Here is a 57,671-nt window from a genome sequence, read left to right on the forward strand (position 1 = left end):
CTTATTATTTTTCTTTTCCCCATGATAACAATATGTCAGTCTCGGCTATTTGGAGGGTGATCGTCTTCTTATATTGATAGAAAAAAAGGTTGCAAATCCCCACCTGACCGCATTTCCCCCTTACTAACAATCAGTCATTCGATAGTCTCCCCCTCGTCCTGCACAACCGCCCAGTCCTCAACGTATACTGCATTATTGAATAACCGGGGGGATTCATGTGATTATCCATGTTGTAAGCAGCGGTGAAACACTTTGGCAGATTGCCAATCGTTATCAAGTGAATGTGAAGTCCATAGTCGACGTCAATGAACTGACGAATCCGGATCAGCTCATCATCGGGCAGTCGATAGTCATACCTTTGCGGGGCACCACGCATACCATCCAATCCGGCGAGACTTTATGGTCCCTTGCACAAAGGTACGGTGTATCCGTCCAAGCAATCATCCAGACGAACCAGTTCAGCAATCCAAACCTTCTCTATCCCGGAATGCCTATCATTATTCCACCCATTACGCATACCATCCAGCCAGGCGAAGCATTATGGCAAATAGCCCAGCGCTATGGAACCACTGTCCAACAGATTGCTGCTGAAAACCAGATTCAAAACCCCAGCCTGATCTATCCAGGCATTCAGCTCAGCATTCCAAGGAACAAGCCGGTCATCGAAGTCAACGCTTATACGTACCAGACTCCTTCAAATGCCAGCCAGACCATTGAGGAACTGCACCCGCTTCTCACTTATATCAGCCCGTTCGCATACATGATCACACAGAATGGGAAGCTCAGTCCGATCAAGGACGAACAAACGGTCAATACCGCCATGAATAACAATGTGACACCTATGATGTCCATCACTAATTTCACGACCACGGAAGCTGGTTCGAATCTTGCCCACACCGTTCTGGCAGAGGCTGAGTATCGTAACAACCTGTTAAATGACGCACTTCGGATAATGGAAGCCAAGGGATATAAAGGGATTAACATCGATTTTGAAAATGTACTGCCGGATGACCGCGAACTGTATAACCAGTTCATGCAGCAGGCAGTCGATTTTTTCCATCCTAAAGGGTATTTCGTATCATCAGCACTTGCTCCGAAAACAAGCGCTGCCCAGGCAGGACTGCTCTATACCGCCCATGATTACGAAGCACATGGCAGGATAGCGGATTTCGTCGTGCTCATGACATATGAATGGGGCTACCGAATGGGACCGCCACAGGCCATTTCACCGATCAATCAGATGAGAAGGGTCATAGAATATGCCGTCTCAGTCATGCCATCGAAAAAAATATTCCTTGGCTTCCAAATTTATGCCCGTGATTGGAAAATCCCCCATGTCCAAGGCCAGGAAGCGGAAACCTTCAGTCCGCAGGAAGCCATCCAGAGAGCAGCAAAATACGGGGCAGCCATCCAATATGACACTGCCGCCCAATCGCCGTACTACCGCTATACAGACGAGCAGGGACAGCAGCATGAAGTTTGGTTCGAGGACGCCCGCAGTGCACAAGCCAAATTCGATCTGGCCAAACAATACAACCTGCGCGGAGTCAGCTACTGGGCACTCGGCTACCCATACCCGCAGAACTGGGCACTGCTCAATGACAACTTCACTATCCGGAAGAGATAGGCTTCCAGACGCTTTAGTGCTTTAAAGCATGATAAGGGACTGTCCCCTATCACACTTTAAAGCGCTAAAGTGCATTCCGAGAACAAAACCACTGTCGATGAAACCAACAGTGGTTTAATTAAAATTGCTGAAATTTGTTATATCATATTAAACCTACAAAAACTTCACACAAACCGGTTCCGGCACTTTAACTCCTGCCTGCAGCAAACTTAACTTTCCGGTTGATTCATCCCTGCTGAACAAGGTGCAGCTGTTGGATTTTTGATTGGTTGCGACAAGAAATTTCCCGGAAGGATCCATTACAAAATCGCGCGGCCAATTGCCTTCTGTGGATGTCCATTCAACAAAGGATAAAGATCCCGACTCCTGATCGACTTTATACACTGCGATGCTGTTATGGCCACGGTTACCGGCATACACATAGTTTCCATCAGAAGAAATATGAATGGCGCTTCCGTCATTTGTCTCTGCAAAACCTTCCGGAATCGTCGGGATATATTGCTGTTCCGCAAAGCTTCCATCCTCCTCATTGTAATGAAGCACAATGACTTCGGAACTCAGCTCTGTCATGACATAGGCAAACTTCCCATTCGGGTGGAATACAATATGCCTCGGCCCGCTTCCCGGGGCAACTTGAAGGACTTTTACCTCTTTTAATTTTCCATTATCAGTTGCATACGTGATGACACGGTCACTTCCAAGGTCAATCGCAACCACATATTTTTCATCCGGAGTAAAACCTGCATAATGCATATGAGGTTTGTCCTGACGATCATGAGGACCGGAGCCTTCATGCTCAATGACAGAAACTGCCGGCTGCAGAGAACCGCCTTCATCTGTTAAAAAGGACTCCACTTCAGTCGTGTGATAGTTTGCCGTGACGACCTGGCGGTTAGCTGAATCAACACTCACATGGCACGGAGGCGACCCGGCAGATGTCCGGCTGTTCAGCCTGGCCAATTCCCCGGTTCCGGCTTTAATGGAAAAAGCAGCGATTCCTCCCTGGTCACCTTCCTTGGAAACTGCATATAAGTTCTGCTGATTTTCGCTGATCGTTAAGTATGTAGGATTACTCAAAGCCGCCGCCAGCTTTACATCGGTAATCTCTTTCTTCTCAGTATCCAGAGTGAACTGATACACCCCTTCACTTTCTTCCTTGGTGTACGTTCCAAAATAGCCAATCATCTTTGACATCGTCATTCTCCTTTTCGCTAGAATTTATTATATTTTAAGCAAAACCCCAACTCGTGAACGGCCTAAACAAAGGTGTACCGAAGGATTTCAGTGTTGGCAGTTGTCACCTCGGTTTAATTCAATGCCACATTCTATGTTACCACTAACACTTTATACCTTACACATTAATTGGTCAAAATCAACCACAGAAGACAGGATCCATTAGGTCCGTATTCTTCCATCAAAAATGAATATTATTTGACGATTCAAGATGACCTACCAGGCATTTCCTATGGATTATTAAGGGAATACAAAAAACATATCAGCTTTATTAACTGATATGTCCTTTGCCGATGGATTAACTTATAAAATATGATGAACTGAAACAGATATCAATTTGTTTTAATTGCAAACATTTCTTGCATACTTTCTTAACTAAGACCTTAGATATAATGGAACCTTTATAGGTGTGAGCGAATGATATTATGTAATCTTGGCCTTAGTCTTAAAATCTGTGGTTGTCTCCCTAAATGTACTCGATTTGTTAATAGAATGACGTTTAACTCCGCCTCAGGGTCAAACCATACACTTGTCCCGGTGAAGCCAGTATGCCCATATGAAGTTTGAGAGAATAGATCCCCACAAGAAGATAATGAAGGACCTTTTAAAAGCCATCCAAGCCCTCTATACTCCTTAGCAAATGGTGTGTAATTTTCTTTGGACAACTCAATAACTGACTCAGACAGAATCGTTTTCCCCTTATACTTACCATTGTTTTCAATCATAGATGAATAGTTTTGTAAGTCTTTCAGTGTAGAGAAAAGGCCTGCATGCCCACTAACCCCACCCATAGTCTCGGCATTTTCATCATGCACGACACCTCGTTTATACTCCTTTAGTTCCTTACTAAATTCGGTAGGAGCAAAACGATCAATATTTTTAGCAGGATTAAACCCTGTTTCCTTCATTTCCATTGGAGTAAAAAATTCTCTTTGCAAAAACACCTCAAACTTTTCTCCAGTCACCGTTTCGATCAGTTTATAAAGAATGATTAATCCAAGATCGCTATAGATTACTTTTCTTCCAGTCTCATACTCTAAAGATTCGTCACATATTTCACTTACTATCTGATTCTTATTAAGCCCTTCTTTATAATACTGCCTATAGGCTGGCAATCCCGATGTATGTGTTAACAAATCCCTCAGAGTTATGGATTCTTTCCCATTCTTAGCAAATTTCGGGAGAAAAAAAGAAACAACATCATCTAACCTAATCTCACCAACTTCCATAAGCTTCAATAACACCGGTAATGTAGCAACTACTTTTGTAAGTGAAGCTATATCAAAGATAGTATTCAGCTTCATTATTTGTTTTTCCGGATAAATGGATTGATAACCTATTGCTTCTTCCAGTAAAACTTCTCCCTTAAGAGATACACTGACTGCACCACCTGGTATATGTTCTAAATCTATCTCTTTTTGCAGAAAATCGAGAACCATTTCCCTCATTGATAAGACAATCCTTTCAAAGTTTAGATAATCTTTTTATATGAATCATAGCTTTTCCAGACTTCATATCCCAATTTCCCATAGAAATCTATTAATCCTGTCCAATCAATGACAATTGAGCTCACATTCCGGTTTCTTAAATAAGCAATACCCGCTTGCACTATTGCCAATCCATAGCCATTTTTACGTTCATTGGAATCAATCCCCAGCGGTCCGATCCCACCTAATTCTTTATTAATTAATGGGGCCCAATAAACATTTTGAGCAATAATTGGAGAGTTAGAATCATTCATCCTGCAAAACCCAATAATTTTTTCACTCTTTTTAAGGACAACAAACTCTCTTCCAGTACCCCCTTTCTCAAAATATTGGATAGCTTCATATTCCCATCTGCCGGGAAAACATTTGCTGAAAAATTGCAAAAAAGCATCTTTGTCCTTTAGATTTAGGACTGAAAACTCAACTTCTTCAAATCTTGGAAAATCAGTATCACTTTCAGAATCATAATTACAAATGACATCATAATCACTTCCAATTTTGTTATAACCCTGCTTCTCAAACCACCTTGATACATCATTATAAGGTTGGGGCACACCAGGGAAATAATGCCAAGGGTCTCTACCTAATACTATCGATTTAATGCCATTTTTCATTAAGGTTTCTTCAGCATGCTTTAACAAGTTGGTTCCGACTCTTTTATTACGAAAACGCTGGTCTACTAATAGTACCTGAATCCATCCAATCTCCAGATTCATACCCACTTCTAACTCTTCTTGCCACCTCTTTGCAACCAGGAAACCGATAACATTGTCATTTTCATCTATAGCTATACGAGAGGCTTCAAAGCAAACATTTTCGTCATTGAAACTATTCTGTTCAAATAACTCCTTACGCATAGGAAAATACGATCCTAGTTCTTTGTTCCAAAGTTTCACTAGTTCTTCCAGTTTGTCTTTGCTCCATGAAATATATTTCATATACTTGGTCCCTCCTTCAACTTTACGTAATCGATGAAAAGCTCTCTCTCAAACTATCATCTATTTTTACATTTTCTTCTAACAAAGCTGCTATAACCGCTCCACCAACAGGGTGAATCTTAGGAATAGCAAAGGCATAATTTATCCTATTCTCGTTCAGTACCTTCTCAATATTGCCTTGGAATAAATCAATCCTATTGAAAACCCCTCCAGTAAGCACAATGTCAATCCCACTTTGTTTTTCACGGTCTGAGAAAAGCCGATTAATTAGACAAGTTATGGATTCTCCAATATAGACTCCATTTTCTTCAACTATTTTCATAGCTATCCCATCTTCCAGATCAGCTGCTCTGACAACAAGTTTACTTAATGACGCAATTAATTCTTTTGAGTTTTTTGATTGATAAACAGTGTGTACAATATCTGGAAGTGATTGAGATTGAAAGTGTTCCATAACAAACCCTTTAATGAGTGTAGGGTCACCAAGTCCATCATGGTATGAAAAAGCTGCACGCAGCCCATCACTTCCGAGTGCATAACCGCTGCCTTTCTCACCAAGTAAGTACCCCCAGCCTCCAACTCGATCAAATACTCCATTACTATTCAATCCGTATGTAATCGAACCTGTCCCGCCAATTTGAATAATACCCGGCTTTCCCCAGGTTCCGGAATATAACGCTGTTATCGCATCATTATTCACCATTACCTTAACACCTTGGGGCAATAGTGAATTCAATATCTCTTTCATTTTCCTTTTGGCGGTAGGATGATCAACGCCTGACATTCCAGCATAGACTGTTTTTACCTGTGAAAATGTATCTCCGCTTTGTTCTCTTAAAGAGTCTATAAGTATAGATAATTCCATTTTCAAATCAAATTGCGTTACACTATTCAGATTGGAAGGGCCGGACTTTGCTTGTGCAATAATTTCACCATTTGAATCAGCAATGACTCCTTTAGTTTTAGTACCTCCGCCATCGATACCTAGAACAAACATTTAAAATGCCTCCACTGTGTTTGAATTTAAACCATATGGCAAAGAAGCCCACTCCTGCTCGAGCAAGCCCCTAAAAACTCATCTTACTTATAATTTTTTGTTTATTACTTCCAATAAAATCCACAGCCTCTTTTGTTGCGTTTAAATGTTTTACTGTTTCATCATATTGTAAGGAAGCCACACACATAAATAGAATATCTATGACTTGCAGTTGAGCAATACGAGAAGAAGTAGCACCACTTCTAAAAGTTGGTTCTCTTGTAGCAGAGGTATATAAATTAATGTCTGCATTATCAGTCACTATAGAATTCCCATACTTCGTCAAACTAATTGTAGTGGCATTATTCTGTCTTGCCAGTTGTAATATGTTTGCCACTTCGGTCGTTTCTCCTGAAAAAGAAATACCGATCACCACATCTGACTCGTCAGCATTTGCAACCTGTGTAGCTGCCATGTGAATATCAGAAAAGGCATAAGCATCCTTATTAATCCGCAAAAACTTTTGTTGTGCATCTTGGGCTATAATACTGGATGCACCCACCCCTATAAAATGGGTCCTTCTGGATTTTTGTAATGCTGCAACCGCCTTTTCCAATTCATCTACATCTAGCAATTCAGCAGTTTCCCGTATGGTTTGAATAGTATTATTTGTCATTTTATCAATAACAAGTTTAGGTGGTTCATTAGGTTCTATGTCCCGATATCCAACATCACCTGTCTTTTGCAGATCTCCAGCAATTCGTATTTTCAAATCTTGAAACCCTTTAAGATTAAGTGATTTACATAACCTAATAACAGCAGCACCACTAGTGGAACTCCTTTTCCCTAGTTCCATAGCTGTTAAAGAAATGGATTCCTTGGGGTTTTCAATAATGTATGCAGCTATTTTTCTTTCTGAAGGTGGTAATAACGGTAACATCTCGGAAAGTATAACAAGTCCTCCAGTAGTTGACATGCTATCAACCCCTCTCATAATTAATTTTTCCATCATATGCAACTCGGGTGCTCAGTAATTGTATTTCTTTTATCAAGGTTCTTTTCGTAAGCTTTGTTGCAATTCAATATAAATTTCAAATAATCCCCTGATAATCGCCGTAAAAACCTGCGTAAACAGGAACGAAAAGAGCTGATCATTCTTTTAGATAATAAACATTGGGATACAAGGAAAAATCCAACACTTAGGATTTTTCCCAACTCCAATAATATATGCGAAAACGCCCTTTATCGAGACTTCCATCAGTAGTTTTTCAATATTCTTTCAAAACATGTATAAGTTAAACTTTTTATCTTTTTAAACCAATTCCCGTTGTTGTTATGGATGGCCAACACAATTATCTGAATCCACTGCGAGGAAAAGGAGGAATCCTCCAAATAAGAACTGGTGTGCTATTTGATACACATCTCTTTCTTACTACCTTAAAAGGTTAAGAAATAGGAATAGTTCGGATAGGAAATACAAAGGCTCAAGAGAATCTCTTGCATTAACATTTTACACCTTACAATTATTGAAGGACCTTGATAACAATAGTCAAGTATTCAATTCCTTGAGTTAACTACACAAATTCCCAAAGGTACATCCTTCAATAGTATTCCTCTTCGATTTGTCGTTAGTCATCTAAATTATATACTGCTAAAGGGGGATATTATTTTTCCCCTCATTTAATGCAAATTGGATTGCTTTTCTAACAAATCCATTTGCTTGTTTTATATACTCTTTCGCAGCTTGTAGAGTTACTCCCGTTTTTATCATTACAATAGCTGGCTTGACCTCATAATTTGTTTTTTCTAGAATTTCTTCAGCTACTTTGTAGTGTACACCGGTAATAGTAGAAATAATATTCTTAGCTCGTTCTTTCAACTTATGATTACTAACTTTCACATCTACCATTAAATTTTCATAAACCTTGCCAATTTTAATCATTGATGTGGTTGTAATCATATTCAGAATAAGTTTGTGAGCAGTTGCCGCTTTCATCCGGGTTGAACCTGTTAATACCTCGGGGCCTGTTATCACCTCTATATTGATATCAGCAATTTTACTGATATCAGAATTTTTATTACTGGATAGACTAACAGTTGTGGCACCTATACTTTTAGCATATTTCAGAGCCCCCATTACATATGGCGTTCTTCCGCTTGCAGCAATGCCTACCACCACATCCAAATCGGTTACTTCCCTTTCCTCCAAATCTATAATAGCTAATTGTTCGTCATCTTCCGCTCCTTCAACTGCTTTTTCAATTGCATTAATTCCACCTGCCATTACTGCTTGTATTAAATCTGGTGGTGTACTGAAGGTGGGAGGACATTCTACCGCATCCAGGATTCCAATTCTTCCGCTAGTTCCTGCTCCTACATAAAATAACTTTCCTCCCTGTTTCAATGAGTTACATACCGCTGAGACAGTGGATTCAATTTCAGGCAGAACCTTTTGTACACTTTTCGCAACTGTCATATCTTCTCTATTGATCATTTGCAGGATTTCATCAGTTTGCATACTATCAATATTTTTTGAATTTATATTTCTTTTCTCTGTAGTCAAAGTTGATATATTATTCATTTATACTCCATCCTAATTATATATAAGATATGGTTCTTTTATTTTTTCGAAAGATTCTTCCTGAACTTTGCATCCTGAAACAAATTCGCTCGAGTTTCTATTTAATAGGTGCTCCCTTAATTGTTTTGTACCAGCTAATAGGTCAAAAAAACACTTTCCATTTTCATTCCTAATAAAGTTAAAGTCATTTGGATACATATCAGCAATAATATCTAGTAAGGAGATGCCAGCGTGAAAAGAATTAAGTTTGTTTCGATCTGTTATATGTAACTGTACCCCTCCACACACCTCATCTTTATACTTTTGATAGGTTGGGATAAAGGAAGTAGCGCGAGCAATTACACCTGGGATTCTCTTGCTATTAATTTGCTTTGACAGTTTTTGGCCATTTATATAAGGAGCCCCTACAATTTCAAATGGCTTAGTGGTTCCTCTTCCTTCAGATAAGTTCGTGCCTTCAACCAGGCAAGTTCCTGGATATAATATGGCCATATCCAGAGTTGGCGTATTAGGAGAAGGAGGCACCCAGAATTGGCCGGTTTCATCAAAGTACATACTGCGTTTCCAACCTTCCATAGTCACCACAGATAGTTCGCAGTTGATACCAAATTCATATTTATAGAGCTGGGCCAATTCTCCAACCGTCATGCCATGCCTATTTAATATAGGATATAAACCAACAAAGGAACGCATTCCGTCTTCCACTAAATTCCCTTCCACTTTCTCACCTGTAAGTGGATTGGGCCTATCCAAGACAACAAAGTGAATATCATTCTCAGCGCATGCTTCCATTACATAAGCCATCGTATAGATAAAAGTATAGTATCTGGATCCGATATCCTGAAGATCAAATACAATGACATCCAAAGAATCCAACATTTCTACACTAGGTTTTCTATCTTTACCGTATAAACTGTAAACGGGTAGACCTGTTGAATGATCAATAGAGGATTCTACCATTTGTCCCTCTTTTGCATCACCACGAATGCCATGTTCAGGACCAAAGAGAGCTGTTAACTTAATATCAGAGTGCTCAAAAAACAAATCAATGGCAGAGGTAAGCTCTCTGTTAACCCCCGTCATATTGGTTACTAATCCGATTCTTCTATTTTCAAACTGCCGATATTCCTTTTTTAGAAAACGATCCAGACCAAGCTCCATCTAATCACTTCCTTTTAGAAGAAATTATTTGAGTTAATAAGGGCTAGCCCAATACAGGGCTAGCTTCCTCTAATTATTACTGTTCAATCTTTTCCAAATTCTCATGCCATTTGTTTGTTTGGAATTCTAATAACTTATCTTGGCCCACATCTTCGGCATCCTTCCGGGCTTGTTCTATTAAAGCTTTTACTTCCTCTTTATCTTTTGCAAAAAGAATTTTGGCAAAGGTTTCATCAAAAATATCTGTAACCCTTTGAGCTGTTATACCTTCTCCAGATTCAGGAAGGGGAGACAAGTTAGTGAATTCCGTAACATCTTTAGCTGTTTTCCAAGTAATTTCATTTTGGGCTACAGTAGTCCAGTCACGCTCTTCTTCTGGACGCATATATTCAATCTCGGATTTTGCATTATCGATGAAAACAGTGTTTCCTGCCCAGTTGAATTTCTCGAATTTAATCATTGTATCTCCACGAACTTCAGCTGAATCTGCTTTATATTTCTCATTTGGAATTGGATAGCCATTTTCATCAACTTCATCCCAATATAAACCTTTAGGACCAAAGAATAGTACTCTTTGCCCTTCTTCTCCTACCATCCAATCAAAGTAAGCAAAAATTGCCTCTGGATTATCTGCATCTTTTGTTATGACATTTACATTCCATCCCAAAGTGACATAATCATCTATCCAAACTTTTTTCTTATCAACACCTTGTTTATGGATAGGCCAAATCATTTCGTATCCAGCCTCAGGGTCCTCAGCTTTTAAACTATTGTTGCCCACCCTGCCTAAATCTGCAGTACTTGCTGTAAATACTACGGCTGCTTTCCCTGTATTGATCTTTTCTTTCACCTGGTCCATTGTCTGGGTCATAGCATCTTGTGTAATAAGTTTTTCTTTAAATAATTTGTTTGCATATATCATGGTTTCTTCAAAAATCGGATCTTCAAAAATCGACTTTAATTCATTACCAACTGGATACGCACGATTTCCAATAAATGTTCTGGATAAATTTTCACCAAACCCTGTATACATCATTTCAATACCCTGGCCGCTCTCACCAACTTCTAACGGAACAACATTTGGATACTTATCTTTCACCTGTTGAAGATATGCATATAAATCATCGAATGTCTCCAGTTTCGGAGAGCCCAGCTCTTCATAGATTTGCTTATTGATCATCCAGCCTCCATTCCCTCTTGGCTGGGTACTATACCAGTTTGGAATTTGATAGATGTGTCCATCTTCACTTCGCAACATATTAAGTGTTTGTTCTCCGACCCATTCTTTTATATTGGGATATTTATCAATATAGTCATCTAGCGGTACCAATTGGTCAGCTTCAACCAATCTTTGAACCTCTGGTCCTCTGTTCAAGTGAATAACATCTGGTAAATTGGCTGAAGCGATCATTGAATTCAGTTTTTCGACAGATTTGCCGCCAGATTGTATTGGTTCTACTTCTACATTTAAATTCTCTTTTATCCATTTTGTTGCTTCATTTTCAGCCCAGGGGTCAGTAGTCATCCAATCATAATGTCCATAAAACGAAAATGATAAATCCTCTTCTCCAAAAACTACGTCTTCTTTTGTACTTGCTTCTTCATCTGAACATGCTAGAAGAACAAAAGCCATACTTAGAATAAATAAACTAACTAATATTTTTTTCATGGTACTCCCTCCATTTTTTAATTTACTTATTGCTAACGTTTTCATAAATTATTTGATAATAATTTTTTCAACGGTAGAATACTAGTTTGTAGAAACATCATAAGGATTTAATCTTTTAATGAACCAATAAGAACACCTTTGACAAAGTGTTTCTGTATAAAAGGGTAGACCAAGATTATTGGAATGGTGGCAACCATCATGGTTGCCAATGTCAATGATTTCGTTGTAACGCTTTGTTGCTTCGTCATATGCTCCAGCGCAATTGCATTTCCCTGAGCCGCTTGAGCCATTTGATCAGACATAATATTAGAATTCATGATTTGTTGTAACAAAGTTTGAATCGGGATTAGGTCCGCATCTGATATATAGATGCTCGGAAAAAACCAATCATTCCAATGGAACACGGCTGTAAAAAGTGCCAAAGTTGCTATAACCGGCCCTGATACGGGAACGACAATCTTGAAGAACACTCCAAAATCAGAACACCCATCAAGCTTTGCTGATTCTTCTAGTTCAGCTGGCAGTCCATTGAAAAACGTTCGAAATACGATCATATTCCAGACATTGATTATAGTTGGAATAATCAAGACCCAGAAGCTATCCAATAAGCCCAATCCTCTGATGGTCAAGAATGTTGGTATTAAACCTCCACTGAAATACATGGTAATGACAAAGAATATCATCATGTACTTTCTGCCAATCAATTTCTTTTTAGTCATACCGTAAGCTAATAACGCTGTAAAGAAAATGGATATAAATGTACCGATAACTGTTCTAAGAATAGTTATCATAAAAGCTTGTGTAAGCCGCTTATCTTCAAAAACGATTTTATAATTATCTAATGTGAACTCCCTTGGCCAGAAGGTTATCCCGCCTAAAGCTGTATCTGCTCCTGAATTGAAAGATATGACAATTGAATTCCAAAAGGGGTACATTGCCACAAATCCTAATACTAATAGAAAGCTCCCAATGAAAAATTGGAGGACTTTATCTTCAAAACTTAACTTCATTACTAACCCCCCTCTTCAACAATGACTTTCTTACCATAAACTTGTTCCCATTCTTCTGGAAAATCTATTAGCAATTACTAATAGCCCAACACTAATGATTGCCTTGAATAAACCAACGGCGGTGGCATAAGAAAATCTGTTATTTAAAATACCTACACGATAAACATACGTATCTATTACGTCCGAAACATCTCTCAATATAGGGTTGGATCCTAGAAGCAGCAGGTCTTCAAAGCCAGCACTTAGTAAGTTTCCAATGGCTAATATGAAGAAAATAAGGATTACCGGCATGATACTTGGTATGGTAATCAGAAAGATTTGTTTAAGCCTTCCCGCTCCATCAATAGCAGCTGCTTCGTATAATTGTGGATTTACACCTGCAATGGCTGCCAAATAGACAATGGAACCAAAGCCTATTTCCTTCCAAACCCCTGTAGCTACAATGATTGTCCAGAAGTATTCAGGTATGGATAGAAAATTGATAGGTTCATCAATGATGTTTAATTCTTTCAATAAGATATTCAAGCTGCCGTTATCCGTTGACAATATAGAACCAACAAATCCGGCAACGATCACCCAGGACAAAAAGTGAGGTAGATAACTGACCGTTTGGATACTTCTCTTGAATAGTTGGTTCCGTACCTCATTCAGCATTAATGCGAGAATTATAGGAGCTGGAAACCCTATCAAAAGTTTTAATAGGCTAATAACAACTGTATTTCTCATTACTGTAAAAAACTCTGGAGATTCAAAGAACATCACAAAATGTTTCATACCGACCCATTCACTATCAAAAATCCCTTTGAATATGTTATAGTCCTGAAATGCCATTAAAATCCCATACATCGGTATGTACGCGAAAACAAACACCAGAATTATACCTGGCCACACCATCGACTGTATTTGCCATTGATTCATAAATGATTTTTTCAGATCCTTACCTTTACCTTTTGGAGACTTCTTCTTTGAATTGAAATTTTTCACTTTAACAACTTCATACGTATCTTCTCTTTCAGTATCCATAACTTTTCTTTCAGCGTTCACAGTTTATCCCCCTTTCTTTAACCAAATGAAGGTTTTCTTAAAGCGCTTTCAATTGATTGCTTCGCAAACCACATCCAAATATATCCAACGACTCCACCTATGAACAGTATCAATATTGGTAAATCATTAATAAGCGATATACCTAAGTAAATGATAATACCCAGGATTAATGAGTGCAGTGGATTAACCATTCCAATAATGCAGCTGTATTTCAAGGTTTCAAATGTTTTCAACTTATGCTGGGCAAGTATAGGAAATACATAGATTAAAGTGCCTATTGCTAAGATTGATATAGTAATTAAACCTACATACATCAGTATGGAAAAAACTCCGGAATTAACAGTCTTGATATATTGAAAATCAATGTATAACACATACATTATCCCTATAAAAAACCAGCCAATAGCATTTGATTTCCAGAATTCTTCAAAGTAGCCTTTCCAAAACACACGGTTTAACCTAACATCTTTTCCTTCAATCCACTTTCTTGAAATAACGAGGGTCGCAACCAAACCAGGAAAGACACCTAATAAAACTCCACCTAATAAAATAGACAAAACCCACAAGAAATTCAGATAAAAAAAACGCGAAATCCAAAAAGATACTTTATATAAACCTCCTGCAAACCCATCCAGTTCCATCCTTATCCCTTCCTTCTTTCTTCCTGTTTAATAGTCACTGGAAGAACACCACTTGGTTGTTCCTTTGCAAATATTGCTCCTGCAGCAACCATTATTGCCGGGTATGTATATTCATAAGTAGTAATATAAGCAGCGGCCTCTTGGAAATGAGACAGGTCATAAGGGCTTCTCATTGACACAATAATATGAGGCAATTGGTTATTGGCTATTTCTTTGATTAGAGAGACCTGACCCGGGGTTAAGGTTAACGTGCCAATTATAGTACAATCATAATCCCGACATTTTTCAATTATGAATTCTATTTCCTTAGGTTTGAGATCCACACCTATGGGGTAAATATCCACACTGGCATGAAATGCCTTTACTGCTTTCCCTAATATTAAAGTGGAGTCAATATGATCTTCGACTAGCATTTTAGTTTGTTTTGCCGGTTCAATTACTAGAATTCTAGTGTTATTCTTTAAATCTATGGGGAACATACCCTCATTCTTTACAATTGTTACACTCTGCTGATAGACCTCATAAGCAATTTTTTCTTGTTTTCCACTTTCTATGATCGAAGAAAAGCCTGTTAACTCTTTTTCACTGGGGATATCATTCCAGTTGAGGTATCTTTCTTTCAACTTTTCTACCCTTTGATTAGCCTTTGTGATTACCAGTTCATCTAATTCACCGCACTCAACCGCTTTCTTAATCTCTTTGATTACTCCTGTCTGCTTGGAATGCGTATGTGAAACCATAAGTAAATCAACACCCGCTTGGATTGCTTTCAATCCGCCACTCTCTGTCCCCACGCCATTTGAAATTGCATTCATTTCTAAACAATCAGTTGTGACCACTCCATTAAATCCCAGTTCCTCCCTTAATAGTCCCGTTATCACTTTTTTTGAGAGGGTTGCAGGCACACCTACTTCCCTGTCAATCGCTGGAAAGTAAACATGGGCTGACATTATTGTATCCGCTCCTGTTTCAATACAGGCTTTAAATGGAACCAACTCGATTTTATCCAGCCTTGTTTTGCTGTGTGAAATAATAGGCAGTTCTAAATGCGAGTCCGCGGTAGTATCTCCATGACCTGGAAAGTGTTTTAGAGTCGTAATGACTCCTGCTTTCTGCAGACCTTTCATTGTTGCTTTCCCAAATCCAGCAACCTTTTCTGCAGATTCACCAAACGATCTAACGCCAATTACTGGATTTTCTGGATTATTGTTTACATCAATAACAGGAGCGAGGTTCCAATTTATCCCCAACGATTTAAGTTCCTTTCCTGAAGCCAGTCCAATGGAATAAGCATTTTCTGGATTATCAGTGGCACCGATAGCCATAGCACCTGGAAAAATTGTTGTTCCTTCGCCCAGCCGACGTACAACTCCGTTTTCCTGATCAATGCAAATCATAAGGGGATATTGATAACCTGCATTTTTCGCTTCTTTTTGCAATCCAGAAGTTAAAGCAATTGTCTCTCTTGGAGTTCCTATATTTCGCGCGAATAAAATGATACCGCCTACATGATAGCCATGTATCATTTCCTTTATATTTTCGTTGACTGTTTTTCCCTCAAACCCGACTACTAGTAACTTTCCAATTTGTTTGGCTATATCACTGCTTTTGTTCATAAGTAAACCTTCTTTCCAAGAAAACTATTGAAGCAACATCCTAGGATCAGCAGTCTTTTCAAATATTCGTGATTGTTAGAATTCTGGTTTCTACGCTTCAGTACTGGTGCATTGCCAGGTACTGTACTTCCGGCCTCCCTTAAATCAATAGCTTCGTTTTCTTAGTAAGGTAAGATAAAAATTTTAGGGATTCCCCTCTTATTATTCTCAAAATTCTAACTATTAAGTTTTCATAACTTAAATATACTATAGAAAGGACTGAATTGAAATAAAAATTTAGTTTTTTTAAAAAATAATGTATCATCATTTCAAAATTTCTTAAATTTTTTTTCCTGGGATTAACCCAGGAAAAAAATTAATCATGCTAAATTTCCAGCCGTTACTATTCTTTTATATATATTTCTGCCGATAGAACCTTCCGGCATCGGATATGGCCCCTCAAAATGAAGGCGCTCCTCTTCCAATTCTTCTATTGTTGAGATGGTTCCTTCAAGCCATTGTTCCACACGATGTATCGCTGTCTCTATTCTGGCAACCAACCCGCCATACCTTATATCTAAAACTTCCCATCCGAATGCCTTGTTCATCGAGAACCATAAACTTCTATGTTTTTGACGGAGGTCATTAGTCAAATCCTTCAGTTCTATTAATTTGTTCAGATGAACACTCAGCGCTTCCCTATCAGCCGTTTCATATGACAACTTCAAATGATTGCCCATTTCAGATTTGATGCTAAGAACTTTTGCTAATTGTTCATAAAATTCAAACATTTTTTTCCACTCCTGATTATTCTGCTTAGCAATTTCCAAATCAGGTATTAATTCCTTATAATGTTGGTCCATTGATAAATCACGGATGTTCGCATCATATAAACCTATAAGAATATCCTGCCAAAGCAGAATCTTGGAAGGGTTGGACTCATGCAGGTTATCTTTAGACACCCCCGGAGTTTCATCAAAATCATTTAGCCGCATAAAGTCAGAAAAATTACCGCCGGTGCAATAGTTAAATCTTTCTTCCAAATGTGCTCTTGTTACAGTTTCATGATAGGAGTGTTCCGCGTATAACTGAAGCACAGGCAGAGCTGTAACCAATGGCGTCTCTGCCCCATTATCTCCCCACATAGTCGCAAACACCTCTTTCACACCTTCCTTCTTGCAAGCCATCAAAGCAGCCTCGGAAGTAACCATTGCTTTTCCGTAGTTAGGACTGATCCCATTCCATGTCCACACTCCCCCAGCAAAAATGGGATCTGACCCTAATTCTTTATGTTTTTGCAAAAAAGTGCGATAGAAATCTTCTTCTGTGTGATAATAATCCCAATACACAAGTTGTGTGTTAGGAATCGACGAAATGACCTCTTCTGGAATCTCCGCTTCCAAATCATAATATCCACCATTCCGGGAGCCCAGCCTAAAATACATATCACTCCATATCATAGGCTTAAGATCCTTTTCTTCGGTAATAGCAATAACTTTTTTTAGGTGCCTGTTCATAACATTGAATCGTTCCTCATAACCATTTTTTGATAGGTATCTTCCTAATCCAAGCTGAAAGGCTTCGTCCATCCCTATATGTATTCTATTGGTTTTAAATGGTTTAGTAGCAGCGGTAATGATTTTTTTAATAAATTCGTATGTCTCGGGTTCATCAACTAGCAATATATCAGGGGTGTCTCTAATATTTGCTGCATAATTCCATTTTAGAGCCTCAGTTAGATGGGCGAGTGTCTGAATACAAGGAATCATTTCAATTCCTAATGATGAAGCATACTGATCACAAACCTCTATTTCTTTTTCAGTATATCTGCCACGCATATATCCAAAATAGGGATAGTCTTTCACTTCATAAGTATCCTCTGTATATACCATTAATACATTCAAACCCATAAGGGCCATTTTTCGCAGTAAATCCTGGATACTCAGTACACTTAACACTCCATTTCTAGAGGCATCCAACATTGCACCATTCATTTCGAACTTAGGAGATTCGGTGATTTCAAAGTCTCCTTTTTTTTTATAATTTTCAATCCATACTCCCAGAGCCCGGAAGAAATGAATTTTCTCCTTATAAACAATACTGCCTTTTCCGTCTTTATTTTTCACTTTTAAATCCCCTGTTGCAGTTTTCTTGACTTGAATAGGGTAACCCGTGTTTGTTAGCTGGAGATTCAGTTCTTTTGCAATCAGTTCCAACCCATCGGATAATTCAGTGATGTCTCCAGTAAAATTTACCTCCACATTAATCCCTCCTCGATCAGCATTTATGTTAGCGTTTACAATGAAATTGTTCATATCCTTTTCTATAAAATCACTATAACACACAAAAGACATAAATGATTTAATAAATCAAAAAAAATATAAAATTTTGATTTATTATTTTATTTATGTTCTAAAATTGCTAGAATGGTTTATATTCGTTAGATTTAAAAATCTTGTTAAACTCTGGATTTGTAATTTAGTTCATCTTCATATTTTTAGCGATATTTGAATCTTGGTTAGTTGTTAATAATCATCTTAAAGACAAGGAGGCTTCACTCTATGCTGCCTATAGAACTAAAAGAAAAACTGATCGCGATTGTTGGAAAGGAAAATTACCAGGATTCCAACGCAAGCAAACTCGTCTACTCTTTCGATGCCACCCCGCAGTTCCAATCCATGCCAGATGCCATCGTATCCCCCGGCAATACCAGTGAAATTTCCCAGATCTTAAAACTGTGCAATCAGTATAGAATTCCCATTGTCCCGCGGGGCTCGGGGACGAACTTAAGTGCAGGCACCACCCCGCTGGAAGGCGGGATTGTCCTCTTATTCAAACGTTTGATTAACATCCTTGAAATCGACGAAGAGAACCTCACCATTACGACACAGCCCGGCGTCAATACCCAGCACCTGATTGAAGCCGTCCAAGAAAAAGGCTTATTTTATCCTCCCGATCCAAGCTCCATGAAGATTTCCCAGATCGGCGGCAACATCAATGAAAACTCCGGCGGCTTAAGGGGACTGAAGTACGGAGTGACCCGCGATTATGTATTGGGGCTCGAGGTCGTCCTCCCCAACGGCGATATCATCCGGACAGGCGGAAAGCTCGCCAAGGATGTGGCTGGTTACGACCTGACAAGGCTGTTTGTCGGGTCTGAAGGAACACTCGGAGTCATTACAGAGGCCACGTTAAAATTACTTCCGATGCCGGAAACGAAGAAGACCATCCTGGCTCTCTATGAAGATTTAGACGCCGCCGCCAAAACGGTTTCAGCCATCATTTCCAATCGGATCATCCCGGCGACACTGGAATTCCTGGACCAGCCGACACTGCAGGTAGTGGAAGACTTCTCAAAAATCGGTCTCCCGACACATGTACAGGCAGTACTCCTGATCGAACAGGACGGCGACCCTCAGAGCGTCGAGCGGGATATCGGGAAAATCGCGGAAATCTGCAAGGAAAATCATGCTGTCGAGGTTTCTGTTGCAGGGTCCGAAATAGAAGCCGAAGCACTGCGGACGGCAAGGCGCTCTGCTCTTTCAGCATTGGCAAGGCTGAAGCCGACAACGATCCTGGAGGATGCTACCGTTCCCCGCTCCGAAGTAGCCAATATGGTCAAAGCCATCAACCGGATAGCCCAAAAATATGATATCTCGATCTGCACTTTCGGCCATGCCGGGGACGGAAACCTGCATCCTACCTGCATGACAGATGCAAGAGATGAAGAAGAAATGAAACGGGTCGAGAAAGCACTGCAAGAAATTTTCGAGCATGCGGTCGCATTGGGAGGGACCATTACAGGTGAACATGGAGTCGGCGCCATGAAGGCCCCTTACCTGCACCTGAAGCTGGGGGAAGCGGGAATTGATGCCATGCGCGGCATTAAACAGGCATTCGATCCCAACAATATCATGAACCCTGGTAAGATTTTTGCCAAATCAGACCGAAAGAGAATCGTGGTGAGCCAAAGATGAAACAAGCAGAGAAAATACGGATCCAGCAAGAGTTCAAAGACAGGATGGATTATGACGAATTATTGAATTGCATGCGCTGCGGCTTCTGCCTGCCAAGCTGCCCAACATACATCGAATCAGGTTACGACGAAACCCACTCCCCCCGCGGCAGGATCGCATTGATGAAGGCAGTCGTCGACGGAGATATCGAGCCTGACGAAGAGGTCAAGCGCTCCCTGGATATGTGCCTTGGCTGCAGAGCCTGCGAACCGGTCTGCCCGTCGGGGGTCAATTATGGCCATTTACTAGAACAGGCACGGGATATCATCTACCAAAACAAAAAACTGCCTTTCCATATCAAAGCCGTCCGTACCTTGATGTTCAAGGAAGTCTTCCCCTATCAAAATCGGATGATCGGCCTCACCGGTCTCCTGGGCTTCTATCAGCGTTCAGGTGCGCAATCCCTGGCCAGGAAGACAAACGTGATGAAGCTTTTTCCGGAACACCTGCAGCTGATGGAACGGATCCTTCCAGAAGCCCCTGCAAGAAAAAACATGAAAAACAGGCCGGCACATCTGGAACCCGCCGCTCCCAAAAGGAAAAAAGTCGCCTTCTTCTCAGGGTGCTTGATGGACACTATGTTCCTGCCGACCAACGATGCGACAACCAAACTCCTGCAATTAGCAGGGTGTGAGATCGTCATCCCGAAAAGCCAGACCTGCTGCGGAGCACTCCATGCCCACAGCGGTGAAAAGCAGGATGCCAAGGAACTCGCCAAGAAAAACATCGAGGCTTTCGAAGAGGATGAGATCGATTACATCATCACCAATGCCGGTGGATGCGGTGCTCTTTTAACAGAATACAACCACCTTCTTGATGATGAGCCTCAATGGAATGACCGCGCCTTGAGGTTCTCTGAAAAAATAAAGGACCTTTCCAGCATACTCGTGGAATTGGCGTTTCATAAGCAAGACCTGAAGCTCGAGGACCAAGTTGTCACCTATCAGGACTCCTGCCACCTCAAGAATGTCCAGAAGACGTTCATGCAGCCGCGGATGCTGCTCGAATCCATAGAAGGCGCTGTCTATACGGAGATGAAAGACGCCGGCCGCTGCTGCGGGTCGGCCGGAATCTATAACATCGTCGAACCGGAAATGTCGATGAAGATTCTCGACTACAAGATGGAACAGGCAAGAGCCGCAAAGGCCACGACCATTGTCACGGCCAACCCGGGATGCCTGCTGCAGATGAAACTGGGAATCGAAAAAGAGGGTTTGGCGGGGAAAGTACGGGCGGTGCATATTGCGGATCTGCTGTTGGAGGCTTGGGAGGGCGGCAAGAAGTAAAAATCAGGTTCCATCATATTCCATTCCCAAATACCTTCTGATTACCTCTGGCTATGTTACACTTAGATTATTAATTTCATAGTTATTAAAAAAGAAGCTATAATTCTCAGCTTCTTTTTTTGATTTGAGGTGAAAAAAATGAAAAGAAAGCTGAATTTATACATACTATACATCCTTCATATCATCTTCCCGTTACTCATGTCAGCATCGATTGTGCTCGGGATCTTCGGCAACTTCTACTTCTTGTTTGCTGTTTTTGGACTGCCTATCGTCTTACTTGTCATAGACATCGTTCTCTTGAACAATATCCGCCGGCTGTGGGGGCTGCATTTCGTGATCGGTATGACTCTTTCTTATGTAGTCTTCAGGTATTCGATAGGTCTGGCATTCATGAGCAGCATTAAAGTTCCTTTTTAAAAGGTTCTGCTTTTATTAAGGTTTCCGGGATTTCAGAGACGTTCCCGAAAGCAGCAACTTATACCAAAACACCCTTTGAAAACAAGATTCAACCCCGATATGGAGGTCTAGCATGATTAAATCACCGTTACTACTACTCGTCTCATTCGTTTTGTTTCTCGTATCTTTTCTTCTGAGATTTCCTTTCTCGTCCGTGCAATCACCGGAAATGATGATCACCCTTACGAGGCAGATCAACTTAGGATTCCACCTTTCCATCCTTTCTCACGTTTTGATGGTTGCGAGTGTGACCGTTCTTTGGTTTGCCCTGAAGAAATTTCAGCTTCTCGCTGTGACGTTTGCCTCGATCTTTGTGATTTCCTCCCCTGCCATAGCAGTGGATATTTATAAAGACAACTTGGCAAACGGCGTTTATTCCATTGAATACGTTCCCGATGAAAGTGTCTGCATGTTTGACGTTCCAGATTGGGACAATCGGAGAAACATGACTGCAGAATGCGAAATAACATTGGAAAACCGGGGTAACGAAGATGTGGAATTCACCTTCAGTTTTGAAGAAGAAACGAACTATCACCCTGTTCCTTTGTTGAACCAGGAAGCCCCTTTCCATACGAAAATTAAAGCCAAGGACATAGAAACAATACAAATCGACATGATGATCAGGGTTCCTGAAGAAATGAATTCACACATCGGCGGAGTCGAAGGGCCTAAGCTTATCCTCTATACCGGCGAGGAATCCAGGGAACTGTAAATGCTGGTGAAAGTCAGAATAAGCCGGAGGGAAACCTGCCCTCCGGCTTTTAAGAAGATCATTCTCACTGCCAGTTTCCGCTGGCTCGCGAAAGACCTTTTCATCAATTGCCTCTCCAGTCTCTTTATCCTTCACAATGACAAAGGCTTCCGGATCCGCACCAGCATACAACTGGTAATACATCCCCGCCATACCTAAAGATAACACCCCAGACTTACTTACACTGTTTTCATAGGCCGCTTTATCGACCACTATCGTAAATCGGGAAAAGGATTCATCATAAGAGATATCATGAACAAAGGGGTAGTTCCCGTTTTCTTTCATTCCCTCAATGGATTCCATGATATTCTCTTCAAATCTCTTCATGATTTTACTATGGACAGATTCAGACATTTTGTATGTGAGAGAGTCATCCTCATTTTTGATGACTTCCTTGACCCCCTCTGCTTTAGCGTCGGCGATCACCTGCTCCACATCCGACCCTTCAAATGTAGAAGCCGGCAGCGTGATTTCAACAGTTCCAGAACTATTCTCTGCATCTGCGGCTCCTTCGTTTTCCTTGCCAGCCTGTCCTTCAGAAGAACATGCGGAAATGAGTGCAGCCAGCAAAAGTACCAGCATTATATACAGCGTTTTTTTCATATCTAAATCCTCCTGCATTTTTTCTTTACTTCTATTCTATCTGTCAGATTCCTAAAACCCCAAAATATTGATATTTTGAGCAGAGCAATGATAACAATATGATATAATGATGAGGAAAATAATAGAAATAAAGGGAGGTTTTACTTTGTCCACATCCAAAATCTTAAAGTGGGTAACAGGCGCGTTGGAAGCTGTCCTGGGAATTCCTGTCCTGGGTGGAGCAATCATTCTTAGTTTCTTTTGGACACCGCTGCTTCTTATGCTTATCCTGCATATTGTAACGTTGGTCCTGACGTCAAAAGAGGACGGGGCGAAAGCAGGCAGCATCTTGGGAATCGTCACTTCCTGCATAGGCTGGATCCCGATCGTTGGAATGATCATGCACATCATCACGGCAGTATTCCTGATAATTGATGCAGCAAAATCTGAAACGGCATCTAAAACGAAAGCAGAGATTGTCAGGTAATAGAAACAAGGGGATGGTTTTTGTGAACCGTCCCCTTGTTTCTGTCCTGTCTCCCTCCCACTACCACAACACAACATTATCAATCGAAGCAGCAGCCGTTCCTGTACCGCTTACTGGTTCGATTTTCACACCAATCGATTTTACCGCGCTGGCGTTTTCTACTTTCGAAAGATCGAGAGTGAGTGTTTTATAGCCGTTTGCATCTATTGTAGTGATGCCGCTGTCAAACCATGTCCAGCCGCCGCCTGTTTTTACATAGAGGCGGGCATTCGCTGTTCCGTTTGAAAGCTTCACATCGACACTTAAGGAGCTTCCCTTGGAAAGGTCGACATTCTGGACCTTCGCCAGCTCAAAGCCTGCTGTTTTCGCCAAGTCAAAGGTTGACTGTAGTGCACCACCATTCACAGAAAGAGCAGTCGCCGCTGCCTGGTTCTGTTCGATGACCCAGCCTTCAACACCATCCTCAAAATCGTAGAGCGTCCCCAGTTCTTCCGGCATGCTGCCCGGGCCTGTTCCGCCATTCGGCACCCCGCCCGTTCCGTCATTTATCACACGGATATCGTCCAGGTAGAGGCTTCCAGAACCTGTATAACCGTTAACAGAATTAACATACACGGAGAAGGCCGTTACCTTCTGAAGATTTTGCTTTGTGAGTATGGCTCCTGCATTTGCTGTATCCCAAGGTGCAGGGGCAAACTCGCTGAATGGAATCTCAACTGCTTCCGCTTCCGTTCCAGCAAGAGATGGATAAGCTTCAAAAGCAATTCCATCTACATTGATTTGAATGACCATTTTTTGATTGGAGCCATCCGGGACCATATCGAACCGCAATTTATTGTAGCTCGACCAATCGACTGTACCAAGCGATTTGGTAATACCGGCGTAGCCTGAACCAGCCAATGTATAATCAAACTTCAACCCGTAAGAACCCTCTGCTTCATGAGCAGTATCAAGCGAAACGGATGTCGTGTCACCACCCGCATGGACAAACTGTGTTCTCAGCGAGCCGTTATCACCTAAGTAGGATTCGAAGTTATCGACAAGGGAAGGATCTTTCGGTGCCTCCGCATAGGTGTTAAACAGCTGGAGATTGTCGATGTAAATCTTTCCTTTATCTAAATCCAAGCCATTCCCAACAAGTGAAAAAGCAAGGCTTTCTGCTGCTGCAACTTTTTCAGGATCATTCAAATCGATGGAAACCGAATATTTGGCAAGATCCTCTCCCTTAATCGTCACAGTTTCCAGATCGGTCAGCTTTTTCTCTGTTGTTTCCTGTCCGAACTTTTTATTCCAGTCAGGCGGGAGCATGACAATGCCTCTTACCGTTGCATTTACACTTTCACCGGCTGCCTCCAGAGGTATGAGAGCGTCGAATTTCACGCGCTCCACTTGAGATAAATCTACCTTTCCATGCTCCTCCAGTTCCAATTTCAGTTCTTGCCAAGTATCACCACCATTCAAGCCGCTTACATTGATTTGCAGCTTGCCGTCATTCCCTATTTTTACGTGCTCAAATTCAGTAGAAATGGTATCAGGATACGTGCCATTATTCTTCACAGAGCTGATATCCTCATCAAATGTAAAACCGTCCACAAGAATTTCCGGCACTTTGACAAATACCTTTACCGTCTGCTCCTCAGTCACTTTTCCTTTCTTATTATAGACTTTGACTGTTACATCAGCAGAACCTCCGTTAAACTGTGCATCCGGGGACCAGTCTGCTGAATAATAACCTTCGGAATCAATTGTCATTGGTACTTCTTTTTCGGAGCCCTCTGCAATGTAGACGACTTTTCCAGGATTATCATTCAATACACTGGCACGGATCACTGTGGACGCTTTTTCGATGGTTGATCCGGCAGTCGGTGTGACGATGTGCATAAATGGATCTTCTTCTGCAGCGGTTACATGCTTATACTTATAAACCCCTTCCACTTCATTAAGGAAAGAAGTATACGGATCCTTATAGTAATCGATGAAATCCGGCAGCAATTCATGGTCGCCCAATCCATCAGGAGCGTTTTTATATGGAACAAACAAGTTTCCGTTCAGCGCAAAGTTAGCCCATGTCTGCATGTAAGCGATCTTCTTGGCATCCGGATCGGCCTTAATGGCATCCATCACTTTTGTGAACCATTCCAGATCTCCGTTACCTTCTGTTTTCATCCCTTGTGGACTGTATCCATACTCAGAGATAGCAGGGATTTTCCCTTTTTCTTCTGAAAGCCGGGAAATCATCGCCAAGTCATCTACAAGATTATTCAAAAATTGTTCAGTCCCTGGTGCAGCCTGGTTGTCATACTGGTCCATGCCGAGAATATCAACATAGTCATCCCCGGGATATGTCTGCAGATAGGTATCTGCATTTCCGCTGAACGTGCCATTCGGTGAAAAGACATACAAGAAGTTATGTACATCCTTTTGGTCCCTCAGATATTCAACCGTGTACCGGTAAAGTTCCTTATACTCACTTGCAGAAGTGGTTTTCGATCCCCACCAGAACCAGCCTCCGTTTTGTTCATGGAAAGGACGGAACAGAACCGGAATCAGTTCTCCTTGATCATCTTTCAACTCATTAGCAAAAAGAGCAATATTGTCTAAAAACGCCCTGAACTCAGCATTCTTTTCACCGCCTGGAAGAATACTTTGCGCAACCCTTTCAGACGTGTCGTTATATCTTCCTCCCGTCAAAAAGTTCGGGAAATGGGTACTGAGCGCAACGACGCCTCCCATTTCATGGGCTTGTCTCATTGAAGCAGCCAGGTTTTTTCGGCTTTGTTCCAAATCACCGGGAACACCGGGTTTCTCATCTCCCTGCAGACTTAACGTATCCCAGCCAAAGACAGCCGGATAATCCCCTACTGAATTTTTCACATCCGACTCGACAATTCCCTCTTCCCTGGTAATCGTGATGCCTTCATCTGTCGCATGCTGATGCCCAAAGAGAACTTCTTTCCCGCTGATACTATTAAGATAGGCAAACAACGACCTGGTATTTTGCGTGGCGTTCTGGTCTGCAAAGTCATACGTTCGTTTAACACCGTACTTCTTTCCATTCCCATTCTTAAGGGCATGGCTCTCATTCTGGTTCCCTTTGGCAGGCGGCGAAGCGGAAGCAGCTGTTGCAAATGGCGACAGGACCAGCGAAGAAGCCAGTACTGCCGTTAAAATCTTCTTATTCTTATTCATCAAGCTTATCCTCCTTTTGGTTTTTAAAGCGCTTACAAAAATTAGTATTGTACTCAGTATATTTAATTTTCAGAATTCATTCATCAGACTATAGTCCTGTTTTAAAGTAATGGTTTAAGTAAAATAAATTTATAATTTACTTTACTATTACTTAATTCATCACTAAAGATATGATACAATTCTATGTAAGCGATTACCATTTTACAAAAAAGGGGAGATTCATGTGGTGGATGTAAGTGGAAAGTGGGCCCTTGTAACAGGTGCCAGCCGCGGAGTGGGCTATGAGGTAGCCAAGTTCATGGCTGGAAAAGGCTGCAACCTGATTTTACATAGCCGAAATTTGGAACATACGAAACAAATTGAAGAAGAGGTCAAAGCGCTTGGCGTTGAAGCATACAGTGTCCAGGCAGAGCTGGCTGACTATGAGGAAGTGGTAGCCATGCTGGATTTAATAGAAAAAAAAGGCACTGAAGTGGACATCGTGTTCAATAATGCGGCCGTTCAGATTGCCTACAGAGAAAACTATTGGGAGACTCCGGTTGAAGACTTTGATATGAGCTTCCGGATTAATTTCATTTCGATGGCAGCGATTTGTTTCCGATTGATTCCGAAAATGATTGAAAGAGGGTTCGGCCGTGTCATCAATACGACAAGCGGAATCAAGAATGAACCCGAACAGTCAGGTTACGCTGCCAGCAAAGCAGCACTTGATAAATTCACAAAAGACCTGGCATCCAAACTGGAAGGGACAAATGTTATGATCAACATCACCGACCCGAACTGGTGCAGAACCGACCTTGGCGGCCAGCAGGCACCCAATGCAGTCGAGTCGGCCATTCCAGGTGTCGTAGTAGGCGCGTTTGTGGATGACCAAAAGAGCGGACGATTCTTCCATGCAGAGAATTTCTATGGCCTTTCGTTCGAAGAAGCAGTCAAAAAAGCGGAATCCATCGAAGCAAATCCTTATGTGATTTAATAACAAAAGCCGGAAAAGAATGAATGATTCTTTCCGGCTTTTTATTATAATTCAATCTTTAATTCCTTTGCCACGCCTCTTACATAAGAGGCAGCCTGACGATACTCTTCTGGAGTGGTTAAGTGTTCAAGGATAACCGGAATATCATGATCGAGCTTATTAAGCTCTGTTAACAATACTTTATAATTCAGCGTTCCTGTTCCGGGAAGCACTTCATCCAAGTGCACCATGAAATCACCTGACATCCTTATATCTTTGGCATGACAGCTTTTAATGTAAGGGCCCAGCTTTTTAAAACATTCCTTTATGAACTCTCCGTTTCGATAGTAGACTCTTGGAGAAGAAATCATATTGACTGGATCCAGATGGACCGCAAAAGCTTTTCGATCAATGGCACGAATTAATTCCAGATAGGAATCAGCGCTGTCCGGAAATATCCACGGAAGGGTTTCCAATGTGTAAAACGTCCGTTTCGGATTGACCGCATCAATGATTTCTCTGACAGAATCAACGATCATCTCGAACGTTTCTTCGCTGAAATTTTCCTCATGCGGACCATCCCACTGACCGCCTCTTGCCCCTGCAATATTGACGCATACCCGGGCACCTGTCCTTTCAGCCAAGTCGAGCTGCCTTTTGCATTTGTCCATTGCTGCTTTTCTAATGACTTTGTCAGGGCTGATTGGATTGCTCCATGCACCGACTTCAGCAAGTAAAATATCATTGGATTCTGCTGCATTTACATAACCATTGATTTCTTCTTCGCTTGCTTCATGGTCAACCGGAAATACAGCCGCACGGTAACCCTCTTCCTTCAGTGTCGCTGTCCATGTATCCGGGTTAAGGTCATCTGTAAATACCGGTCCTCCTAGTCTCATAGACATCCCCTTCTTATTACGTTATTCTTTCCTGTGATCCATTCAGGACAATTGCCTTCAGCACACCATCATTCAAGTCAAAGACCTTCCCGAAAGAACCAGGCAGCTCTTCCAATTCAAAGCGATGGGTCAAAAAAGCCATTGGATTGATTTCCCTATTCACGATAAGTTCCTGGATCTCAGCTCCGTCCTTCATTGTAGAATATAGAGAGGCTTCGATCGTCAGGTGTTTGTGAATCAGATCACTGAACCTTACTTTCACTTCCGCTCCCTCACCAATAGAAACCAGGGTTCCTCCGATAGCCAAAGATGAAAAAGCGAACTCATAGCTTTTCGGGCTGCCGGAACACTCAATGACATACCCGAGACCCTTTCCACTTGTCAGATCTTTAACCTGCTCCCTTGCATTTGACGGAGTAACGACGGCATAAGCCCCCAGGTGTTCAGCCATTTTAAGCCTTGCTTCTACGGGATCAATGGCGAGGACCTTTGCTCCTCTTAACTTCGCCAGTGCAATGGCAGCCAGCCCAATCGGCCCGCACCCGGTTACCGCCACGAGGTCCCCTTCTTTGATAGAGGTACGTTTAAGTGCAGAGTGTGGAGTCCCCCAATTGTCAAAAATCAGGCTGCCCGCTTCATAGCTGATATCAGGATGAAGCGGAAGGCAATTCCGTGCCGGGACAGCCAGCTTCTGCGAAAACCCGAACCCCATGTGGGTAAGCGGTTTTTCACAACGAACGAACTCTCCTGCACGGCAGGCATTACATCTGCCGCATCCTTTTACATTATTGACAGCTACACGGTCCCCCGCTTTCAGGGAATGCACATCCTCTCCAACTGCCAACACTTTTCCTGCCACTTCATGGCCGGCAACATAATCATTGGGCTCTTCCACATGCCAGAACCATTTATCCGATCCACAAATGCCGCAAGCCTTCATTTCAATTAACACTTCATCCGTTTTCAAATCCGGAGCATCTGATGTCACCACTCTTAAATCCTGCGGGCCGAACGCTTTGACTTGTTTTACCATATCGGTACAAACCCATTGATTTCTTCCAAAACGGAATCAATCTCTTCAAGCGTTTCTTTTGATAATGAAACACCTGCTGCCTTCACGTTTTCATCCAGCTGTGCAGGACGGCTCGCTCCGACAATCGTTGAGCTTACCCCTGACTGTCTCAAAATCCAGGCAATGGCCAGTTGTGATAACTTCAATCCCTGCCCATCAGCAATCTTATCAAGACGCTGAATGCATTCCAGCACCTCATCTTGCATATAGCTGTTAATCCACGTATTGATGTTGTCATTGGCGGCACGGCTGTTTTCCGGCACTGCCTGGCCAGGTTTATATTTGCCAGTCAGGATTCCCTGGGCAAGCGGCGAGAATACAACCTGCCCTAAGCCTTCCTCCATGCTGACAGGCAGGACTTCCTTCTCGATATAGCGGACAAGCATGTTATAAATCGGCTGGTTGGATGTCAGCGGACGCAGGTTCCGCTGTCTAGCGATGGCCGCAGCATCCTTGATTTGATCCGCATTCCATTCACTCACACCGTAATAAAGAATCTTTCCTTGAGCAACTAGGTCATTCAATGCCCATATCGTTTCCTCTACTGGTGTTTCCTCATCAAATCGGTGGCATTGATAAAGGTCGATGTAATCAACCCCCAGGCGTTTCAAGCTGGCATCGCATTGTTCGATGATGGCCTTGCGGGACAATCCCTTTTCATTAGGGGCGTCTCCCATCGGAAAGTATAGTTTAGTAGCGAGTACATAACTTGAACGGGAAAACCCTTTTAAAGCTTCACCGACAACGACTTCCGCCTGTCCTTGATTGTAGGCATTGGCGGTATCGAAAAAGTTGATTCCAAGCTCATAGGCGTGATGAATGATTTCTTTGGCAGGCTTGGAATCGACGGATTCCCCGTACGTAAGCCAACTTCCGAGCCCGATTTCACTTACCTTCAACCCGCTGTTCCCCAAACGGCGATAGTTCATTTGTGGTCACACTCCTTATCAAGAGTTATTCAAACTCAAAAAATCCATTCGAGATGGTTTGTTTATACCAGTAGAAGCTGTCTTTCTTGATTCGCTCCTGTGTTCTGTAGTTGACATATACGATGCCAAAGCGTTTGCTGTATCCTTCTGCCCACTCAAAGTTGTCGAGAAGCGACCACGTAAGGTACCCCTTGATATTGACACCGGATTCGATGCTTCTGCTCAACGCTGTCAAATGCTGCTTCAAATACTTCGTCCGGCGGTCATCTTTCACACGGCCATCCACCGGTTCATCATTATAGCAGGAACCGTTTTCCGTAATGTAAATCGGAACCTTGCCATAACTGTCCGTGATTCGTTTCAATACGTTATAGAATCCTTCATGGTAAACCGGCCAGCCAATATCCGTGCGCTCATAGCCGTTTTCAACCATTTCCCAATCAAACAAGCCTTCATTTTCTTTATAGCGGGCAATGTGGCCGGTATAATAATTGATCCCAAGAAAGTCGATCGGCTGGTGGATATCCTCAAGGTCGCCCTCTTCAATTTTGACCTCCACACCTTTTTTCTTGAACCAATCCACCATGAATTGAGGGTACTCCCCTTTGAACACGGGATCCATGAACCATTCTATAAAATAGGCGATTTCACGGTTGCAGGCATCCACATCTTCCTGCTTATCACTGAATGGCTCAAGCCAGGTTGTATTCGGGGCAAATCCGATTTCCCCTTCCATATTCAGTTCACGGAATTTCTGGACTGTGCGGCCATGGGCAACCAGCAGATGGTGCGCTATGTTGGTTGCAAGCTGAAGGTCCTGATATCCTGGAGCATGGGCACCAATGTAGTTGGATAGATAAGATACACACCATGGTTCATTAAGAGTAATCCAGAATTTGATTTTGCCGGAAAATTCCTTGAACATCGTCTCTGCATAACGAACAAATGCGTCGATGGTTTCACGGTTGTCCCAGCCGCCTTTATCTTGAAGTGCCTGCGGCAGATCCCAGTGATAAAGCGTGCACATCGGCTCAATGCCCGCTTCCAGCAATTTGTCTACAAACTTATGGTAAAATTCCAGCCCTTTTGGATTCACCTCTCCATCACCAGTCGGGAAGATCCTCGGCCATGCCACTGAAAAACGGTAGACATCAATCCCTAAGTCTTTCATAATCTCGATGTCTTCTTCATAGCGATGATAACTGTCGCAGGCAATATCCCCGTTGTCACCATTCTTTACATTGCCGGGTGCGTGAGAGAATGTGTCCCAAATCGAAGGACCCCGTCCATCTTCGTTCACAGCTCCTTCAATCTGGTAGGAAGCTGTCGCCGTTCCCCATTTCATATCTTTTGGAAATTGAATGATTGCCATATATTTTCCTCCTCAATTATAAAAGCCGCCTATTTTGATAGCGCTGTCATTAAATTTAAAAGTAAGAAAGGAGCAACAGACTCCTTTCTTACTTTATCGATAACTTTATATTATCACTATACTTCTTTCCGATTGATAGTGTCAATCAATTCAGACTTTTTCATTTTTATTACAGTAAGCCTTTTACAGCCTTCACCCATTCAACTGCCATCAGCATGTTTCCTTTTGAATTCATGTGAACTCCGTCGGTTGTCAGCTCCTGGCGTCTTGCTGTTTCCAAGTATTTAATGAAGGCAGTATGCGTCGGGACCACTACTGCTGAAAATTCCTCAGCCAGTTTATGGACGGCGCTCACATACTCTTTCAGCATCTTATTTCCAGGAGAATCTGTGTCTTCTTCAATAATCGTTGGTTCCATTAGGATAACTTTTACAGAGGGAACCTCGCTTTTCACTCTTGTCAGCAGCTCCCTGTAGATATCTGTAAATCGCTGGGCTGAGACTTGTTCCATTTCAGGATGGTCCAGCTGTCTCCACACATCATTGATTCCGATAGAAACGGAGACATAGTCAGGCTGTTCATCCAGAACATCCTTTTCCCACCTGTCCGCCATATCAGTGATCCGGTCGCCGCCGACTCCCTTATTGACCACCTTAATGTTTTTTCCAGGGAAGGCTGTCACTACATAATTATTGACCAGGCGGACATATCCGGTTCCGATATCCTCAGGGTCTTCTTTTCTTCCCCACTCCGTTATGCTGTCGCCGATCATGACGATTTTAGTTGATTCCATTATCCTCGCTCCTTTTCGTACCACTCTCTCAATACTGCCTCTGCTTTTTTACCGTAGATATCAAAGTATGTATTGGAGTTCGCTTCTTCAATAGGATAAAGCTTCGTACTCCAGTCCCACCAGAAAAACCCGCCGAACCATGGCACATCCCAGAAAACCTTTAGGCAAGAGCTGTAGAAGCGAGCCTGTTCCTCTTCACTGACAGGAAGGTCCGTATGCTCGAAATCCCATGGCATCGCGGCGCATCCTCCCGCACTTCGGCAGCCGATTTCCATGAATACGATCGGCTTCTTGAACTTCCGGTGCAGCTTTTCCAGTTTGATTTTTACCTTCTGCCAGTTCGCTATCATCGTTTCCTCTGAGTCGCCGGGCTTTTCAGCAACCGGATAATAGGCACTGGTCCCAATCAAGTCCACTTGATCAAACCATTCCACTCCCTCTTCCTTTCCATGATTGGCATTATAGATGAGGGGTCCATGATAGACATTTCTCACTTTTTCGATGACCTGCCTCCATTGTCCGGTTCTTGCTTCCGTTCCGATCATTTCACAGCCAATGCAAAACATCTCACATCCCAGTTCTTCTGCAAGCTCTGCATAATGAAGAAGGAAGTTTTCATAGGAGCGGAACCACTTTTCCCAGTAGTCATGTGCATCCTCCGGAAAAGTTATCCTCGCTCTCCACAAACCGTCCCTTGAATTCACCACCGGTTTCAAGCAAACCTTCATTCCAAGTTCCTTCGCCTTTTTTACAGCAAATTCAATATCTCGGTCCGTCATCGTGCGGCCATAATCAAATCCGATCTCTGTTGACGAAAATGTTTCTTGATAGGTGAAAAACGAGAGGGCGATCCATTCCGTACCGGTTTCCCTCAAGGCTTCAAGGGATTGGACCGCTTCCGGGGTCCTATAGGCTCCCCGGGTCGTATTCCAACCGTATGTCATTCCTTTTATGAAGAGTTCTTTCACACGTATCTCCTCCTATTCATTCACAGCGGTTACTGGCCGAGCTGTATTCTCTGTATCTATCACATTATTAATCCATTTTTGCGAGAAGGTCCTTTTGATCCCGACAATCGCCCTTACGAATTCATGGGAGTTTGCTAACCCGAACACAAGATAGATCGGCAGCTCCCAGACAAATGCGCCAAGCAAAGCAAGGGGAAGCCCCACTCCCCATACCCCGAGCACATCGAGGTAAAGGACAAACCTGGTATCTCCTCCCGCTCTTAATACGCCGATATTATTCACCATATTCAGCATCTTTCCGGTCACGAGAAAGGCATAGACATATAAAATCATCACAGCCTGCTCGCGCACAAAGTCGGTCACATTATAGATGGAAATGAAAAATGGGGATATCACCAGGACACCGATTCCCGCTATGATCGACATACCAAAAGTCAAAGACAGGAACTGCTTGGCATATTGAAGAGCATCATCGTTCCGGTTATCACCAATGCTATTTCCGACCATTACGGTGGAAGCATCACTCAACCCGATGAACAGCGCCATGAAAATAAACAGAAGCGGATCGATGAGTGTCGCGGCGGCAAGCTCCGCTGTCCCCATTTGCGCATACACCCAGAAATAGGAGGTTTCCCCAACCGTCCACAGTGCATGATTGATAATGGACGGAATGGTAATGACAAAGTATCTCTTCATAAGGGCTGCGTCGCTCATTGTACTCCAGCGGAAATCCTGAACACTGAGGGAGAGCGCCTTCTGAATTAACACGAACAGCAATAACGCCTGCACTGTCCGGGCGATAACGGTCGCAATAGCAGCACCTTCCACACCAAGCTCGGCGAACCCGAAATGGCCGAATATCAGACCATAATTCAGCAGTGTATTCAAGCCGATGGCTATCACTGCCACGTAAAGCGGCCTTTTTACTTCGCCCATCGATTTCAGCACCGTTGAGAAAAGGACAGTCAGGGCCGTGACAAAATAGCTGAAGGCGACGATCCGTAAATAATTCCCGCCCAAAGCAACGACTTGCGAATCACTCGTGAAGATATGGATGAATGAATCCGTGAAAAATAGAATTACAAACGTAAATAACAGCGAGAAAATCGTCACAATGGAAAACGTAAGAAACAAAATCTTCTTGATCCCGAAAAGATCTTTCCTTCCCCAGTACTGCGCTGAAAAAATAGCAGCACCGGTTCCAAATCCCTGAAGGATCAGAATCAGGATGGTCGTGATTTTGTTCCCTACTCCCACAGCAGCGATGCTATCCACTCCCAATTGGCCGATCATCAGAGAGTCGACCATATTGAGGGAAGAAATCAATAAAGTTTGGAGAGCGATGGGAATGGCCAGTGAAAACATTCGTTTATAAAAATCAGGGTCTCCCCTTAAGCGCTTAAGCATTTGGCCGTTCTCCTTCTTCCATGTTCGTTCTATTAATAAAAGGTAACTTATATTTCCAAGAGCATTTTCAAAGCCCTGTCAGAAAGATGCGGCAGGAACTCATGGCCGAACTCATGGTAGAGCAGCAGCTCTTTCTCTGATCCAATCTTGTTATAAGCGGCAAATTGAGTGGAAGGAGGACAGACAGCATCAATCATTCCTGTCACCCATAATACTTTGGTCTGTATTCTTTCAGCCAGATTCTGAATATCGATATATCCGAGCTTGGTGAAGATCTCCTCTTCCCGATCATGGTGGGGATCAAAGTTTCGGAAATACTCAGCAATTTCGGCATAGGCAGAATTATTGATGTCCATTTCCCAGGCTCGTTTATAATCACTTAAAAAAGGATACACAGCTATCGCCTGCTTGATCCGGGGCTCCAGTGCCGCACAAGCCACAGCAAGCGCTCCCCCCTGGGAAATGCCGAACACACTGATACGGTCCGGATCCACTTCATCGAGCGACATTAGAATCCTTGCCGCCTGCACCGTATCCAGAAATACATTCCGATAATAAAATTTATCAGGGTCCGGGTCATCAAGGCCGCGGATGATATGTCCCCTGAGGGTCGTTCCTTTAACAGCAAGATTGTCCTCCGAAAGTCCGCCCTGTCCCCTGCAATCAAGTGACAGCACCGTCAAGCCATGGGCGGCGAAGTTGATTTTTTCCGACCAATCCCCGCTGTCCACCGAATAGCCGTGGAACTGGACAAGTCCTGCTCCAGACGCCTTGCCTGCTTTAGGTTTTACAAATTTACAATGGATCTTTGCCCCGCCTGCACCGGTAAAATATAAATGATAGCATTCTGCCATCGGAGTCAGGATATCAGCCGGAACAAGCTCATACTCCAGCGAAAGCTCTTCCGCCTCCGCCAGTGCTCTCTCCCAGTAAGCATCAAAATCCGATGGTCTTGGGCTTGACCCTTTATATGTTTTCAGTTCTGATAAAGGCATATCAATATTCACGGTTTCATCCCTTCCTAACCTTTTAAAATAGAATCGATTGCCGTTAATTCTTCTTGTGAGAATGATAGATTATCCAAGGCTTTCACATTTTCGATGACCTGTTCAGTGCGGCTGGCTCCGATTAACGCTGATGCCACCACATCATTCCGCAACGACCAGGCAATCGCAAGCTGGGCCACCGTCTGTCCCCGTTCATCAGCCATATGTTTCAATTCACGGACCTTCTGAACACGATCCTCTGTCACTTGATCCGCAGAAATGGAATCCACCCCTTTGGCGACCCGTGAATCAGAAGGTATGCCTTCGAAATACTTGGTTGTCAACAGACCCTGGTAGAGGGGCTGGAATACAATAGCCCCGATCCCGCCATCAGAAAGCGCCGGAAATAATTCTTCTTCGGCATGGCGCAAAAACATAGAATAATTGGGTTGATGGGAAACAAATGGAGTCCTCATTTCCCGGAACAGTTCAATCATTTTCGTCGTGGCCTCGGCAGGGTAATTCGAAATTCCTGCATATAAAACTTTCCCCTGCCGAATCGCTGTATCAAGCGCTCCGGCTGTTTCTTCAAGGGGGGTATCAGGATCAAATCGATGAGAATAGTAGATATCGACATAATCAAGTCCAAGGCGCAGGAGGCTCTGGTCAAGGGAGGAAAGCATATATTTACGGGAACCCCATTCCCCGTAAGGACCAGGCCACATATCATACCCGGCCTTCGTCGCGATCAACAGTTCATCCCGATAGCCTGCCAACTCTTCTTTTAAAATCCTGCCGAACGTCTTTTCCGCACTCCCGGACGGCTCTCCGTAGTTATTCGCCAGATCAAAATGAGTGATGCCCAGATCAAACGCTGCCGTAATCATGTCTCTTGCAGCAGCAAAATCATCCGTTTCGCCGAAATTGCGGTAAAGCCCTAATGATATCGCCGGCACCTTCAGCCCGCTATTACCTAAACGGTTGTAGGTCATATGAGTATATCTTTCAGAAAACGGTTTGTACGTCATATCAGTAACTCCTCCTCTTTTCAGTGAATCCCCTTATTCAATCAGCAGGGAAGCGCCAATCACACCCGCATTTCCGCCTAGCAATGCAGGGCGGATGTCAATCGTACGAGCCAATTCCGGATACAAATATTCCTTTACCTTCTCTCTCAGAAGATGAAGGACAAGCTTTTCCGATTTCATGACGCCTCCGCCTAGCACAAAGACTTCAGGGTTGATCGTGTGGGCGATATTCGCAATCCCAGCCGCAAGGTAATCAACTGTTTCTTCAATAATCGCCTGTGCCTCGGCATTCCCATTCTCAGCAAGACGGAAGACCTCCTCGGCACCTCCCGTGATTCCCAACCGTTCCCGGCCGATCCGTCCGATAGCGGTCCCGCTTGCGTGGCCTTCCCATGAACCTCTATTAAGGTTCGCATGGCGATAGCCTCCAGGCTGGATGATCATGTTGCCGACTTCTCCGGCATATCCTTGAGCTCCATTGAATATCTGGTCATGAATCACCAATCCTCCGCCGATTCCAGTGCTGATGGTGATATAAAAAACACTGCTGCTTCCTTTGCCGCTTCCTGCTCTTGCTTCAGCTAGCGCTGCCACATTGGCATCGTTATTCAACTTCACGTCTGTCCGTAAACGTTCTTTGAACATCTGGACAAGCGGAACATCATCCCATCCCGGCAGATTCGGAGGACTGAGGATGATCCCCCTCTTCGGATCGAGGGGACCGGGAGAGCCGATTCCGATTCCAGATATCAGCTCCCCGCCTGAAAGTTCTTCGACCATCCGGAACATCTTGTCGACAGTATGGGCATACCCCAATTCCGCTTCCGTGCTTTCCTGAATGATTTTGCTGACTGCCCCATCCGTCTCGACGATTGCTGCACGGACGTTCGTTCCTCCTAGATCAATTCCGATTTTTATAGACATTGCTGCATCACCATCCGATTTTTAAAAATTCCTGCACCTTGCAAATCAGTTTTTTTCACCAATATCAAAAATGCTTCTCACCTTTACCTGTGCTTTTAATGCTGTCAAATCAAGTTCACTGCTCATGCGGCTTTTTTCCACTGTCACTATTTTTGCTGTTCCCGCCGATAAATCAAAATAGTTTTCACTGAAGACACAATCAGCCTCAGCCAAATCCATTTCCACGTACTTGGCAAATGCCTGCGACTTCAAAGTCAGTTCAAACATTTCTTCAGTTTCTTCCACTTCTACACTGATTTCCGGATTGATAAACGCAAAATGTTTTGGCTTAGTGAAAAGCAGGGTGGTCACATTGACCTGCTTTCCATCAATGAAAATGGTGCATTCAAGATAGACCTTTCTTTTGGATTCCCTTTTTAACTCTTCCGTAAAATCCAACCGCTCGCATAATTCCGCCGATAAGCTGCCAACCTCTGATTCAATGACGCCTTCCTTCAATACTTCTGAAGTATTTGTCCGAAGTTTCCATTGTATCCGGGCCTTCACATCTTCCCTGGAATCATTCGTCACATGAACTTCCACCGCTGATCCATCTTCCCTTAAAGACATGAGGACAGGAGAATAAAATTTCTTGGCAAAGTAATGAAGCGCCTTCCAGCGGCCGAAATAATCAAGGGAACTCCAGGAAGCGACAGGCCAGCAGTCATTAAGCTGCCAATAAAGGGAACCCATGCAGCGGCCCCGGTTCCTTCTCCAGTGTTCGACCCCGTATTTGATGGCTTCCGCTTGAAGCAGTTGTGAAGCGTAAAGAAGGGAATCAAAGTCCTTCGGATACAAGAAGTTTTCCGATAGATAGAAGAGGATCTTCCCGTTTGCCGCCCCGTTCTTTTGGTGTTTTTCCATTACATAGGAAAAAATATTGCGGTCTTCCGGCTCCGTAAATGTCTTGATCGTTTTTAAGGAAGGAAACGATTGAAAGCCGAATTCCGAACAAAAGCGGAAGTGAAATTTTTCATATTCCGTGAACGGCTTAAGGCCGTGCCAGACCTCCCAGTAGTGCATATCGCCTTCATCCGGATTGCGCGGTTCATTGAATCCTCCGCCTGAAGATGGTGAAGATGGCCAGTAAAAGGTGTGCGGGTCCACTTCCTTGGCGATTTCCGGAATGATATATTCAAAGATTTTGATATAATCCGCTTTATGCTTAGGATCCTTGGGCATATCCCCCCAGTACTCCCATGCTTCTTCCACTTCATTGTTTCCGCACCAAAGGCCAAGGCTCGCATGATGGCGCAGGCGCTTCATATTATCCCTAACCTCATGTGTCACCGTTTCCTTAAATTCGTCATTCAACTCATACATGCTGCAGGCGAACATGAAATCCTGCCAGACAATCAACCCGTGACGATCACATAACTCATAAAAATAATCTTCAGGGTAAATCCCTCCACCCCAGACACGGATCATATTGAAGTTCGCGTCCACACAATCCTCGATCAGGCGTTCCGTCTTTGCTTTCGAGTTGCGGGCCAGGAGGTTATCTTCCGGAATATAGTTCGCTCCCATAGCAAAAAGACTGAGACCGTTCACTTCAAATTCAAACGATTTCCCCCACTGATCTTTTTCATGCTTAACTGCAACTGTCCTGAGCCCCGTCTTCAATCGCTGCTGATGAACTTCCCTGCCATCAGCCAGAAGCTTTACATCCACATCATACAAAGGCTGGTCTCCATAACCGTTCGGCCACCAAAGCTGTGGTGAATCGATCATAAAGGTAAAATTTTCCTCTCCAGCTGCCCCTTTCACAGTCGTCCCGGAAACTTCCCCATCAGGGTCTGTCACCCGTACGTGAAGCTCAAAGTTTGCACTTGTAAGCTCTTCCATCCGAACCCTGACACCCATTTCAACCGACCCTTTTTCATGTTTCTGGGTAAGATATACATCGTCCAGCCTGCCTTTTGAATAGGCGAGAAGCGATACATTCCGCCAAATCCCAAGGTCCGGAATCTTCGGTCCCCAATCCCATCCGAACATACTGTGCCCTTTCCGCAAATGAGGGTACCCTTCAACCGCGTCAGGAACTCCCCAAAGCGGGGTTTCCTGTTGCTTTTCCTTAATATAGTTGACGGGCGACTTCAGAAGCACGGAGATCTTATTGACTCCGGTCATAAGAAGATGCTTGACCTCGAACTCATAGGTGCGGTGCATATTATTGGTACTGGCGAGAAGCTGACTATTCAGGCGGATATCAGCCAGTGTATCAAGTCCCTCAAACTGAATCTTTACGGAATCCTCCTGAAGAAAAGCTTCTCCGATGTTAAATTCACGTTCATACAGGTAATCTTTCGAAGCGATGACTAACGCCTCATCTTCATTATCACGGTAAAATGGATCGTCAATCATCTCATTCGACAGCAAATCATTCATGACCGAACCAGGAACATTCGCTTCAATCTCATAGTCTTCTGTTGTACATCTCATGCTCCATTTGCCGTTCAAATCCAGCTTCTGCATAACTCATCCTCCTGGGTAAATTTTATATGTAATCACACTATTATTTTCATTGTAATAGGTTCTATTAAAGAGTATTTTTGTTTTTTCGAAGAGTAAGTTGACTTCCACTCCAGTCACCCCAGAGGAAATAAGTCTCCATTGTAAATTAGACGCATCACTTTTCATAACAATTCCCGGATTGGTTTTCACCGGAATTAATGGACCAGAAAATGGATTATCCAGCATCTTTAGGTTCTTAATTGGAGTGATGTCTTCTAAATAGTTCATGAACCCAAAACATCTTGTATCAACAATATTGACTAGCAGAGCCTTGTTAAGAGAGAGAATATTCCGTGGGGTTGAGGGAAGTTTGTTTTTTGATTTTGGGGGCCTATTCTTACCGGCCGGCCCATTTAGATACTTATTGGGCCAACATCCTCTTTTTCCGACGATCTCATTGGCCCATTTAGACGCTTATTGGACCAACATCCTCGGTTTTCATCAATCTCATTGGCCCATTTAACCCCTTATCGGGCCAGCATCCTCTCTCTTCGGTGATCTCATTGGCCCATTTAGACGCTTATTGGGCCAACATCACCGGTTTCTGCTGAACTCATCGGCCCATTTACACGCTTATTGGGCCAACATCCCCGCATTTTCCCGAACTCATTGGCCTGCAACACTAGATTACTATTTTTTTAAAAACGGCCCTTTCCCGATGAAAGAGCCGCTCCAATAATGCTTTTACGTTTTATTCCGTTGCTGCAAGCACCCGGTCAGGCTTCACACTTTGATAATAGTCTTTGATCACTTTCTCAGAAGGCTTACCGAACACGGCATACTCATCATTGCTTTCGGCTTCTGCTTCACTATGAAGAATCGCTTTCCAGTCCCATAATCCGAAACCTTGGACCCAGTCTCTCTTGCTTGTTTTTTCAAACATCACTTTATAAAAATCTTCCTGGGCTTTCATATCCGTTTCGCCTTCCAGCCCCCAATCATTTGGCACATATGGTGAATTCGAACGGCTTGGACAGCCTGCTTCCGCAAAGAAGAACGGTTTGTTGTAAGGCTTGATGATTTTTTCAATGCGGTCCAACTGGTTATCCCAGTCATTTATTGGATAGTAGCCGCTGGAGGAAATGACATCGACGGCATCCCACCACTTCACATTGGCTTCCTGATATTTATCAGTGTTGTACGTGATGCTTCCGTTATACACCTTACGCACATCTTCGACCAGCTGGCGCCATTCTTTGGCGCGTCTTTCTGTCTGGACCATTTCACAGCCGACGATGAACATCGTGCAACCGGTTGCTTCGGGAATTTTAGCGTAGTGCAGCTGATATTCTGTATAGCTCTTGAACCAGTCCCGCCACTTTGGTTCACATGGGACATCGATATCGAAGAAATTGATATGCGCCCTCCATGTACCATCCTTGCAGTTGACTGTCGGCTTCAAGATGACATCCATACCAAGTGACTGTGCGTAGGAGATCATATCCTCCAGCTCTTCATCAGAAACCATGTGATCACCTGTATAATCAATTTCAGTACTGTGGGCAGTATCCTGCAGGGCCGCCAAGGAAATGATCGCTGTTTCTGTATTTGTCCGTTCTTTTAATAATCTCATGGAATCTTTGGCTTCAGGCTTCTCAAAGTCCCCTTTGCGAGCCATCCAACCGTACGTAAACCCTTTGATGAATTCCATTTCCACTCCTCCTTAAAGTACGCTTATGGCTCAAACAGCCAAAAAACAAAGGGCTGACCCGCGCATCTGTCAGTCCCCTTTTTCCTTCTCTTTTCACCGAATCCATCAGCACCCGCCATCGCGAACGTGATCGGTCTGTCCGGCACTCAGGAAACCTTTATTTCACGGAACCGTCTGTGAATCCGTTATAGATATGCTTTTGTAATGCCAGGAAGATAATGATTGTCGGAATGATCGCAATCATGATTCCGGCAGATATAACTTCCCATTGTGACCCGTATGGTCCCTTGAATTTAAACAAGGCGGTTGAGATCACTTGCAGATCTGGTTTCGGCATGTAAAGGAACGGCGTATAGAAATCGTTGTAAACATTGACACCTTTTACAATGATAACCGTTACGATTGCCGGTTTCAGCAAAGGCAGGATGATCTTACGATAGATGGTGAAGTAAGAAGCACCATCCAGCATTGCTGATTCATCAAGTGAAACCGAAATTGAATCCATGAACTGCAGGAAGATATATACCGCGATGATATCCGTTCCTGTGTAAAGAATGATGGCTGCCCATCTTGTGTTGAACAATCCTAAATCAGAGATAATCTGGAATGTCGCCACCTGTGTCGTTACAGCAGGAATCAACGTTGCCAGCAAAAAGGCCCCCATCAGGAGGGAACTCCCTTTGAACTTGAACCTGTGCAGAACAAAGGCAATCATTGATCCCGTCAAGGTTGCCCCGATGATGGAGATAACCAGGATGATTGCTGTATTCATAAAGCCGACAAGCATATTTCCTTCGATAAATGCTCTTGTATAGTTCTCAAAGTTGAACCAGTTTTCCGGAGGCGTCAAAGGGCTCGTGCTGGAATATTCGGAGCTCGATTTGAATGAAGCAAAGAATACAACAACGATTGGAAGCAATGCAGTAAACGCACCCAGAATGAGAGCCAAATATTTAAGTATATTGAAAAAAGTGGTTGATGTCTTCACTTTCTAGTCCTCCTTAAATGCACTTTTCTGGATTAGCGTCACAATCACGACAATGAATAACAAAACGACCGCCATTGCTGAAGCCAGACCGATTTTTCCGTATTTAAACGCGATATCGACTGTCTGGATAACGAACGTTTCACTTCCATTTGAACCGCCGGTCATGATGAACGGAATTTCGAAAGCACTGATCGCCCCGCTGATCGCGAGGATCAGATTCAATTGCACGATACGCTTGATGCTTGGCAGCACAATGAACCTGAATTGCTGCCACTTGTTCGCTCCGTCGATATCAGCTGCTTCATACACATCTTTCGGGATGGAAGAAATGGCACCCAGGAAGATGATGAAGTTAAAGCCCATGTAACGCCAGATCGATGTCCCGGCAAGGGAGATATTGATGATATCAGGATTCCCGAGCCATAATTGAGCATATTCTCCAAGCCCGATCCAATTCATGAGTGTATCAAGAGTTCCTTCAGGCCTGAAGAAAATCAGGAACATGAACCCGATGGCTACACCGTTAAGTAAATATGGGAAGAATAATACCCCTTTAAAAAAGTTTTTGAAGCGCGCATTGAAGCTCAAGATGGTGGCAAAGAACAACGCGATTCCCATTTGCAGGAATGTCGCCGCAAAGTAATACAAACTGACAACAAAGACATAGAAGTATTCAGGGTCTGTAAACAAGGAAACATAGTTCTCGAATCCCACCAAGTCCTTCGTTTTGCTGAACCCGTTCCAGTCCGTAAAGCTGTAATAGAACATGTTGGCTACCGGCAGATAAGCGAATGTCACAAGCAGCACAACTGGTATTAATGAAAAAGCTAATATGATTAATATTCTCTGAGTTTTATAGGTTAAGTTCGAAAACAACCTTGGCACCTCCCTATTAAGGCGTACCACTTTGATGCAAAAAGTATATAAGGGAAGTTGCACACGAGGTGCAAATTCCCTTATTCATCATTGTGATGAGCCAAATCCTTTATTCTGCTACTTTTTCTCTTGCTTTTACCCAATCTTCATTAAGATCTTTCATGATTTCATCATACGTTTCATCTGTATTTCCGATTGCGGCTTCAACGATACGTTTCTTGAAGTCTTCAGTCCAAAGACCGATTTCGGCTTCCTTATCGATCGCATCCACAAGACCTTCCTGGCCTTCTTCAGCAGGAGTCAATGTTTCGAATTCAATTCCAGTTCCTTCGAATTCACTCAAAGCATCAGGAAGCAGAGCATCTTTAGCCGGGCTCAAGCCGAATGCCTGCTCAGTCGGGTAACCGGATTCGTTGATGAAGAAATCAACCCAAGCCTTAGCAGCAGCTTTATTTTCACTGTTTACATTCACAGCAAGGTTATAATCAGCTGACAATGGGAAGAGAACCTTTTCAGCATTAGTAGGGAAAGGCATATATCCGATATCTTCAGGTGTATCAGTCAAAGCTTTAATCTGACCAATTGCCCACGACCCAAGAACCATTGTGGCAATATCACCATCAGCAAGCATTTGCTTGGATGTTTCCCAATCTGTTGTAAGTGGATCTTTCTCGATCAACCCTTTATTCGCTACATCATACATTACTTTATAAAGCTCATAATGAGGCTCGCCAGGCACAAAGTTATCATCCGTATTTGGCTGAGTGATATTGACATAGTCAGGATCTCCAGCAACTGTTGCTAATGCAGATTCCCACTGAGTCAGTGTCCAGCCTGCAGCATAGTTTGTGTAAAGCGGAATCGCATCTGTTTTTTCTTTAACGGCTTCAAGCGCTTTCAAGAATTCATCAGGAGTAAACTGCAATTCAGAAATACCCGCTTCTTCAAAAACCGATTTGTTATAAACGATACCAGAATAGTTAACCGCGATCGGAATACCATACACCTTACCGCCAACCGCTCTTTCATCAATCGCCATATATTCCTCCTGCATTTCTTCCACATCACCTAGCGGCTCGAAGAAATCAGGAATATCTTCAATTGGAATGGACGTCGGGATCAAGAGCACATCACCATAATCCCCTGTATTCATACGAGGCATGATTTGACCTTCATAGTCAGCCAGCGCCTCAAAGTTGACCTCTACATCAGGATACTCTTCCTGGAATTTTGCAGCATAATCTTTGAACACAGTATCAACAATATCTGTTCTCTGAGTGATAACTGTGATTTCCCCTTCTACTTTCCCATCATCATCACCAGAATCGGATCCCGCCTCATTCGAAGAACATCCAGCAAGGAAACCAGAGACTACTAACAAGATAGACATGAAGAATAATATTAACTTGTTTTTCTTCATTGTATTAACCCCTCTCTCGTTTTTGTTAAGTTACCGTTAAGGTATAAATTAATTTTATGATGAAAACGGTTACTTGTCAATGACTTTTTATAATTAAGAATTTTCTGAAATCACATCTATCTCCATCCCACTTAGATACTTCTGCTTGGAATAGTAATTTTCTCTCCTAAATAATTCTGGGTTATGGATATGTCAGCGAATATTCTTACTCTCCCTCTACAAATTTACTATACTTAAAAAATAACCCTTCTTTATATGAAAGTAGGGTTATCGATTAACTTTACAAATCTGCATCTCCTAACTTCACTTTCATTAACGCATAATAAACAACCAAGCCAAGAAGAAATGGTGCAAAAACAAAAAAGAAAGCCAAGTTGGCCAGAGCCGAATAAAATAAGGCCCCTAAACTAATCAAAAGGAATAACGAAGCGGCGAAATGCCGGATGCTTTCGACAAACGAGAAGATGATCACCTTTCCGAAAGGCAGAGATGGGGATTGCCCAAGCAAATGAACTGTATATACAAACAGGACAGATAACAGCACCGTAAAATATAGTGCCAAAATCGTCAAGATCAAAGTAAGGCTGCCGCTGCTTTTGTTCAACAGATACAAAGATACATAGAGTACGATAAACAAAAAGCTGAAAAGGAAGGACTGCCACTTAAAACGGTTGAACCGATGATAGGCATCCTTGAATACTGCCTTCACTTTTTCTTCATCTTTCCCTTCCATAATGGCTTCCACGGTTTTGAACAGTGCACTGAAGGCAGGAATCAAGCTGTAGATGACCGCCCCCCGCAAAAGGTAGATCCAAAAGTAAAAACTAACCTTAAAGAACTTATAGATATATTGAAAAAACACCGTAATGCCATTGGATTTCACTTTCTTCATTCCTTTCTGGCCTTGTTAAAAAATCATGCTGTCTTCAGAAAAAAAACAAGGCTATTTCACCTTGTTTTTTGGAGGTTTGACTGATTCCCTGTATACGATGTTGCTTTTAACAAGCACGCGCCCGAACGACTTTTCACTGTTTTTTACTTTTTCAATAACGAATTTCACTGCATTCTGTGCCATTTCTTCCACATCCACTTCCACCGTCGTCAGCGTTGGATCTGTGATTGTCGCGTAAATGTCATTGTCAAAACCAACAACAGAACAATCCTCCGGCACATTAATTCCCCGGCTCTTGAGCTTCAGCACCAGGTTATGGGCGACCTGATCGCAATTGCAGACAAAGGCAGTCGGCAGCTGGTCTGGAAGGTCGATATCAATATAGGTCCCCTTTTCATCCCGGTCATTGAGGATATGCTCCTGCTTGAGTATAATCCGGTGTTCCAGCAAGGATTTATAGTACCCGAGGAAACGGTCCTGGATACTGCTTGTGGAATGCAGATTCCCAACATACGCAATATCCCGGTGTCCCGTCTGGATCAGGTAATTGGTGATTTCATAAGAACCGTAGAAATTATCCGTGATGACAGAATCGATATCCGCATGCTCATCATAGAAATCCAGAAAAACTTTTGGAAACTCGATGCCCTGGATCTTTTCAATATACTCCTTGCTTGTCTGTCCGAGAACAATGAAGCCATCCACTTTTCTCTCGTAATAAATACGCGGCAGTACAAGGTTTCGTTCATCTTCACTGCTAAGAATATGAAGGATTCCGTAATAGCCCTGCTTTTCCAATATTCTTGTGATACTTTGATAGACATTCAGATAGAAGGACTGATTGATGCCTGTGAATCGTTCCGGAATCACCACTCCTATATTATAGGATAATCCCTCTTTCATAGACTTTGCTGCGGCATTGTAACGGTAGCCCAATTCCTCAGCAAGATTCTTGATTTTCAGCTTCAGTTCTTCGCTGACACCCTCTTTATCGTTCAACGCTTTTGAAACAGTCACACTGCTTACGCCGAGTTGATCGGCAATATCTCTCATTGTTACATTATTCTTCATCTTCAATTCCTCCGAGCGACCCTCTATATATACTTTCATTAAGTAATGCAAACGTTTTTATTTACCTTATCAAGTATACATGTTAATTGCCGTCATTTCTATGTTGTTTTCATCAGCCCGCTGTTTCAAAAACTGGTAAATATTATTTGTTTTCCGATAAAAGAGTCTCGTTCCTTAAAATCAAATCTTTTCGCTGCTGAGCACATTCCAGTGAACGATATGGATCTTCAGGCGTATTGAATGTGTAATCCACCAGACGGTCCACTGTCATCAATGCCACATGCACCCTTGTATCACTTGAAGCGTAATAAATGAAGACATCATTGTTTTCATTCACAACCGCACCATTACAGAAGATGACGTTCGAAACATCCCCCACTCTCTCTTCATCATAAGGAGCGATAAAGTGTCCGCCAGGCTTGGCGATCACTTTCGCCGGGTCTTCCAGGCTTGTGGCAAATGTGTAGAGAACATAACGAAGACCAGCTGCTGTATTTCTTACACCATGAGCAATGTGGATCCAGCCTTTTTCCGTCTTGATCGGTGCTGGTCCCTGGCCATTCTTCACTTCATAAACCGTATGGTACTTCTTCTCATCAAGGATTTCCTCATGAGTGATGACAGGGTTAAGGATATCGCTGCATAAACCAAACGCGATTCCGCCGCCTTTTCCTGTAGAGATGAAACCATCCTGAGGGCGTGTATAGAAAGCATATTTTCCTTCAACAAACTCCGGATGAAGCACGACATTGCGCTGCTGCGGTGACGGCGTCTCGATATTCGGAAGCCTTTCCCAGCTTTTCAAATCACGTGTACGAACAAGTCCTGCTTGAGCAACGGCACTTGACGTATCGAATTCCAGTGCTTCAGGGTCCTTGCTTTCCGAGCAGTAGATCCCATAGATCCAGCCGTCCTCGTGCTGCACAAGGCGCATATCATACATATTTGTTTCTTCTTTATCGATATCTTCCCATGTAAGCGGAGTATCTACGAAGCGAAAGTTATCCATTCCGTTGTCACTCACAGCCAGAGCGAAGATCGATTTACGGTCAAGTCCTTCCGTCCGGACAACAAGATAATATTTTCCTTCAAAATAAAGTGCCCCTGGATTGAATGCCGCATTGATCCCCAATCTTTCCTGGAAAAACGGATTGGTTTCTTTATTCAAGTCGAAGCGCCAGTGCAGCGGAACATGGTGGCGGGTTACAACCGGGTTTTCAAAGCGGTCATATATGCCATTGTAAAAGTCCGTTTTCTTCTCGTTCTTCCTGCTTAAAAATGCCTCTTGCTTCTCTAACAGTTCATAATACTTTTCATGTATCATCAGTCATCCAACCTTTCCATCATTTCTAGACAAAATCTGGTGTTATGATAAGGAGTCTTCCACGGCTCTGCCACCGATCTCTCTGTAGGGGTTCCGTCCGCTTCCACAGACCAATACCACTCGCCGCCTTCACGCGGATCGACGATATTGCCGCTGATATAGGCCCATAACCCTTCCACAATCCCCTTGAACTTTTCATCATTCGTTCTCTGATAGGCATTCTGAAAACCGACTGCAGCTTCTGCCTGTACCCACCAGATTTTCGTCAGGTCACGTTCATCCCTGACCTCTTCATTCGCAAGCGATCCATCTTCAAGAACCGCGGTTGAAGCAATATTATAGGCTATATCGATCACCATTTGATTGTAGCGCTCTTCCTCAAGCCCCAATGCCTTGATGGCATCATCCAGGAGCCAGCTCGCTTCAATGTCATGGCCAAAGGATTGGATATCCAAGATCGAATTCCAGTTCCGATCAAAGAAAACACCTAGGAACTTCGTTTCTTTGTAATAAATCTTCTCATAAAATATATCCAGCAAATTTTGCAGGCGTTCTCTCATCCGCTCAGTCGGAGACGCGTTGAAAAGGTTTGTATAAGCCTCCAGAACATGAAGATGAGTGTTTGTCGTGATCTCAGCAAGGATGCCGTTCTCGCTTAGCTTTTCATTCGGAAGTTCATTCCACTGGCGGTCGAGCTCTTCCTTATAGGCATTGTTATCGGCACCGAATCCCTTTTCTTCTATCAGGTCAAACAGTTTGTTGGCGTATTTCAGCGCTTCCTCATTGCCTGTCGCCCGGTAGTACTCACTCAGGGCGTAGATTCCGAATGATTGAGTATAGACATGCTTTTGGTCCTCGAGGGGACACCCTTTATAATCAAGCAGCCAGTATAAACCTCCAAATTCTTCATCATAAAGATGATTCTTTAAAAACGAATAGGCATGGTTGGCGCAATCCAGGTACTCTTCACTGCCGGTGTGGCGGTAAGCCGCTGAAAATGACCAAAGGAATCTGGAGGCTGCAATGCCGCCTTTATCTCCTTCATGATTGACGGACAAATCGTAACGCACTTCTCCGAAAAAACCTCCAATTTGTTCATCTTTTAAGTTCATCCAAAATGGGAGGATATGATTGATTAACTCTTGCTTGATACTCTCTCTTAAGCAGTTCATAACGATTAACCCCCAGATATTTAGTTTATCGATAACTTAATATTTATGTTACTTTCCTATGGAGGTTTTGTCAATGATAATTAAAGCGATTTCATATAGTTGGGGCGTAATGCCTTTAAAAGAAACGGGAACTGTGGTTGTGGGTCCCGTTTCTTTTAAAGAGTAGTGGATTTCCGCTCCAGGCGCACGAATCTGCGGGGCGGGCATTGAAGAAAAAGTGGAAGCGGCCGTTCAGCGACGTACAGATTGGAGGGCCCTCGCATGAGATATAGGAAACACAACGAACATAGTGAGTTGATGTTGACTTATCGTAAGGAGAGAGACCGAAATCTGCTAGTCGCTAAGTCCGTTCCGGTGGGTACGGACCCTCGGCCGATGGATCTGGACGAGTCCCGCTAGTCCCGCAGGAACTCGTACACCTTTCGCACCAATCAACGCTTTTGAAAATACATTGTAGAGCTTATTTATAAAGATCCTGTAATCGTTTCATTGTCATTTTTATCGTTTAAATACTCTAAAATTGAAAAGGATTTACACTACAATCAGGTTCTAAAGTTTTATAGGCAAACTAAACCCTTAAAGTACAAACATAAATCTTAATTCTGCATCTGCTTCAGTTTATGGAAGTGCCCTTGTTTTTCCATGAGCTCTTCATAGGTGCCTACTTCGACACATTTTCCGGCTTTCATAACGACGATACGGTCAGCGTCGCGAATGGTGGAAAGTCTGTGGGCGACAATGAATGTAGTACGTCCCCTGATGAGTTCCTGTATGGCTTGCTGAACCCTGTACTCTGATTCATTATCAAGAGCAGAGGTTGCTTCATCGAGAAGGATCACTTCTGGGTTTCGGATGAGCGCCCTTGCGATTGCAATCCTCTGGCGCTGCCCTCCGGAAAGCTTCCCTCCATGCTCTCCGATGCGGGTATCTAAACCTTCAGGCATCTCGCTGATGACGTCTTGGAGGTTCGCCATTTTTACAACCCTTTGAATTTCTTCTTCCGAAACATTTTCCACCCCATACGCAATATTCTCCCTAATGGTGCCGGAAAATAAGACGGTATTCTGTGGGACGACAGCAAGCTTCTGCCTGTATTTCTTCATGTCCAACTCTTCGAATGGCGTACCGTCAAGCACGATCCTGCCTTCAGTCGGCCGGTAAAAACCAATCACCATGCTCAGGACAGTTGATTTTCCCGCCCCCGATTCTCCGACAAAGGCGATGCTCTCACCAGGTTTAACGCTGAGGTTGAAATTATTTAATACGTGCTTACTCGTCCCTTTATAACTGAAGTGGACATTTTCAAAACTGTATTCCCCATTTAACCAGGATAGGTGCTTTTTTCCTTGGTATTCGGCATCCTCATCTGAAAACAGTACTTCTGATACAGAGATGACTGATTCATATCCTTTTGCCAACTGGGGAAAAACATTAATGATTTGATTGACACTCATAAGGATTGATGTAAAGTATGCCTGGTACATAGCGATGTCCCCTACCATAATTTCTCCATTATAAGCAAGAAGTGCAGTGAAGATGAGACAGAACATCTGAAACGATTGGAAAACGACCCAACCGGATGCACCAAATAATGCTTCTGCCATATCAAGCCGATACCCTTTTCCCTTTAACTGCTTTAAAGTATGGTCGGTTTTCTTGATCTCCAGGTCTTCCAAGCCATGCGCCCTAGTAACGGGGATCATCGTGACGGTTTCTGCCACCTGCCCCGACATGGTTTCAATCTCTGTACGAAAATCCCTATTTTTTGTCTGCAGACTTTTCTTGAAACCAAACACCAGCAGCAATGCAACCGGAATCACAAGGATAAAGAATAGCGCTACCCATCCATTCTTATAAGCTGTCACTCCAATGGCCACTGCCACATTCGTCAATGCCGCGGAAAAAGTGAACATAAATTGTTTTGAAAGAGTCTCGATGTTCTCTACATCTCTCAAAACTTTTGACTGAAGCCTTCCCGACCGGAGATCACTGTGATAAGAAATGGAGAGATGCTGCAGCCTGCGCACCATCGTACTCCTCAGGGCAGCTTCCACATGTCTGGATGCCTTGCTTAAAAAGCTGACATGCGCTACCTGCGATAAGATATTCTGGCCAATGACCACCAGCACTACCGCAAGATTGATCCAGAGCTCAGACGTATTATGCTGTTCAGGTTCACTGGCAATATTGATCATGTTGGCTGTCACAATCGGGATCACCCAGACAGGTGAATGCTTAATGATGAAAAAGAAAAAAGATAATACGATATTTTTAAAATGGCCTTTGTACATCAAATATAAGGTGTGAAAAACCTTTTCCTTTTTCCCGCGATTATTCTTGAACATGGATTCATAATCGAAAGACGGCTCACCTTGCTTGTTTTTCATGAGGCTTCCCCCTTCATATCTTTTCTTTAAGATATTATAGCGGATGAAAGGGTGAATGAATATATATTTTACTTAACATTTTATTTATCGATAACTTATAAAAGGTGTTTTTCCCTCTTTATTCTTTCTTCTACGGCAAGTATGGTACTATTATTTATAGAATAAAGAAAAACTGGAGGAAACATCAATGTACAATGAACCAATCTTTCTACAGCCTGTATTCCAGGAAAGAATCTGGGGGGGGCAAAAGCTGAATACTGAATTCAATTATGAAATCCCCTATAAAAAAACAGGAGAAGCATGGGTCATCTCAGCTCATCCGAACGGACCAAGCCTGATTAAAAATGGACCTTTAGAGGGAAAAACGCTTGCAGATGCCTGGAACAGCCATGGCAGTCTTTTCAATAAAAAAGCGGATAACAATGAAGAATATCCACTGCTGGTTAAAATCCTTGATGCACATGATGATTTATCTGTTCAGGTTCATCCCAATGATCAGTTCGCCCAAGAGGTGGAAGGACAGCCTTACGGTAAAACGGAGTGCTGGTACGTGCTTAGTGCAGAACCGGGCGCTGAACTTGTCCTTGGCCATCACGCCCGGACACGTGAAGAATTGGAAAAGATGATCGATAACGGAGAATGGGATGACCTGCTAAAGAAGGAAAAAGTCCAAGCTGGTGATTTCGTCTATGTCCCGAGCGGCACGATACATGCAATCGGAAAGGGAATCGTCATCCTTGAAACCCAGCAAAGCTCTGACATCACCTACCGTGTCTATGATTACGATCGCACCGATGCTCATGGCAGCACGCGCGAACTGCATTTGGAACGCTCCAAAGAAGTAACAACGGTTCCTCATCAGCCGGCAGACACCAACCAGGAGACAGAGGTTACTGGTGACCTTACCTCCAAAAAATTAGTAGAAGAAAAATACTTCACCGTTTATCATTGGACACTTAGCGGAAAAGCTGAACAAAAACTCTCCAGCGACTTCCTGCAAGTCAGTGTCATTGATGGAAATGCCGATATCACGGTCGGTGAAAAGACTTATTCCATTGAAAAGGGAAGTCATTTCATCCTGCCGCAAGGTGTGGAAGACTATGAACTTTCTGGGAATGCTCAGTTTATCGTTTCTCACACTTGATGCCTGGTAAAGGAAAAAGACGAAACAGGGGGACGGTCCTTTCGGTGCAAGCATGCATTAAGAGAATACCAGCATAAAAAAAGACGATCAATCAAGATCGTCTTTTTTTATGCCATGAACAAGGGAACAACAGGACTTAAGTGGATGCATCAAGAGAACCGTCCCGCTGTACCACCTTAAGCTCTCGTAACAAGTGTGACAGAAACACCCAATATTCTTGCAGCCTGTCTATGAGACACACCAGGAACCATTTTTACTTCTCTTAAAAAATGATCCCTTTGTTTTTTTGCCATGCTTTTAACGTGTGCGATTTCTGTGGACGGCAATACCTTTTTAATTTTCTTTCTTGCCTCGTCATCTGTCAGTCTAAATTGATTTTTCTCCGTAAATTCCATGCAGGCATCAATATTTAAAACCTCATTAAACTGTCTAAAAGGAATTTTGCCATCCTCACTCTCAGCCGCGAACATAAGGAGTACAGGTTCGCTATTCAACAGCCCTGCCGGAAAAGCTCCGTTCTCATAATATCCCCGACAGTTGCTCCATTCCCATTCAACCGCATGCTTCACCATGCCTGCTTTTAGAGGGTTTTGGTGAATGTACCTCAAAACAGTCAGAAAGTACCGCTTGGATTCAACCACTTCACTTTTGTATCTGTTTTCAAAGAAATGACCAGAAGTTTTGTACTTCCAATGATAGTAATGCACGTAACTGACCCCTATACGCTTCATAGTGATGGAGATATCTTCCGCCCCCTCTTCCACTAATAAATGCACATGATTATCCATGAGACACCAAGCATAGACTTTCAACCCAAATAGCAATGCATACCTTTGCAGCGTCTTCAAATACGTAATCCTGTCTTGATCATCATGAAATATTTCCTGTCTGTTGATACCTCTGACAATAATATGGTAAATTCCGGTTTTGCTTTTCCTTCTTGCTGCACAGGGCAAGACTTATCACCTCAATTTACAAATTGGGATTTGACCGAATATTGAAAAAAGAGAGAAAGGATTAATGAGTAGAGAAAAAACGCAGCGACGCTGAAGAAAAATTAAACGCTCTAATAGGAATAACAAAGAGGCTCTTTAGGAGGGATAACTAACTATACAAAATTACAGAGTAAAACGTCAGAAAATTCAATGTTTTTTAAAAAGAAAGAGGGAAAGAAGGGAAACAGCAGAAACAGGGGGACGGTCCTACTGGTGCAAAATGCACCAGTAGGACCGTCCCCCCGTTGCCCCCTGCTCCACTACATCAACCTAGCAACCTGCCCAGCCGTAACCCCCACCTGCACCCGGGTCACTTCCGGCTGCAAAGCTTCCTCCAAGCTCCGGCACTCCGTTTGAATCGAAAACACAGCATCCAGATGCTCGTTCAACTCCCGCAAGCCGGAATCAATCCTCCCCGCTATGCCAATGACTTTTTTGCCGTGCTTCCTGGCAAGCCGGGCAACTCCGACAGGAACCTTTCCCATCAAGGATTGCCGATCCAAACTCCCTTCACCTGTGAGCACGATATCCGCTTCCTTGATCTTCTCTTCCAGTGAAGTCAGCCCCATAATCGTGTCGACACCTGATTGCATTTTGCAGCCCATAGCCGCCAACAGTCCACCGCCGATCCCGCCGGCAGCACCAGCCCCTTGCACCTTCTGAACATCAATCCCATAGGCGTCCTCAAACAAAGTTGCCAGCCTTTTCAAACCACCATCGAGCTTCACTATCTCCTCTGGACTGGCCCCTTTCTGCCCGGCAAAAATATGGGCCGCACCATTCTCTCCATAAAAGGGATTCGTCACATCACTGGCAATACTGAATGAACAATCCTGCAGTTGAGGGAGCTTTCCATCATCTGAAAAGGAGGCGGTCCTCAAAAGCGGATTCCCTTCGTAACCAACTGCCTCTCCATCTTGATCAAAAAACGTCCAGCCCAATGCTTGAAGCATGCCAACCCCGCCGTCATTTGTCGCGCTTCCGCCAAGGGAAATGACAATATGGCGGTGTCCGCCCAGTACCGCATCCTTGATTTGTTCTCCCAGCCCAAAAGTGTTGGCCCTCATCGGATCCCTCTCGCCAGGGGCCAACATTGGCAGACCGCTGCTTCTGGCAGATTCTATATAAACCGTTCTCTTCTCATCATCCAGCACAGCATATTTTGCTGTGATCTCTCTCATCAATGGGTCATGGACCGCCACTTCTTTTTCTTCCCCGTTAATGCAGGCAAGCAGCGCATCTATTGTTCCTTCGCCGCCATCGGCCATCGGTGAATTGAACACCTCCGCTGCAGGAAGTGCCTCCAAAATGCCTTTTCGCGCTGCTTCCCCAACTTCATAAGCAGAAAGCGATCCTTTATATGAATCGGAAGCTACCAAAATCTTCATCTTTTCTCACTCTCCTGTAAAAAGGGCCGGCGCTAATCCAGCAGCCGGCACGTTTTCTTTTTATTCTTTTATCCACATAAACTGATAAGGGGCAAGCTCTGTCCTGCCGCTTATCTCCTTGCCGCTCAATAGATCCTTCCCCTGTGCAGGAAGATCTGCACTGACCGTACCGGAATCAAGATTAAGGATAAAGTAAATGACTTCATTTCCATCAACAGACTGTCTCTTTAATGCGAATAAGTTCTCTCCCATTTCAAGGACTTCTTGCTCTGCATAAGGAGAAAAAGCTCTTTGCTCCTGGCGAATGGAGATCATTTTTTGCAGTCCTTCAAAGATCCCTTTTCGGCGCGGGTTCGTTTCAAGCTCTTCCACAATCGTTCCAAGCTCGAGCTTTTCTCTGTTGATCCGGCGGTTGATTCCGGACTCTTCCACTCCCTTTTGGTCGTTTTGGGAGCCTAATAGGGAATGATAATATATGGCCGGAACACCGATGAACGACAACAGGATACTATGCGCAGCCAGCATTTTCTGCACTTGGATTTCCTCGCTTTGGTCTTCTTCAAGATTCATAAGGGCATCCGAATAATTGATGTTCATCTCATAAACAGACTGGCTGCCATCACTATTCGTTTTGTAGGAAATGCGACCGCCGTTTTGCTTCACCTTTTCCACAAGCATGTTTCGTTCCTCGTCCGTAAGGATCCCTTCTGTCGGCCTCATTCCAATTCCGTCATGGCTGGCCAGGAAGTTGAAATATGTTCCTGTATCGGAAACTTTGTGGATGGTTTTGGCCCATTCCGTAAGCTTCCTGCCATCATGGGTCGTCAGGGAATGGAGCACTAACGGAGGCAGCGAGAATTGATAGACCATATTCGCTTCATTCGTCCCGTCTCCCAGGTAGCTGATATTTTCCTTGTGGGGAACATTCGTCTCCGTGATAATCTGCGTGTTCGGTTGGAAGTAGTCGACGACTTCCCTCCACAACTGGATAATCGCATGTGCCTGCGGCAAATGAATAGACGTTGTCCCTGACTCCTTCCAAATGAATCCGATTGCATCCAAACGGATACTCGTTCCGCCCTTGCTCACATAAGAAAGCAGGATATCGGTCATTTCCAGTAAGACTGGGAAGTGGCGGAAATTCACATCCACTTGGTCTTCACTGAATGTGGTCCAGGCCGTTTTCATCCCATCATCGCCTTCGTACTCATGGAATAAAGGAGATGTTCGCGGGCGGACAACCTCACTTGCATCAAAGCTGTCATCTTTCGGAATGAAATAATTCCTGTATTTCTCTTCTCCATTAAGATAGCCTTGGAACCAACGACTGGATTTAGACATATGGTTCGCGACAAAATCAAACATCAATCTGTAGTCCTTTGAGAGGTCCTCAATATTCGCCCAATCACCCAATTCAGGATTAATCTCGCGGTAATCTGTCACTGAAAAGCCGTCGTCGGATGTATATGGAAACATCGGCAGCAGGTGAACATCTGTTATCGTATCCTTCACCTTTTCTTTTAGAAACGTGTGAAGCGACTCTAACGCCGGTTTGCCTTTTTCAAAGATGCTGTCTCCATAGGTAATCAGGTAGACATTTTCTTCGGAAACAGGCTGAAAACCTTCACTCTTCCTGGCTGACCACTTTTCGATCAGCTCCTGAAATGAGGTAAGATAATCATCTCGATACTCCTGTTCATATATCCGTTTCAGCTTTTCTTCAGCGATTTTCATCAGATTGTCTACTG

48 protein-coding genes (1 of these 48 running past the window's edge) are annotated in these 57,671 nt (G+C 43.3%); 9 read left to right on the forward strand and 39 right to left on the reverse strand.

Going from position 1 to position 57,671, the window contains the following annotated elements; all coding sequences use genetic code 11:
- Positions 1-217: 217 nt before the first annotated feature.
- A complete protein-coding gene (locus tag D3H55_RS09585; protein WP_119546692.1) occupies positions 218-1,627 on the forward strand; it encodes a glycoside hydrolase family 18 protein in 1,410 nt (469 codons plus the stop codon).
- 153 nt (positions 1,628-1,780) lie between these two features.
- Here D3H55_RS09585 and D3H55_RS09590 read toward each other — a convergent pair whose 3' ends face one another.
- The 13 genes from D3H55_RS09590 to D3H55_RS09650 all read right to left on the reverse strand — a co-directional run bounded on the left by D3H55_RS09590 (position 1,781) and on the right by D3H55_RS09650 (position 18,223).
- Complete coding sequence (locus tag D3H55_RS09590; RefSeq protein ID WP_119546693.1) at positions 1,781-2,821, reverse strand: lactonase family protein; 1,041 nt, start codon at positions 2,819-2,821, stop codon at positions 1,781-1,783.
- Positions 2,822-3,261: 440 nt separating this feature from the next.
- Entirely contained in the window at positions 3,262-4,308 is a 1,047-nt protein-coding gene (locus tag D3H55_RS09595) for a serine hydrolase domain-containing protein (protein ID WP_119546694.1), read from the reverse strand.
- Positions 4,309-4,331: 23 nt separating this feature from the next.
- On the reverse strand, positions 4,332-5,285 hold the full coding sequence (locus tag D3H55_RS09600; RefSeq protein ID WP_119546695.1) for a GNAT family N-acetyltransferase: 954 nt from the start codon (positions 5,283-5,285) through the stop codon (positions 4,332-4,334).
- A gap of 22 nt (positions 5,286-5,307) precedes the next feature.
- Positions 5,308-6,282 (reverse strand): N-acetylglucosamine kinase, encoded by a 975-nt coding sequence (locus D3H55_RS09605; RefSeq protein WP_119546696.1) that lies wholly within the window; start codon positions 6,280-6,282, stop codon positions 5,308-5,310.
- Positions 6,283-6,352: 70 nt separating this feature from the next.
- On the reverse strand, positions 6,353-7,270 hold the full coding sequence (locus tag D3H55_RS09610; protein WP_240628537.1) for a MurR/RpiR family transcriptional regulator: 918 nt from the start codon (positions 7,268-7,270) through the stop codon (positions 6,353-6,355).
- Between the two features lie 642 nt (positions 7,271-7,912).
- Entirely contained in the window at positions 7,913-8,842 is a 930-nt protein-coding gene (gene murQ / locus D3H55_RS09615; RefSeq protein WP_119546698.1) for an N-acetylmuramic acid 6-phosphate etherase, read from the reverse strand.
- A 12-nt stretch (positions 8,843-8,854) separates the two neighbouring features.
- Positions 8,855-10,003 carry an exo-beta-N-acetylmuramidase NamZ family protein gene (locus D3H55_RS09620; protein WP_119546699.1) on the reverse strand — a complete coding sequence of 383 codons (1,149 nt, stop codon included), beginning with the start codon at positions 10,001-10,003 and terminating at the stop codon, positions 8,855-8,857.
- Positions 10,004-10,079: 76 nt separating this feature from the next.
- Positions 10,080-11,672 carry an extracellular solute-binding protein gene (locus D3H55_RS09625; protein ID WP_119546700.1) on the reverse strand — a complete coding sequence of 531 codons (1,593 nt, stop codon included), beginning with the start codon at positions 11,670-11,672 and terminating at the stop codon, positions 10,080-10,082.
- A gap of 107 nt (positions 11,673-11,779) precedes the next feature.
- Positions 11,780-12,682 carry a carbohydrate ABC transporter permease gene (locus D3H55_RS09630; RefSeq protein WP_119546701.1) on the reverse strand — a complete coding sequence of 301 codons (903 nt, stop codon included), beginning with the start codon at positions 12,680-12,682 and terminating at the stop codon, positions 11,780-11,782.
- Positions 12,683-12,712: 30 nt separating this feature from the next.
- Positions 12,713-13,600 (reverse strand): ABC transporter permease, encoded by an 888-nt coding sequence (locus D3H55_RS09635; protein ID WP_420808740.1) that lies wholly within the window; start codon positions 13,598-13,600, stop codon positions 12,713-12,715.
- A gap of 143 nt (positions 13,601-13,743) precedes the next feature.
- A complete protein-coding gene (locus D3H55_RS09640) occupies positions 13,744-14,367 on the reverse strand; it encodes a YesL family protein (protein WP_119546702.1) in 624 nt (207 codons plus the stop codon).
- Positions 14,368-14,369: 2 nt separating this feature from the next.
- The gene (gene nagZ, locus D3H55_RS09645; protein WP_119546703.1) at positions 14,370-15,983 is read right to left on the reverse strand and encodes a beta-N-acetylhexosaminidase; all 1,614 of its coding nucleotides are present in this window, start codon (positions 15,981-15,983) and stop codon (positions 14,370-14,372) included.
- Between the two features lie 359 nt (positions 15,984-16,342).
- Positions 16,343-18,223, reverse strand: coding sequence for a beta-N-acetylhexosaminidase (locus tag D3H55_RS09650; RefSeq protein WP_119546704.1), 1,881 nt, complete (start codon positions 18,221-18,223; stop codon positions 16,343-16,345).
- A 300-nt stretch (positions 18,224-18,523) separates the two neighbouring features.
- On the opposite strand from D3H55_RS09650, the gene glcD reads away from it, so the two are divergent.
- The 4 genes from glcD to D3H55_RS09670 all read left to right on the forward strand — a co-directional run bounded on the left by glcD (position 18,524) and on the right by D3H55_RS09670 (position 22,432).
- Positions 18,524-19,939 carry a glycolate oxidase subunit GlcD gene (gene glcD / locus D3H55_RS09655; protein ID WP_119546705.1) on the forward strand — a complete coding sequence of 472 codons (1,416 nt, stop codon included), beginning with the start codon at positions 18,524-18,526 and terminating at the stop codon, positions 19,937-19,939.
- Positions 19,936-21,264: a (Fe-S)-binding protein gene (locus tag D3H55_RS09660; RefSeq protein WP_119546706.1), complete on the forward strand. Its 1,329-nt coding sequence runs from the start codon at positions 19,936-19,938 to the stop codon at positions 21,262-21,264. The genes glcD and D3H55_RS09660 overlap by 4 nt, the downstream gene beginning before the upstream one ends.
- 138 nt (positions 21,265-21,402) lie before the next feature.
- A complete protein-coding gene (locus tag D3H55_RS09665; RefSeq protein ID WP_119546707.1) occupies positions 21,403-21,681 on the forward strand; it encodes a hypothetical protein in 279 nt (92 codons plus the stop codon).
- Positions 21,682-21,793: 112 nt separating this feature from the next.
- Complete coding sequence (locus D3H55_RS09670) at positions 21,794-22,432, forward strand: hypothetical protein (protein ID WP_119546708.1); 639 nt, start codon at positions 21,794-21,796, stop codon at positions 22,430-22,432.
- On the opposite strand, the gene D3H55_RS09675 is transcribed toward D3H55_RS09670, so the two are convergent.
- Positions 22,364-23,074, reverse strand: a complete 711-nt coding sequence (locus tag D3H55_RS09675; protein ID WP_119546709.1) for a hypothetical protein — start codon at positions 23,072-23,074, stop codon at positions 22,364-22,366. The genes D3H55_RS09670 and D3H55_RS09675 overlap by 69 nt on opposite strands.
- 145 nt (positions 23,075-23,219) lie before the next feature.
- Between D3H55_RS09675 and D3H55_RS09680 the strand changes: the two genes are divergently transcribed.
- Positions 23,220-23,540, forward strand: a complete 321-nt coding sequence (locus D3H55_RS09680; protein WP_119546710.1) for a hypothetical protein — start codon at positions 23,220-23,222, stop codon at positions 23,538-23,540.
- 60 nt (positions 23,541-23,600) lie between these two features.
- Here the strand turns inward: D3H55_RS09680 and D3H55_RS09685 are convergent, their stop codons facing one another.
- A complete protein-coding gene (locus tag D3H55_RS09685) occupies positions 23,601-26,729 on the reverse strand; it encodes a glycosyl hydrolase (protein ID WP_119546711.1) in 3,129 nt (1,042 codons plus the stop codon).
- A gap of 223 nt (positions 26,730-26,952) precedes the next feature.
- Here D3H55_RS09685 and D3H55_RS09690 point away from each other — a divergent pair, with 223 nt between their 5' ends.
- Positions 26,953-27,705: an SDR family NAD(P)-dependent oxidoreductase gene (locus tag D3H55_RS09690; protein ID WP_119546712.1), complete on the forward strand. Its 753-nt coding sequence runs from the start codon at positions 26,953-26,955 to the stop codon at positions 27,703-27,705.
- A 44-nt stretch (positions 27,706-27,749) separates the two neighbouring features.
- Here D3H55_RS09690 and D3H55_RS09695 read toward each other — a convergent pair whose 3' ends face one another.
- From D3H55_RS09695 to D3H55_RS09790, 20 genes are all read right to left on the reverse strand, one after another.
- The gene (locus D3H55_RS09695) at positions 27,750-28,589 is read right to left on the reverse strand and encodes a sugar phosphate isomerase/epimerase family protein (protein WP_240628538.1); all 840 of its coding nucleotides are present in this window, start codon (positions 28,587-28,589) and stop codon (positions 27,750-27,752) included.
- A 10-nt stretch (positions 28,590-28,599) separates the two neighbouring features.
- A complete protein-coding gene (locus D3H55_RS09700) occupies positions 28,600-29,616 on the reverse strand; it encodes a zinc-dependent alcohol dehydrogenase (RefSeq protein ID WP_119546714.1) in 1,017 nt (338 codons plus the stop codon).
- Positions 29,610-30,584 carry an aldo/keto reductase family protein gene (locus tag D3H55_RS09705; RefSeq protein ID WP_119546715.1) on the reverse strand — a complete coding sequence of 325 codons (975 nt, stop codon included), beginning with the start codon at positions 30,582-30,584 and terminating at the stop codon, positions 29,610-29,612. Before D3H55_RS09705 ends, D3H55_RS09700 begins: the two co-directional genes overlap by 7 nt.
- Before the next feature lie 25 nt (positions 30,585-30,609).
- Positions 30,610-31,956: a GH1 family beta-glucosidase gene (locus tag D3H55_RS09710; RefSeq protein ID WP_119546716.1), complete on the reverse strand. Its 1,347-nt coding sequence runs from the start codon at positions 31,954-31,956 to the stop codon at positions 30,610-30,612.
- Between the two features lie 169 nt (positions 31,957-32,125).
- Positions 32,126-32,749 carry an SGNH/GDSL hydrolase family protein gene (locus D3H55_RS09715; RefSeq protein ID WP_119546717.1) on the reverse strand — a complete coding sequence of 208 codons (624 nt, stop codon included), beginning with the start codon at positions 32,747-32,749 and terminating at the stop codon, positions 32,126-32,128.
- Positions 32,749-33,717, reverse strand: coding sequence for a glycoside hydrolase family 113 (locus tag D3H55_RS09720; protein WP_205685457.1), 969 nt, complete (start codon positions 33,715-33,717; stop codon positions 32,749-32,751). Before D3H55_RS09720 ends, D3H55_RS09715 begins: the two co-directional genes overlap by 1 nt.
- 12 nt (positions 33,718-33,729) lie before the next feature.
- Positions 33,730-35,124, reverse strand: a complete 1,395-nt coding sequence (locus D3H55_RS09725; RefSeq protein WP_119546718.1) for an MATE family efflux transporter — start codon at positions 35,122-35,124, stop codon at positions 33,730-33,732.
- A gap of 47 nt (positions 35,125-35,171) precedes the next feature.
- Positions 35,172-36,119, reverse strand: coding sequence for an alpha/beta fold hydrolase (locus tag D3H55_RS09730; RefSeq protein WP_420808741.1), 948 nt, complete (start codon positions 36,117-36,119; stop codon positions 35,172-35,174).
- A 26-nt stretch (positions 36,120-36,145) separates the two neighbouring features.
- Positions 36,146-37,138, reverse strand: coding sequence for an aldo/keto reductase (locus tag D3H55_RS09735; protein WP_119546720.1), 993 nt, complete (start codon positions 37,136-37,138; stop codon positions 36,146-36,148).
- Between the two features lie 33 nt (positions 37,139-37,171).
- The gene (locus tag D3H55_RS09740) at positions 37,172-38,062 is read right to left on the reverse strand and encodes an ROK family protein (RefSeq protein ID WP_119546721.1); all 891 of its coding nucleotides are present in this window, start codon (positions 38,060-38,062) and stop codon (positions 37,172-37,174) included.
- A gap of 45 nt (positions 38,063-38,107) precedes the next feature.
- Positions 38,108-40,576 (reverse strand): beta-mannosidase, encoded by a 2,469-nt coding sequence (locus D3H55_RS09745; protein ID WP_119546722.1) that lies wholly within the window; start codon positions 40,574-40,576, stop codon positions 38,108-38,110.
- Between the two features lie 3 nt (positions 40,577-40,579).
- Entirely contained in the window at positions 40,580-40,843 is a 264-nt protein-coding gene (locus D3H55_RS09750; RefSeq protein WP_119546723.1) for a hypothetical protein, read from the reverse strand.
- A 463-nt stretch (positions 40,844-41,306) separates the two neighbouring features.
- Positions 41,307-42,266 carry a glycoside hydrolase family 113 gene (locus tag D3H55_RS09755; protein ID WP_119546724.1) on the reverse strand — a complete coding sequence of 320 codons (960 nt, stop codon included), beginning with the start codon at positions 42,264-42,266 and terminating at the stop codon, positions 41,307-41,309.
- A 157-nt stretch (positions 42,267-42,423) separates the two neighbouring features.
- A complete protein-coding gene (locus tag D3H55_RS09760) occupies positions 42,424-43,254 on the reverse strand; it encodes a carbohydrate ABC transporter permease (RefSeq protein ID WP_119546725.1) in 831 nt (276 codons plus the stop codon).
- A 3-nt stretch (positions 43,255-43,257) separates the two neighbouring features.
- On the reverse strand, positions 43,258-44,130 hold the full coding sequence (locus D3H55_RS09765) for a carbohydrate ABC transporter permease (protein WP_119546726.1): 873 nt from the start codon (positions 44,128-44,130) through the stop codon (positions 43,258-43,260).
- Between the two features lie 109 nt (positions 44,131-44,239).
- A complete protein-coding gene (locus D3H55_RS09770; protein ID WP_119546727.1) occupies positions 44,240-45,550 on the reverse strand; it encodes an ABC transporter substrate-binding protein in 1,311 nt (436 codons plus the stop codon).
- 280 nt (positions 45,551-45,830) lie between these two features.
- On the reverse strand, positions 45,831-46,442 hold the full coding sequence (locus D3H55_RS09775) for a YesL family protein (protein ID WP_119546728.1): 612 nt from the start codon (positions 46,440-46,442) through the stop codon (positions 45,831-45,833).
- A 51-nt stretch (positions 46,443-46,493) separates the two neighbouring features.
- On the reverse strand, positions 46,494-47,513 hold the full coding sequence (locus D3H55_RS09780) for a substrate-binding domain-containing protein (RefSeq protein WP_119546729.1): 1,020 nt from the start codon (positions 47,511-47,513) through the stop codon (positions 46,494-46,496).
- 142 nt (positions 47,514-47,655) lie between these two features.
- Entirely contained in the window at positions 47,656-48,837 is a 1,182-nt protein-coding gene (locus tag D3H55_RS09785) for a glycoside hydrolase family 130 protein (protein ID WP_119546730.1), read from the reverse strand.
- Positions 48,837-50,009: an AGE family epimerase/isomerase gene (locus tag D3H55_RS09790; protein WP_119546731.1), complete on the reverse strand. Its 1,173-nt coding sequence runs from the start codon at positions 50,007-50,009 to the stop codon at positions 48,837-48,839. The genes D3H55_RS09785 and D3H55_RS09790 overlap by 1 nt, the downstream gene beginning before the upstream one ends.
- Positions 50,010-50,270: 261 nt before the next feature.
- Between D3H55_RS09790 and D3H55_RS24180 the strand changes: the two genes are divergently transcribed.
- Entirely contained in the window at positions 50,271-50,408 is a 138-nt protein-coding gene (locus tag D3H55_RS24180) for a hypothetical protein (protein ID WP_168413026.1), read from the forward strand.
- A 197-nt stretch (positions 50,409-50,605) separates the two neighbouring features.
- On the opposite strand, the gene D3H55_RS09795 is transcribed toward D3H55_RS24180, so the two are convergent.
- Entirely contained in the window at positions 50,606-52,396 is a 1,791-nt protein-coding gene (locus D3H55_RS09795) for an ABC transporter ATP-binding protein (protein ID WP_119546732.1), read from the reverse strand.
- Between the two features lie 187 nt (positions 52,397-52,583).
- Between D3H55_RS09795 and manA the strand changes: the two genes are divergently transcribed.
- Positions 52,584-53,540, forward strand: a complete 957-nt coding sequence (gene manA / locus D3H55_RS09800; RefSeq protein ID WP_119546733.1) for a mannose-6-phosphate isomerase, class I — start codon at positions 52,584-52,586, stop codon at positions 53,538-53,540.
- Between the two features lie 176 nt (positions 53,541-53,716).
- On the opposite strand, the gene D3H55_RS09805 is transcribed toward manA, so the two are convergent.
- From D3H55_RS09805 to D3H55_RS09815, 3 genes are all read right to left on the reverse strand, one after another.
- Positions 53,717-54,496, reverse strand: a complete 780-nt coding sequence (locus tag D3H55_RS09805) for a transposase (RefSeq protein ID WP_119546734.1) — start codon at positions 54,494-54,496, stop codon at positions 53,717-53,719.
- 299 nt (positions 54,497-54,795) lie between these two features.
- The gene (locus D3H55_RS09810) at positions 54,796-55,923 is read right to left on the reverse strand and encodes a glycerate kinase family protein (RefSeq protein ID WP_119546735.1); all 1,128 of its coding nucleotides are present in this window, start codon (positions 55,921-55,923) and stop codon (positions 54,796-54,798) included.
- A 60-nt stretch (positions 55,924-55,983) separates the two neighbouring features.
- A protein-coding gene (locus D3H55_RS09815; RefSeq protein ID WP_240628540.1) for an alpha-amylase family glycosyl hydrolase crosses the window boundary here: on the reverse strand, positions 55,984-57,671 show its 3' portion. Its footprint extends 4 nt past the window's final position; only the last 1,688 of its 1,692 coding nucleotides appear in the window; the start codon falls outside the window, past its right edge; the stop codon is at positions 55,984-55,986.

The sequence above is a fragment of the Bacillus salacetis genome, assembly GCF_003581585.1.
In the GTDB taxonomy this organism is placed as follows: domain Bacteria; phylum Bacillota; class Bacilli; order Bacillales; family Bacillaceae_B; genus Rossellomorea; species Rossellomorea salacetis.

What these genes read in the sequence shown, in the direction of transcription:
- D3H55_RS09630 (WP_119546701.1), bottom strand. Translation starts at nt 12,682, where the DNA reads ATGAAGTTAAGTTTTGAAGATAAAGTCCTCCAATTTTTCATTGGGAGC.
- D3H55_RS09665 (WP_119546707.1), top strand. Translation starts at nt 21,403, where the DNA reads ATGAAAAGAAAGCTGAATTTATACATACTATACATCCTTCATATCATC.
- D3H55_RS09705 (WP_119546715.1), bottom strand. Translation starts at nt 30,584, where the DNA reads ATGAACTATCGCCGTTTGGGGAACAGCGGGTTGAAGGTAAGTGAAATC.
- glcD (WP_119546705.1), top strand. Translation starts at nt 18,524, where the DNA reads ATGCTGCCTATAGAACTAAAAGAAAAACTGATCGCGATTGTTGGAAAG.
- D3H55_RS09740 (WP_119546721.1), bottom strand. Translation starts at nt 38,062, where the DNA reads ATGTCTATAAAAATCGGAATTGATCTAGGAGGAACGAACGTCCGTGCA.
- D3H55_RS09755 (WP_119546724.1), bottom strand. Translation starts at nt 42,266, where the DNA reads ATGGAATTCATCAAAGGGTTTACGTACGGTTGGATGGCTCGCAAAGGG.
- D3H55_RS09730 (WP_420808741.1), bottom strand. Translation starts at nt 36,119, where the DNA reads ATGCCTTTATCAGAACTGAAAACATATAAAGGGTCAAGCCCAAGACCA.
- D3H55_RS09795 (WP_119546732.1), bottom strand. Translation starts at nt 52,396, where the DNA reads ATGAAAAACAAGCAAGGTGAGCCGTCTTTCGATTATGAATCCATGTTC.
- D3H55_RS09590 (WP_119546693.1), bottom strand. Translation starts at nt 2,821, where the DNA reads ATGTCAAAGATGATTGGCTATTTTGGAACGTACACCAAGGAAGAAAGT.
- D3H55_RS09780 (WP_119546729.1), bottom strand. Translation starts at nt 47,513, where the DNA reads ATGAAGAATAATGTAACAATGAGAGATATTGCCGATCAACTCGGCGTA.
- D3H55_RS09625 (WP_119546700.1), bottom strand. Translation starts at nt 11,672, where the DNA reads ATGAAAAAAATATTAGTTAGTTTATTTATTCTAAGTATGGCTTTTGTT.
- D3H55_RS24180 (WP_168413026.1), top strand. Translation starts at nt 50,271, where the DNA reads ATGAGATATAGGAAACACAACGAACATAGTGAGTTGATGTTGACTTAT.
- D3H55_RS09775 (WP_119546728.1), bottom strand. Translation starts at nt 46,442, where the DNA reads ATGAAGAAAGTGAAATCCAATGGCATTACGGTGTTTTTTCAATATATC.
- D3H55_RS09605 (WP_119546696.1), bottom strand. Translation starts at nt 6,282, where the DNA reads ATGTTTGTTCTAGGTATCGATGGCGGAGGTACTAAAACTAAAGGAGTC.
- D3H55_RS09715 (WP_119546717.1), bottom strand. Translation starts at nt 32,749, where the DNA reads ATGGAATCAACTAAAATCGTCATGATCGGCGACAGCATAACGGAGTGG.
- D3H55_RS09640 (WP_119546702.1), bottom strand. Translation starts at nt 14,367, where the DNA reads ATGGAACTGGATGGGTTTGCAGGAGGTTTATATAAAGTATCTTTTTGG.
- D3H55_RS09595 (WP_119546694.1), bottom strand. Translation starts at nt 4,308, where the DNA reads ATGAGGGAAATGGTTCTCGATTTTCTGCAAAAAGAGATAGATTTAGAA.
- D3H55_RS09810 (WP_119546735.1), bottom strand. Translation starts at nt 55,923, where the DNA reads ATGAAGATTTTGGTAGCTTCCGATTCATATAAAGGATCGCTTTCTGCT.
- manA (WP_119546733.1), top strand. Translation starts at nt 52,584, where the DNA reads ATGTACAATGAACCAATCTTTCTACAGCCTGTATTCCAGGAAAGAATC.
- D3H55_RS09750 (WP_119546723.1), bottom strand. Translation starts at nt 40,843, where the DNA reads ATGAACTATTTAGAAGACATCACTCCAATTAAGAACCTAAAGATGCTG.
- D3H55_RS09710 (WP_119546716.1), bottom strand. Translation starts at nt 31,956, where the DNA reads ATGGCAATCATTCAATTTCCAAAAGATATGAAATGGGGAACGGCGACA.
- D3H55_RS09770 (WP_119546727.1), bottom strand. Translation starts at nt 45,550, where the DNA reads ATGAAGAAAAACAAGTTAATATTATTCTTCATGTCTATCTTGTTAGTA.
- D3H55_RS09735 (WP_119546720.1), bottom strand. Translation starts at nt 37,138, where the DNA reads ATGACGTACAAACCGTTTTCTGAAAGATATACTCATATGACCTACAAC.
- D3H55_RS09685 (WP_119546711.1), bottom strand. Translation starts at nt 26,729, where the DNA reads ATGAATAAGAATAAGAAGATTTTAACGGCAGTACTGGCTTCTTCGCTG.
- D3H55_RS09725 (WP_119546718.1), bottom strand. Translation starts at nt 35,124, where the DNA reads ATGCTTAAGCGCTTAAGGGGAGACCCTGATTTTTATAAACGAATGTTT.
- D3H55_RS09660 (WP_119546706.1), top strand. Translation starts at nt 19,936, where the DNA reads ATGAAACAAGCAGAGAAAATACGGATCCAGCAAGAGTTCAAAGACAGG.
- D3H55_RS09785 (WP_119546730.1), bottom strand. Translation starts at nt 48,837, where the DNA reads ATGATACATGAAAAGTATTATGAACTGTTAGAGAAGCAAGAGGCATTT.
- D3H55_RS09670 (WP_119546708.1), top strand. Translation starts at nt 21,794, where the DNA reads ATGATTAAATCACCGTTACTACTACTCGTCTCATTCGTTTTGTTTCTC.
- D3H55_RS09695 (WP_240628538.1), bottom strand. Translation starts at nt 28,589, where the DNA reads ATGTCTATGAGACTAGGAGGACCGGTATTTACAGATGACCTTAACCCG.
- D3H55_RS09700 (WP_119546714.1), bottom strand. Translation starts at nt 29,616, where the DNA reads ATGGTAAAACAAGTCAAAGCGTTCGGCCCGCAGGATTTAAGAGTGGTG.
- murQ (WP_119546698.1), bottom strand. Translation starts at nt 8,842, where the DNA reads ATGAATAATATATCAACTTTGACTACAGAGAAAAGAAATATAAATTCA.
- D3H55_RS09600 (WP_119546695.1), bottom strand. Translation starts at nt 5,285, where the DNA reads ATGAAATATATTTCATGGAGCAAAGACAAACTGGAAGAACTAGTGAAA.
- D3H55_RS09745 (WP_119546722.1), bottom strand. Translation starts at nt 40,576, where the DNA reads ATGCAGAAGCTGGATTTGAACGGCAAATGGAGCATGAGATGTACAACA.
- D3H55_RS09635 (WP_420808740.1), bottom strand. Translation starts at nt 13,600, where the DNA reads ATGAATCAATGGCAAATACAGTCGATGGTGTGGCCAGGTATAATTCTG.
- D3H55_RS09790 (WP_119546731.1), bottom strand. Translation starts at nt 50,009, where the DNA reads ATGAACTGCTTAAGAGAGAGTATCAAGCAAGAGTTAATCAATCATATC.
- D3H55_RS09620 (WP_119546699.1), bottom strand. Translation starts at nt 10,003, where the DNA reads ATGGAGCTTGGTCTGGATCGTTTTCTAAAAAAGGAATATCGGCAGTTT.
- nagZ (WP_119546703.1), bottom strand. Translation starts at nt 15,983, where the DNA reads ATGAACAAAAGCAGTGATATAGCCAAACAAATTGGAAAGTTACTAGTA.
- D3H55_RS09675 (WP_119546709.1), bottom strand. Translation starts at nt 23,074, where the DNA reads ATGAAAAAAACGCTGTATATAATGCTGGTACTTTTGCTGGCTGCACTC.
- D3H55_RS09610 (WP_240628537.1), bottom strand. Translation starts at nt 7,270, where the DNA reads ATGGAAAAATTAATTATGAGAGGGGTTGATAGCATGTCAACTACTGGA.